The sequence below is a fragment of the Enterobacter sp. K510 genome, assembly GCF_055804875.1.
Window position 1 is genome coordinate 339,009 of the sequence record NZ_JBNRLQ010000004.1, and the last position, 51,090, is coordinate 390,098.

The window sequence follows — 51,090 nt, forward strand, 5'->3', positions numbered from 1 at the left end:
GCAGCGCCAGTTCATCCGATACCGGGGAAAAGGCAAAGGCTTTTACCGCCAGCAGCACCGAAATCAGCAGCCAGATAATATAGTGCTTTGGCACCATCCGGCGGCGTTTGAAAAAGGCAATGGTCAGCCACAGGGTGTAATACCACATGCCTACAGCAAACAGCAGGGTGGCAAACCACATCACCATCGACATCACGCCCTGGGCGTGCAGCGTGGCGAACGTCCGGGGCGACATCAGCGCCGAAGTATAGAGCAGAAGCGCCAGCGATGTGCTCAGCAGCGCCACCAGCAGCCATGCCAGGGGGGCGAGTAACCAGCCTCCGATTCGTTCTGCGGGCGTTGCGGTCATGGATTATTCACCTTTAGTCTGTACGCGTAATTTGCCGGGCGAAGATTATAAAGCATTGCCGGGGGAATACTACTGGCATTATTACCGGTAACACCCGGACGCAGCGGGTAATAATACGCGACCTGGCGAAACAGATTTGTCCGTCAATGCGGTGGCGGGGGAGTTAAGGTGGTTCTTAAGCGGTAAAAAAAACAGGCACCGGGAGGGTGCCTGTGGGAAATTAACGCTGCGCGCCGCGACTGGCTATTAACTGTTGATACCAGAAGAAACTTTTTTTACGTTTACGCGCCAGATTATTGTCATGATCGACATAGACAAAACCGTACTGTTTTTTATAGCCGTTAAGCCAGCTCAGCAAATCAATAAATGACCAGGGATAATAGCCGCGCACGTCCGCGCCCTGCGCCATAGCGTCAGCCATCGCATCCACATGCATGCGCAGATAATCAATGCGCGGGTCATCTACAATTTCCCCGTCAATAATGGGATCCTTCGCGCCTAAGCCATTTTCGGTGATGTAGATGGGAATATCACCGTAACGGGCTTTGATTTGCATAATGCCGTCGGTCAGTCCCTGCGGCCAGATTTCCCAGTCCCAGTCGGTATAAACGCCGTCCGGATTACGCACGAATTTAAACAGTCCTTTAAAGCCGAATTCATGACCGCTGTTGCGCTCGCCAGAATGATTCGCCTGGGTATGGGTTTCGTGCGGATTGGAAACTACCGTTTCACGACGATAATAATTCAGGCCGATAAAGTCGCAGCGATTCTCCCGCAGTAAGCGATCGTCGTCCGGGGCGAACCGCGGCACCCCCCAGCGCTGCTGCGCGGCAGCCAGTAATGCCGCCGGATATTCGCCTTTCAGCACCGGATCGTAAAACCAGTGGGTATAAATGGCATCCGCCAGATCTGCCGCCGCCACATCTTCCGGCAGGCGGGTGAGCGGGGTATGCGGTTGCAGCACGTTCACAAAACCGATTTCACCTGCGATGCCGGACTGACGAAAGGCTTTTACCGCCAGCGCATGGGCGATAAAGACATGGTGACAGGCCTGAATGGCCCGCGCCGGATCGGTAACGGAGGGCGGATGGCTGCCGGTGATATAGCCGTGACCGATAAATACGATGGTTTCGTTGAAGGTGGCCCACAGGCGGACGCGGGAGCCGAAGCGGTCGTAGCACAGGCGGGCGTACTCCTCAAAAGCGTCCGCCGTAGAGCGCGCTTCCCAGCCGCCTTCGTCCTGCAGTGCCTGGGGTAAATCCCAGTGATAAAGGGTCACCATAGGCACAATATTGTGCGCCAGCAGGGCGTCGATCAGATCGCTGTAGAACTTCACGCCCGCTTCATTCACCTCGCCGCGGCCTTGCGGCAGCAGGCGCGGCCATGAAATCGAAAACCGGTAGCTTTGCAGCCCCATTTCCGCCATCAGCGCGACGTCTTCCTGTATGCGGTGGTAATGGTCAACGGCGACATCGCCGTTGGTGCCCTGCCAGGTGGCGCCGGGAATATGCGAAAACACATCCCAGATCGACGGGCCTTTACCATCGGCATCATGTCCGCCTTCAACCTGATACGCCGCGGTCGCGGCACCCCATAAAAATTCTTCCGGAAACGCAGCCATCGTGTGCTCCTTACTGTTTCATGACGTTAAGGCACGTTACACGCGATGCGTTTATCACCGCAACCGGTTTCAGAAACCGGTTACCGGAATGGGAGGGCAGTCACTTTTAACCCGGCGGGGAGGGCGTTATTTTGCCTGTACGTGGGCGGCGGGTTCCGGCGGCTGATAATTATCAATATGGCTGGCAACCCCTAATAAAATGGCGCTGACGCCCAGCACGATCCAGCCGGCGAGTTCAATAATGCGGGTCACTACTCCGTTCATAATGCAGACTTCTCCTGTTTACCTGAGGGCGAATAGTAGCGGGGCGTGATTATTCCGGCAAGTCTGCGTCGGTATTCAGGGTATTTTCAGGATTTTCTGAAATCAGCGCCCCCAGATGACGCTCTGTTTGAGGAAGACAGGCTGACCATCGCCACGTATGATTAATAAAGCGAAAACACATTCCTCCACTGACGAGAGGCAGCTTTATGAGTGACAAGATCCGTGTCGGATTAATTGGCTATGGCTATGCCAGTAAAACCTTCCATGCGCCGCTGATCGAAGGCACGCCGGGCATGGAGCTGGCGGCGATCTCCAGCAGTGATGAAAACAAAGTCCATGCCGACTGGCCGAACGTGCCGGTGGTGTCGGAGCCGAAGCATCTGTTTAACGATCCTTCGCTGGATTTGATTGTCATCCCCACGCCCAACGATACCCATTTCCCGCTGGCGAAAGCGGCGCTGGAAGCCGGTAAACATGTGGTGGTGGATAAGCCGTTTACCGTGACACTGTCACAGGCGCGCGAGCTGGATGCGCTGGCGAAAACCCTTGGCCGCGTGCTGTCGGTATTCCACAACCGCCGCTGGGACAGCGATTTCCTGACGCTGAAAGCGCTGGTGGCGGAAGGCGCGCTGGGGGAAGTAACCTATTTTGAATCGCACTTCGATCGTTACCGCCCGGAAGTTCGCAATCGCTGGCGAGAAATGGCCGGGCCGGGTAGCGGCATCTGGTACGATCTGGGGCCGCATCTGCTCGATCAGGCGGTCAACCTGTTTGGCCTGCCGGTGGGGATGAACGTCGATCTGGCGCAATTACGTCCCGGCGCGCAGGCTACCGACTATTTCCATGCGGTGCTCACCTATCCGCAGCGGCGCGTGGTGCTGCACGGCACGCTGCTGGCGGCGGCAGAATCGGCGCGCTATATCGTGCACGGCACCCGGGGCAGCTATGTGAAGTTTGGCCTCGATCCGCAGGAAGAACGGCTGAAAAACGGCGAACGTCTGCCGCAGGAAGACTGGGGTTATGACATGCGCGACGGCGTGCTGACCCGTGCCGAAGGCGACGAGCGGGTAGAGGAAAGCTGGCTGACCATTCCGGGCAACTATCCGGCCTATTATGCCGGGATCCGCGATGCGCTGAACGGTGACGGGGAAAACCCGGTGCCCGCCAGCCAGGCGATTCAGATCATGGAGCTGATCGAGCTGGGCATGGAATCGGCAAAACATCGCTCGACGCTTTGCCTGTCGTCATGAAGAAGCCCGGCATCTGCCGGGCTTTTTTTATGCGCGGATGAGGCTGTCGCGCAGCGCCTGTTTTTCAGCGGCGCTCAGGAAGGCGATCTCCAGACCGTTGATCTGCGCCTGGCGGATCTGCTCGCGGCTTAAACCGGCCTGCGGCGCCGCGACCTGATACTCATGAATAATATCCACGCCCTGTACCGCCGGATCGTCGGTATTCAGCGTGGCCAGCACGCCGTGCTCAAGGAAGGTTTTCAGCGGATGCGCGGAAAGCGACGCGACCGTGCTGGTCTGGATATTGGAGGTCAGACAGGATTCAATGCCGATGCGCTGCTCAGCGAGGAAATCCATCAGCGCAGGATCTTCAATGGCCTTCACGCCGTGGCCAATACGCTCGGCGCCCAGCTCACGGATCGCCTGCCAGATGCTCTCCGGGCCCGCCGCTTCGCCGGCATGGACGGTGATACGCCAGCCCGCATCACGCGCGCGGTTGAAGTGGGAGAGGAACAGGCTGCCGGGGAAGCCCAGCTCGTCGCCCGCCAGATCCAGCGCGGTAATGCTGTCGCGGTGCGCCAGCAATGCTTCCAGCTCTTCCAGGCAGGCCGCCTCGCCAAAAGTGCGGCTCATAATGCCGATCAGACGCGCCTGCACGTTGAACGCGCTGCTGCCCTGACGCACCCCTTCGATTACCGCTTCCACCACGCCCGCTACCGGCAGGTTATGGGTCATCGCCATATAGCCCGGTGAAAAACGCAGTTCAACATAGTGCAGGCCATTGCGCGCCGCATCTTCCATATTCTCGAACGCCACACGACGGCAGGCGTCCAGCGAGGCCAGCACTTTCACGCCCCAGTCGAGTTTTGACAGGAAGCTAACCAGATCCGGTTCGTTGGAGGTCACCTGCACGTGCGGACGCAGGGTATCAAGGGTATCAGCGGGCAGAGAGAGATTAAACTGGCGGCCAAGATCGAGGATGGTCTGGGCGCGAATATTGCCATCAAGGTGGCGGTGAATGTCGGTCAATGGAATAGTGGAATCAATCATGCTGCACTCTTTTTAGATGTTTTAGGTAAAGTGCAGAGCATTATAAAAATAAATCGGGGTAAAAAGCTATGTTGCGCAAGCAATAAGTTGGTTGCGCAACACAAAATCACAAAAGTGCCTGAATTCCGGCTATTAACCGGCTAACACCCTGTTCCAGCTTGATGCGCGGACAACCGGCGTTCAGACGCACAAAACCGCGGCCCGCGTCGCCATAGGTCAGGCCCGGCATAATGGCGACCTTCTGGTTTTCAATCAGCTCCTGCTGCAAAAGTGCATCATCGATACCCAGCGGCCGCAGGTCTATCCAGGCCAGATAAGTCGACTGCGGCGGCTGCCAGTTAAGGGCAGGGAAGGCGGCGTTCAGCTCCGCCGCTACAAAGTCCAGGTTTGCCGCCAGATATGCCCGCAACGCATCCAGCCAGGGCGCGCCCTCGCGATAGGCGGCAATATGCGCATGGATCGCCAGCACCGACGGCGAGGACAGCCCGTCGCGGCTCTTCAGCGCCGTCAGATAACGTGACCGTGTCACGTTATCTTCAATAATGCCATATGCGCCGGTCAGCGCCGGGATATTAAAGCTTTTCGACGCCGAGGTAAGCAGCGCCCAGGGGCCATCTGCCACCTGGCTCCACGGAATATGTTGCTGCGCTCCCCAGGTCATATCCATATGGATCTCATCGCTGATCACCCTCACACCGTGGCGGGCGCACAGCGCCGCCATGGTTTCCAGTTCATCCTGCGTCCAGACCTTCCCGGTCGGGTTTTGCGGGCTGCACAGCAGCAGGATTTTGTTTTCTTCCTGCGCGAGCACCGCTTCCAGCACGGCCATATCGCAGTACCAGTCGCCGTTATGTTGCAGGGGCACCGGCACGACGCGGCGATCGTTGCCCTCGATCACCTTGTAGAACGCGTCATAGGCCGGGGTATGCACCACCACCCCGTCACCGGGGGCAGACCACAGGCGGATCAGTTCGGCGACCATGTAGATCACCGACGGGCCATAGACCAGCGCATTGTCCGGCAGCGGGGCGTTAAAGCGCGTACTGAACCAGTGCTGCACGGCGCTGATAAATTCCTCGTTGTTCCAGCGGCTGTAACCTAATACGCCATGGGCCAGCCGCGCCTGTAACGCCTCAATCACACAGGGCGCCGTGGCAAAATCCATATCCGAGATGGTGAACGGCAGCAGGTCGGCGTGACCAAAACGGTCTGCCACATAATCCCACTGGGTACACCAGGTGCCGTGGCGATCCACGACGGTTGAGAAATCAAACATCTCGCTATCCTTATGCTTCAACGGTATTCATCAGTGACACCAGCTCATCTTTGACCGACTGAACCTGCGGGCCAATGACCACCTGAAGATTATGCTCGTTTAATTTCACCACTCCAATCGCCCGCAGTGCTTTCAGCGCGTCGGTATCCACTTTTGACATGTCCGCCACCGACAGGCGCAGGCGAGTAATGCAGTTATCAATGGTCACCAGATTCTCCGCGCCGCCCAGCGCCGCCAGAATAGCCGGGACGTTATAGCCCGATTTCCCGGCGCTGCCCGCAAAACGTTTTTCAAGCTGGCTGCTGATCTCTGCCTCGCGACCCGGCGTTTTCAGGTTAAAGCGGGTAATGGCGAAGCGGAAAATGGCGTAGTAGGTTACAAACCAGACCGCTGCGACCACCGGCACCATGTACCATTTGGTCGCCAGACCGTGCAGGATGCCGAACACCACAAAGTCGATCAGGTTGCCGTCGGTGTTGCCGATGGTGACGCCCAGCACCGCCATCATGGTAAAGCCCAGACCCGTGAGCAGGGCATGGATCACATACAGCACCGGCGCGACGAACAGGAACAGGAACTCCAGCGGCTCGGTGGTGCCGCCAATCACGCAGGCGACCACGCCGGAAATGAGCAGACCTTTGATTTTATGACGATTCTCCGGACGAGCGCAGTGATACATCGCCAGCGCCGCACCCGGTAAGCCGCCGAGAAAGGCAGGCATTTTACCCTGCGACAGAAAACGTGTAGCGCTCTCGGCAAAGCCGTGGGAAGTCGGGCAGTTTAACTGCGCCTGGAAGATGGTTAACGCGCCGCTGACCGTGTTGCCGCAGACGTCGAGCGTACCGCCTGCTTCACTGAAGCGGATCAGCGCCACCAGAATATGGTGCAGGCCAAAGGGCAGCAGCAGACGCTCGCCGGTGCCGAAAATCATCGGCCCAAAATCCCCGGCGCTGTTGATCATCTGCCCGAGGCCGTTGATGCCCATGGCGAAAAACGGCCAGATGAGCGGAATACACAGCCCCACCAGCCCCATCACTACGGTGGTAATGATCGGCACAAAACGCGTGCCGCCGAAAAACGCCAGCGCGTCCGGCAGGCGCACGGTATGGAAACGTTCATGCAGCAGCCAGACCACCACCCCTGCGATCACCGCGCCCAGAATGCCGGTATCAATGGACTGGATGCCGAGGATGTTCTGCACGTTGTTGGCTTTCAGAATGGCGGCGTCCGTGGTGGGCAGAATGCCTTTCGCGGTCAGCCAGAAGTTAACCGCCAGGTTCATGACCGCATAACCGACGAAACCGGCGAAGGCCGCCACGCCTTTATTTTCGCGCGCCAGCCCCAGCGGAATGGCGATACAGAACATCACCGGCAGAAAGCTGAACGCAAACGAACCAACTTTCCCCATCCATATGAAAATCGCCTGTAACACCGGATTTTCAAGCGCCGGTAACAGCGTCACCACATCATGGCTGCTCAGGGAGCTGCCGATGCCCATCATGATCCCGCAGAAAGAGAGCAGGGCCACCGGCAACATAAAGGTTTTCCCTAACTGCTGGAAAAACTCCCACAACGTAATTTTTGGTGCAGTTTTAACAGGCATGAACGATTCCTTGTCTGGAAAAGTGGATTCAGTGGCCAGAAGATAAAACGTTTTATCAAATTTTAGTGCGACAAATATCACATAGTAAGCGTATAAATTGCGGTAAAAAGGGTAACGGTAAAAAAACGTTTTACCAAAATCATTAGCAGGGATACCTCGCCGGGATGACGAATAAAAAAATCACCATCAATGATGTCGCGCTGCACGCTGGCGTATCGGTCAGCACCGTATCGCTGGTGCTCAGCGGTAAAGGGCGCATTTCGCCCTCCACCGGGCAAAAAGTGAATGCGGCGGTAGAGCAGCTGGGTTTTGTGCGTAACCGTCAGGCAGCGCTGCTGCGCGGCGGCAAAACCGGCGTCGTTGGGCTTATCGTAAGCCACTTCTCCGATCCCTTTTACGCGCAGCTAACGGCAGGGTTGACCGGCGTGCTGGAGGCGGAAGGCAAAATGGTGTTTCTCACCCAGGGGGGACGGCAGGGGGAGCATCTGCTGTCCCGCATCGACACCCTGATGGCACAGGGGGTCGACGGCATAGTGATCGCCGGAGGCGTCAGTAATACCGCTGAAATCAACGCCCGCGTTAACGGGCTGCCGGTGGTGTTCGCTTCCCGCGCCAGCTATCTCGATGACGCCGATATTATTCGCCCGGACAATATGCAGGCGGCACAAATGCTGACCGAACATCTTATTCGCGGCGGCCATCAGCGTATCGCCTGGCTCGGGGGCAACAGTTCGTCCCTTACCCGTGCCGAACGCGTCGGCGGCTACTGCGCCACCTTGCTGAAGTACGGGCTGCCGTTTCACAATGAATGGGTGGTGGAGTGCGAGTCCAGCCAGAAGCATGCGGCCGAAGCCATTGGCGCGCTGCTGCGCCATAATCCGACTATCAGCGCGGTGATGTGCTACAACAGCACCATCGCCATGGGGGCGTGGTTTGGCCTGATGCGCGCCGGGCGGCAGAGCGGTTTTGAGAGCGTCGGCAACGTGTTTGATCAGCAGATCGCGCTGGCGGCCTTTGCGGATGTGCCGGAAAGCCGGCTGGATGATGTGCCTATAGCCTGGTCACTGACCCCCGCGCAGGAGATCGGCTGCGCGCTGGCGGAGCGGATCATGCAGCGCATCGACAAACAGGATGCACACACGCAGGAGCAAATCATGCCTTCACGGCTGGTGACGGTGAGATAAAACGGGGATAAACAGGGGAAAACGGCACCTTACTTTGCGGAGACCCCCGCATTTCAGGTGCAGCTTATCGTTACTGCTGAGGCACCGCAGGCACGGCCGGGGCAACCGGCGGCTGAGGCGCTGGCGCTGGCAGGCCGAGATCCGGCATACCGAACATGCCGACAAACTCATCCAGCGGCATTTTCTGACCGTTCAGCGTCACCTGACCATTAGCGTACTGCAGGCTGGTGGAGATCACGTTGTTATCGAGCGTGGTAATGCGGAACATCTGGCCCATCGCCGCCAGGCCTTTCACCTGCTGGGCGGCCAGCTTGCTGGCGTCAGCATCCTGATAACCTTCCAGTTTTGCCACCTGGGTCATAAACTCCGTCGCCATATCCACCGGGATGGTCAGCTTGCTGTCGAGGGATTTCACGCTGCGATCCACTTCCTGCGCCAGGGTTTGCGGCTCGCCGGTGGCGGTGGCCGGATCTTTTAAGAACAGCGACAGGTTAAAGGCGGTTTCACCTTTGTCGTTTTTCCAGCTCAGCGGCGCAACGGTGATCACCGGCTCGCCTTTCAGCAGCAGCGGCAGGGAAGAGAAGAAGGCTTCCGTGGCTTTCTGTTGATACAGTTCCGGGTTCTGCACCACGTCCGGCTGCGCCATCAGCGCTTTGGTCTGCGCGTTATATTGCTGGCTAAACTGATGCCAGGCCTGGCCGTCAATCTGACCAACTTTCAGCGTCAGTTTGCCGCTGCCCATATTCCGGTTCTGAATTTTCAGGCTGTTGAGGGTGTAATCAATCTGGCTGTTGACGGTTTTGTTGTCTTTCGCCACATCGGTCTTCGCCGTCAGATCCATGCCTTCCAGCACCGCCATCTCTTTGTTTTCCACGGAGATAGCCAGCTTTTCCAGCGACAGTTTCTGATCGCCGATACGCTCGTTAAAGCTGGCGCGTTTGCTGTTGCCTTCGCTTTTCAGATTGTTGAAGGTAACCTGCACCTTCTGGCCGTATTCGTTGACCGCGTCCACCAGACCGCTTTCCGCTTCGCCGGTCAGCGACACTTCGTTGCCATCACGATCGGCCTCAAGTTTGAAATCCCCGCCGCTGAAGGCGACTTTCTCACCCTCTTTTTCATAGTTAAGCGGCTTCAGTGCGATGTCAGAACGGGTATCGCCGCCGTAGCCAATGCGCGTGTCCACCACAAACGGCGACTCGCCTTTGGCCATATCAAACAGCGGCTTTGAGACGTTATTATTCACCAGCGTCGACTTCACGGACGCCATCGCCGGGATCAGATTGAAATGTTTAAGCTGCGCAAAGGGGAAGGGGCCGTGATCCACGGACTCGTTCAACACCACGCTTTCACCCGGCTTCAGCCAGACGTTCTCGCTGCCGGCGACAGGTTTGATCACCAGTTGCAAATGGCTGCTGAAGACGCCGCGCTGATAGCTCTGATAAGCCAGTTCCACGCCCGCTTCCGGCGCGCTGTTTTTGATTTCTGCGTTAGCCTGATTCACCATATCTGCGATACGGCCTTCAAGCTGTTTACCCGTGTACCAGGCTGCACCTGTCCAGATAGCACCCAGTGCAACAATAACTCCCGCGGCGACCAGCGTTTTTTTCATAATGATTATCCATAAAAATGAAACCAGGCGGCTCAGGCCGCCTGGACGATCGTAAAGTCTTGCTAAGCTTAGCAATACCCGCCTGTTACGTCAGTAACTTAGTTAACCTTATTGTAGACTCTCGCCACGCGGCCAACACCACTGACGGCGACCGGTGACTCATCGGCGCGGATCACCGCCGACTCGCCCGGTTTCAGGGTCAGGCGCTCGTCGCCTTTACTAAGCAGGGCTTCGCCTTCCACGCAGAACACAATCGCGGCGCTGTGCTGGGCAAGCGCCGTTTCCTGGGAGGATAAATCGTGCAGCGAGAACGCAAAATCCTCCACCGGGATCGGGAATTCCAGCGTACTGCCGTCTTTTTGCGGCTGCGTCAGCAATTCAGCGGCTGGCTTCGGCGTGAATTTGACGTTTGCCACCAGTTCCGGAATATCGATGTACTTCGGCGTCAGCCCGGCGCGCAGCACGTTGTCGGAGTTCGCCATCACCTCCAGCGCCACGCCCTGCAGGTAAGCGTGCGGGGTTTCGGCGAACAGGAACATGGCTTCGCCCGGCTCCAGTTTCACCACGTTAAGCAGCAGCGGTGAGAACAGGCCGCTGTCGTCCGGGTAGAACTGCTTGATGAGACGGATCGTTTCCCACGGCTCGCCCTGCTGGCTGGTGAGCGTGGCGCTGAGCACCGCCAGCGCGCGGGATTTCTCTTCGCCCTGCATGTTGAGCAGGCTGGCGAACAGCTGGCTTAAGCTCTCTGCGTCAGGCTTTTCCAGGAAATGAGCGATGGAGGTATGCGCACCCGCCACCGGCTGCAATAGCGAGACAATCTCGGAGAACTCGCGGAATGCGTTCATCGCGAGGAACGGCGTCAGAGCAAAGACCAGCTCCGGTTTATGGTTCGGATCTTTGTAGTTACGCTCTGCGGCATCCAGCGGAATGCCTGCGGCATTTTCCTTCGCAAAACCGGCTTCAGACGCCTGCTTGTTAGGGTGCACCTGGATGGAAAGCGGTTGATCGGCACACAGCACTTTAAACAGGAACGGCAGTTCGCCAAAACGGTTGGCAACCGCCTCGCCCAGCCAGCGGGTTTTATCCTGATCGATCAGATCGCGCAGCACCTGAACGGAACCGTTCGCGTCCTGCACTTTTGAGCTGCTCTTCGGGTGCGCGCCCATCCACAGTTCCGCCATCGGCAACTGCTGTGGGTTGGCAATTCCGTAGAGATCCGTTAACGCACTTTTACTTCCCCAGGCATAGTTTTGCACTGAGTTGATGAGTTTTTGCATTATCAAGCCCTGTAGTTTCGTTAAAGAGTTTGCGGGTATTAAAGCAATAAACATCAGGGAAGTAACCACTGCATGCAAAAAGTCGTACTAGTCTCAGTTTTTGTTAAAAAATTGTGTAGGATAAAGCGACTCGCTTTTAAGCAGGGCAATGGAACATCTGCCCGAACCATAACCAGACCGTGCAGTCAGTGAGAGAACAATGTCGAATAAACCCTTCCAGTATCAGGATCCTTTTCCGCTGAACAAGGACCAGACCGAATATTATCTGTTGAGCAGTGACCACGTCTCCGTCGCCGAATTCGAAGGACAGGAGATCCTCAAAGTCGATCCCCAGGCGCTGACCTTGCTGGCGCAACATGCTTTCCACGACGCCTCCTTTATGCTGCGCCCGGCGCATCAGCAGCAGGTCGCCGATATTCTGGCCGACCCGGACGCCAGCGAGAACGACAAATATGTCGCGCTGCAATTCCTGCGTAACTCCGAAATTGCCGCCAAAGGCATTCTGCCCACCTGCCAGGACACCGGCACGGCGATCATCATGGGCAAGAAAGGTCAGCGCGTGTGGACCGGCGGCGGCGATGAAGCGGCGCTGGCGCGCGGCGTCTACAACACCTATATCGAAGACAACCTGCGCTATTCGCAAAACGCGGCGCTGGATATGTACAAAGAGGTGAACACCGGCACCAACCTGCCGGCGCAGATCGACCTCTACAGCGTGGACGGCGACGAGTACAAATTCCTGTGCATCGCCAAGGGCGGCGGCTCGGCCAACAAAACCTATCTCTATCAGGAAACCAAAGCGCTGCTGACGCCGGGCAGACTGAAGGATTACCTGGTGGATAAGATGCGCACCCTGGGTACCGCGGCCTGCCCGCCGTACCATATCGCTTTCGTCATCGGCGGCACCTCGGCGGAAGCGACGCTGAAAACGGTGAAGCTGGCCTCCACCAAATATTATGACGAGCTGCCGACGACGGGGAACGAGCTGGGCCAGGCGTTCCGCGACATCGAACTGGAAAACGAGCTGCTGCGCGCGGCGCAGGATCTCGGCCTCGGCGCGCAGTTCGGCGGCAAATATTTCGCCCACGATATTCGTGTGGTGCGCCTGCCGCGTCACGGCGCTTCCTGCCCGGTGGGTATGGGCGTTTCCTGCTCCGCTGACCGTAATATCAAAGCGAAGATCAACCGCCACGGCGTGTGGCTGGAAAAACTGGAGAACAATCCGGGCAAATACATTCCACAGGCACTGCGCCAGGCCGGGGAAGGTGAAGCGATCAAAGTGGATCTTAACCGCCCGATGGCGGAGATTTTACGCCAGCTGTCGCAGTATCCGGTGTCCACCCGCCTGTCACTGAGCGGCACCATTATCGTCGCCCGCGATATTGCCCATGCGAAGTTAAAAGAGCGTATGGATCGCGGCGAAGGCCTGCCGCAGTACGTGAAAGATCACCCGATCTATTACGCAGGCCCGGCCAAAACGCCGGAAGGCTACGCCTCCGGCTCCCTCGGCCCGACCACCGCCGGACGCATGGACTCCTATGTGGATCAGCTTCAGTCGCAGGGCGGCAGCATGATCATGCTGGCAAAAGGCAACCGCAGCCAGCAGGTGACGGATGCCTGTCACAAGCACGGCGGTTTCTATTTAGGCAGCATCGGCGGTCCGGCGGCGGTACTGGCGCAGAGCAGCATCAAAAGTCTGGAATGCGTGGAATACCCGGAACTGGGGATGGAAGCCATCTGGAAAATCGAAGTGGAAGATTTCCCGGCGTTCATCCTCGTGGATGACAAGGGCAATGACTTCTTCGCTCAGATCCAGTCCTCCGCCTGCGCGCGCTGCGTGAAATAAACCCTTTTCGTCCGGCAACGCAGCCCGTCGCCGGACGTTTTTTGCAACATTTTCTATCGTGCCTCGCAACTTCAGTAATACTTACAACTTCGTTTGCAGGTGAGCAATGTCGGCAACCCACATCACTTGGTATCCAGGGAGAAAGTATGACTTCGCATCGCAGTGAAAAAGATTCGATGGGCGCCATCGACGTTCCGGCAGATAAATTATGGGGCGCGCAAACCCAACGGTCGCTGGAGCATTTTCGCATCTCGACGGAAAAAATGCCGGAGGCGCTGATCCGCGCGCTGGCGCTGACCAAACGTGCCGCCGCTAAGGTGAATCAGGATCTGGGGCTGCTGCCCGAAGAAAAAGCCCGAGCTATTATCAGCGCCGCCGATGAAGTGCTGGCGGGGAAACATCCTGATGAGTTTCCGCTGGCCATCTGGCAGACCGGATCCGGCACCCAGAGCAACATGAACATGAACGAAGTGCTGGCGAACCGCGCCAGCGAGCTGCTGGGGGGCGTGCGCGGTATGGAGCGCAAAGTTCACCCGAATGACGACGTTAATAAAAGCCAGAGCTCGAACGATGTTTTCCCCACGGCGATGCACGTCGCCGCCGTGATCGCCATCCGCGAACAGCTGCTCCCGTCGCTGAACGAACTCAAAACCACGCTCAGCGAAAAATCCCGCGCCTTTGCGGATATCGTCAAAATCGGCCGCACCCATTTGCAGGACGCCACGCCGCTGACGCTGGGGCAGGAGATCTCCGGCTGGGTGGCGATGCTGGAGCATAATCTCAAACATATTGAGCACAGCCTGCCGCATCTCAGCGAGCTGGCGCTGGGCGGCACGGCGGTGGGCACCGGCCTGAACACCCATCCGGAATACGCCGTGCGCGTGGCGGAGGAACTGGCCGCCACCACCGGGCAGGCATTTGTCACCGCGCCGAATAAATTTGAAGCCCTCGCCACTTGCGACGCGCTGGTGCACACCCACGGCGCGCTGAAAGGGCTGGCGGCCTCAATGATGAAGATCGCCAACGATGTGCGCTGGCTGGCCTCCGGCCCGCGCTGCGGCATCGGCGAGATCGCCATTCCGGAAAACGAGCCGGGCAGTTCCATTATGCCGGGCAAAGTGAACCCGACGCAGTGCGAAGCCATGACCATGCTGTGCTGCCAGGTGCTGGGCAACGACGTGGCGGTGAACATGGGCGGCGCGTCCGGTAACTTTGAGCTGAACGTCTTCCGCCCGATGGTCATTCATAATGTGCTGCAATCGGTGCGTCTGCTGGCGGACGGCATGGAGAGCTTTAACGAACACTGCGCCACCGGTATCGAACCGGTGCGCAGCCGTATCGATCAGCTGCTCAACGAGTCGCTGATGCTGGTGACGGCGCTTAACACCCACATCGGCTACGACAAGGCAGCGGAAATTGCCAAGAAAGCGCATAAAGAAGGGCTTACGCTGAAAGACGCTGCCCTGGCGCTGGGCTATCTTACCGCTGAAGAGTTCGACAGCTGGGTGCGGCCTGAATCCATGGTCGGCAGCATGAAGCCGGGGCACTAACCGGCAACAAAGAGGTGCAGCCGGGGAATAATCGGCGTTAAAGGCTGCGCCTCAGGCTTATAACGATGCTGAATATTGTCAGCATCGTAATTCAGCAGTTCCCCGATATCCGGCACCCGGCCGCCGTTTTCCGCATCAATCAGCGCAATCATCGGCGCGGGGCAGGCGTACTGCACCTGCTTTTTGGTGTCCGCATACCAGACGCGGGCAATGGGCTGCACCTTCACCGGCCGTTTGATTTTCAGTTTCGCCCGCTGCGGCAGGGCGGCAATATCGTTGTACTCCTGCTCCAGCCGCGTCTGCCACTGTTCACGCGTCCAGCCGCCCACCGCGCGGGGGGCTTTCAGGCTCTTCGCCAGCATCGCCAGCACCTCATCCCGGGTCAGATTCTTGATGATGTGTTTGTTCGCCCATCCAAAGCGCAGCGTCGCCGGATCGCGCAGGGTGGTCAGCGAGCGATAGGCGTTAAGGGTAATCAGCCCCGGCAGGTGGTGATGCACCCACTCAAAGCGCGCGGCGGGAGGAAGTTCCGATTCCACGGTGATAATGCGCTCAAAAGCCTGCTTCAGGTCATTGATGGTGGCGATGCGCGCTTCGATGGCGTCGCGCAGCCCGGGAGCCGTTTGCAGGCAGATCACGCCGGGCAGCCGCACGGCGGCTTTGCTGCTGCGCTTTTCGGACTGCTGCTGGATAAACAGGTGCGTGAAGTGGCGCAGCGCCCGTTCAGCCGCTTCCTTGCCGATATGCTGCTTCACGGTGATGGTGGTCAGGGGATCGTGCTCGCTGCCTTTTTCCACTGCCGGCAGCTCAAAGACGCGGCCTGCCAGCAGCCGACAGGCGGCGAGTTCGGTTTTCAGCTCCGCCAGTTGCTGCTCAAGCTGGCGAAAAGTGCTGGTGAGGCGTTCGATCAGGTCGTAGCGCGCCATAGCTTACTCCTTAGTTACAACATACTTTATGTATAGCACAGCCGGACCGCTCCGGCCACTGCGATTAACGGTCTGGCAGGACAGGAAGGGCGACCAGTTGTGTTACCGGCCAGCGAAAACGAAAGCGCGCGCCGCCGGTATCGCTGGCGTCACAGCTTACTTCACCGCCCATCGCCTGCGCGATAGAGTGCACAATCGCCAGCCCCAGTCCGCAGCCGCCGGTGGCGCGATCCCGGCTGGGATCAAGACGCACAAAAGGCTCAAACACCCGCTGGCGTTCCGCTTCGGCGATGCCGGGGCCGTCGTCGTCAACCTGTAAACAGGCATAGCTGCCGTCCAGATCCAGGCTGACGCTCACTTCGTTTTCACAATAGCGCAGGGCGTTATTGAGCAGGTTATCCAGCACCCGTTCCATCAGGCGCATGTCCAGCGCGCCAAAGTGCGCAGCGCTGTCGGCATAAACCCGCAGACGTTTGTCGGGGGTCACACTCTGCACGTCGGCGATATGACCGGTCAGCCAGGCGGGCAGATCCGGCGTCGTCAGCCGCAGCTCATTTTGCGGCCGGTCGAGGCGGGCATAGGTGAGCAATTCTTCGATCAGTCCTTCCAGCTGGCCAATATCACGGTTCAGCGCCGCCCGTTCCGGCTCGAAGAGGTTATCGCTCATCTCCAGCCGATAACGCAGACGCACCAGCGGCGTGCGCAGTTCATGGGCGATGCCGTCAATCAGCTGTTTTTTGCTGGCGATGAGGGCGTTGATGTTATCAGCCATCTGATTAAAGGCCACGCCGAGCCGCTCAAAGCTTGAGCCACGATCAAAGTGGATGCGCTCGGTCAGATGCCCGTCGCCAAAACGCTGTGCCGCCGATTCGATACGCAGCATCTCCTGCCAGTGCGGGCGCATCCAGATAAAAACCGGGAAGGCGAGCGAAATCGCGATAAACACCAGCAGCGTGATGTCGAGAATGCGCATCTCATGCAGATAAAACAGATAAGGCACCGGCCCGACCGCCAGCACATAGTGGCTGCGGGGAATGCGCTGGATAAAGGTGTACTCCGCGTCCAGCGCCACAATGTCGCCTTCCCGCAGCCGCTGCGCCGTTGGCGCATCAAGGCTGAACTTATTCAGCGGCTCAATACGCATATCAAATGAGAGATTAAGATCCATCTCTTTAAGGGTTTTGCTCCACTCGTGGGGCGGGATCTCGCGCAGCTCGCTGCGGATAAGGTACAGCGAGCTTTTCATCAGATCGTCCAGCGACTGTCGGCCCGCACGCTCGGCGGTGAATTTGTACACCAGGCCGACCAGCATGGTCATCACCAGAAAACAGACGAACAGCAGCAGGTAAAACTGCACAAACAGCTTTTTCATTCAGACACCTGTGATAGTGGCGACACTCAGTTTTCCCAGGCGTGGGGCGCGAACAGATAGCCCTTGTTGCGCACCGTTTTGATGCGGTAGGGCTCGGTGGCGTTATCGAGCAGTTTTTTGCGTAAGCGTGAAATGGCCACGTCAACGCTGCGATCCATCCCGTCGTAGCTGACGCCGCGCAGATTCTTGAGCAGCGCGTCCCGGTCCATAATCTGCCCGGCATGGGTCGCCAGCTCCCACAGCAGATCAAAATCCGCCGTCGAGAGGACAATTTCATTCCCGGCCAGCAGCACCTGGCGATTAACCGGATCGATGGACAAACTGCCAAAGCGCAAGGCTTTGTGCGGCGTTAAGGTGTTTTGCTGCGCCGCGGGCGTGGTGTTCGCGGCATGCTGGCGCAGGTGCAATCGCAGACGGGCCAGCAGCACGGCGGGAGGGGTGGTTTTCAGGATGTAATCGCTGGCGCCCATTTCCAGCGACAAGATATGGTTCATATCGCTGTCAAGAGAGGTCAGCAGCACGATGGGTCCCTGCCACTGGCTGCGCAGATCGCGGCACAGCGTCATGCCGTCTTTACCGGGCAGCATGATGTCCAGCAGCACCAGTTCAGGGTTCTCGCGCAGGATCACCGCTTCGGCGCAATCGCCGCGCGGCTCGACAATCACGTCGATGTCGTGTTTACCAAGATACGCCGCGATCAGCGCGCCGACTTCCGGGTCGTCTTCTACAAAAACGATCTTATTCATATGCATGATGGTTAGCTAAAAACGCCAACATACACCGCCTTGTTTCAACCCGCCATCACTCTTTCGTTACCGGAGCGGACGACCGCCGTCGATGGCGAAACTGCGACCGGTGACATAACAACTGGTGAGCAGATAATCCACAAGATCGATAACCTCTTTTTCACCGGGGGCGATTTTCATCAGTGACTTATTCAGCGCCTTCTGACGATAGCTGGCGTCGTCGTGCTCGTTGAATAAAATCAGCGACGGGGCGATGGCATTGACTTTCACTTCCGGCGCGAGCTTGCGGGCAAAGGAGCGCGTCATGTTATCCAGCGCCGCTTTACTGGCGGCGTAGGCGATATGCTTATCACTGCCGCGCTCCACCACGTAATCGGTGAAATGGATAATGTCGGTGGATGCATGACCCTGACCGCGCAGCAGACCTTCCAGCGCATGATTAAGCAGGTAAGGGGCGTGGACATGGATTTGCAGCATGGCGGACAGCACCTCGGTAAGAGGCGTGCCGGGCTTTTCCGGCAGCCAGCCGCTGGCGTTGTGGATCACCGCGCGCAGACAACGGGTACGGGATTTGATCTCCTCGGCAAATTTTAATATTCCGTCATCGGAACAAAAATCCGCCTGGATGCAGACCGCGCCTTCTTCCTGCAACACATCGATAGCCGGGTAAGGCGTGCGATAGCTGACGATCACCGGCTGGTGCAGGTTGAGAAAATGGTGGGCGAGGGCGAGGCCGATACGGCGGCCTCCGCCGGTAATTAAAATGGGATTGGGTTGATCTTTACCCATCGCTATCTCCTTATCGTTAAGACGATGGGCGCAGCATTTATCCCATCAGCATCCAGGTCGCCGGAACCGCTGCAAGCAGCAGACAGGCAATCATCACATGTTCGGCGCGGCGCAGCGGTTTATCATGCTGGTGGGTACGGCGGGCATAGATAAACACCAGCAGGCCGGGCGCATAAAGCACCACCGACAGCAGCAGATGCATCGGGCCGGAGGCATATAATAACCATAAACCATACAGGCAGGATCCGACACCCACGACCTTATGCAGTGGACGGCTGGCGATTTTCAGCAAATACGCCCCGACGAGGAAATAGGGCACGAGGATCATTTCGGAGGCGATGGTCAACAGCGTGTTGTAATCGGATCCGGTCAGCCAGATTAGGATCAGACATACCTGGACGCTGGCGTTGGTCAGCCACAGGGAAGCAGAAGGCGCGCTGTTTTTATTCTGACGGGCGCAGATACGCGGGAAGGCTTTGTAGGTGGCGGCCAGCAGCGGCACTTCTGCCGCCATGATCGTCCAGCTCAGATAGGCCCCGCAAACGGAGACAACCAGACCGGCGGCGATAATAATTTCGCCCCAGGAACCCATCATGCGTACCATCAATCCCGCCATCGACGGGTTACGCATTTCAGCCAGCTCCGGACGGGCCACCACCCCCAGCGACAACAGCGTCACCAGCAGGTAAACCGTTAAGGCAGCCATGACCGCCAGCAGCGTCGCGCGGCCCACGTCATGCTTGCTGCGCGCCCGGGCGGACACCACCACTGCGCCTTCCACGCCGATAAACACCCACAGGGTGATAAGCATGGTGTTTTTCACCTGCTCCCACACCGGCACGCCCAGCTCGATGCCGGTAAAATCGAGTTTGAACTTATCAAAATTAAAGGCCAGCGCAGCCAGCACCACGAACAGCCCCAGCGGCACCAGTTTCGCCAGGGTCGCGGCGAGGTTAATACTGGCGGCCGTCTGCACGCCGCGCAGCACCAGCGCATGGACGATCCACAGCAGGCAGGACGCGCCAACGATGGACTGCCAGGTGTTGCCGTCGCCAAAGATGCGCAGCTGCGGGGTATCGGTGAAGAAGCTCAGCGCCGAAAACACGATCACCAGGTAGGAGACGTTGGCGATCACCGCGCACAGCCAGTAACCCCAGGCGGAGCAGAAACCGATCAGTTCGCCGAAGCCTTCCCGCGCATAGGTAAAGATGCCGCCATCCAGATCCGGGCGCAACCGCGTCAGCAGCAGCATGGCAAAGGCCAGCAATAAAATGCCCCCGCCGGTGATCCCCCAGCCAATCAGCAGGGCGGCGGGACTGGCGACTTCCGCCATATTCTGCGGCAGACTGAACACACCCGCGCCGAGCATGGAGCTCAGAACGAGCGCAGTTAAAGCGCTAAGGCCAAGTTTCTTTTCCATCGTCATCCTGTTATGAACGAACTGGATCCAGAATAATTATTTCGCCGTAGCGCATAAAAATGGTGGATCACACTGAGGCGCGGAATTTTACGGAGAGCAGCAGGCGCATGCAATGAGGTACAGCAGAAAATTATGCAAAAAGCTGTAAAAGGCGGCACAAGCCGCCTTTTAAGAGGGGAATTACTTATACAGATCGGCGCTGATGGTGATATTGCCACCACGTTCCTGCCACTGGCGGGTGATGTGGTAATATTTTGCGCCTTTCTTTGCCGCGCGTTTGGCCACCTGGTAGGAGATTTCCGTCATGTTGCCGTAGTTACCGGTGAACTTCACGCTGTCGAAGGGCACCATTTGCGCCGCGGTGATTTTATTCACTTCTTCAATTTTGGTGCCGTCCGGTAAAGTGACAGTGTAACGGCCACCTTTTGATGACTGGGTTTCAAAGAAACGACCCACTTCGGCGCTTGGCGCGGCGCTGGTCGCGATACCCGGGATCTCAACTTTTTTCGCTTCTTCGCCGCCTTTCGCCAGCATTGCGCGTCCTGCGTCAGAGTTTGCCGGAATAGCGTCCGGGCTTTGCAGTACGCGTTTTTTAGCATCTGCTTTATAGACGTAGGCGGTGATCATCTGGTTGCCGCCGTCGTTGGTATCCACCTGGCGCACAATATAGTAAGAAGCCGCATTTTTCGCTTTAGCGGCCTTGGTGATGGCGGCGTTAATATCAGGCTGGCTGCGGTAGAAACCCCGCACGGAAACGGTATCGAAAGGTTCCAGCTCGATCGCCTGATCTTTGGTTAATTCGGTCACGCCGTTAATGACACGATTTTTTGGCGCATCCGCTTTTGGCGCATCTGATTTATAGAGATCGGCCACCACGCGCTGATTACCGCTGTTGGCATAATCGGCAGAGTCGACAATATAGAAGGCATCCGCGCCTGCTTTATCGGCGCGATTAGAGACGGCATTCACGGCGTCGCTGATGGCATTAAAACGGCCAGTGATCGTGATGCGATCGTAAGGCTTAACCGCTGCTGCCTGCTCAGGCGTCAATTCTGTCGCTGCATTAACCGACAATGTTGTCGCTGAAAGAAGTACAGACGCCACGAGGGTGTTCTTAAGCTTCATAAAAATAATCCTTCGCCTTGCGCAAACCAGTAATTGGTAGTGTGGTTGTCTTGAAAACGTTGCCGATTATGGCATTGAAATGTCGTCATTGTCTGCGTCATTTTTAACGGCCAGTGCGGGGCGTTAGCTGAATTACCATAACAATTAGATATATGTGGAAAAAACAGCCGCCAGACCAGCAAAACCAGTAAAGCATATGACTTTTATAAGTTAACTCATTGTTAAATTGTTGATCTCATCAAACAGGTAATCATGTTTTGCCGCCTCGCTTTGGCGGATTATGGGGCGCGCGCCGCAATTTTAAGTTAAACCAGCCAGTCAGAATGCGTTTCTCTTAATATTCCGCAATTAAATAAGAAATACTCTTTTCTGGCGCTAGATCGCAGGCGTTATTTTCAGTAGGTTATAGAAAGTTTGTTACCGTTTGATTTATTAGCGTTGATGTTCGTTACCCCTGTGGGTGGCGGGCAAGGTCTTTTGAGAAAACTGACAAACCATCATCTTAAACCGATGGAAGGGAAAACTATGCGTATTGGTGTACCAAAAGAACGGTTGGCCAATGAAACCCGCGTGGCTGCCACACCGAAAACGGTCGAGCAACTGCTTAAGCTGGGTTTCACTGTCGCTGTGGAAAGCGACGCGGGCAGACTGGCAAGTTTTGACGACGAGGCGTATACCCGTGCGGGCGCGCAGGTCGTTGACGGAAATGACGTCTGGCAGTCAGACATTATTCTCAAGGTGAATGCTCCGGGCGACGATGAGATTGCGTTGCTCAATCCGGGCACCACCCTGGTGAGCTTTATCTGGCCTGCGCAGAATCCCGAACTGCTGGAAAAACTCGCGGCCCGCAATGTCACCATTATGGCGATGGACTCCGTGCCGCGTATTTCCCGCGCCCAGTCGCTGGATGCGCTCAGTTCGATGGCCAACATCGCTGGTTACCGCGCCATTGTCGAAGCCGCCCACGAATTTGGCCGCTTCTTCACCGGGCAGATCACGGCCGCCGGTAAAGTACCGCCCGCGAAAGTGATGGTGATTGGCGCAGGCGTGGCAGGTCTGGCGGCGATTGGCGCAGCTAACAGCCTTGGCGCTATTGTCCGTGCCTTCGACACCCGTCCGGAAGTGAAAGAACAAGTGCAGAGTATGGGCGCGGAGTTCCTTGAGCTGGATTTCGAAGAGGAAGCGGGCAGCGGCGACGGTTATGCCAAAGTCATGTCCGAGGCCTTTATCAAAGCGGAAATGGCGCTGTTCGCCGCCCAGGCGAAAGAAGTGGACATTATCGTCACCACCGCGCTAATCCCCGGTAAACCGGCACCTAAGCTTATCACCCGTGAAATGGTCGATTCCATGCAACCGGGCAGCGTCATCGTCGACCTGGCGGCGCAAAACGGCGGCAACTGTGAATACACTATCGCCAATGAAGTCGTCACCACGCCAAACGGCGTAAAGGTGATCGGCTATACCGATTTACCGGGTCGTCTGCCGACCCAGTCCTCCCAGCTGTACGGCACCAACCTCGTTAACCTGCTTAAACTGCTCTGCAAAGAGAAAGACGGCAACGTGAACGTTGATTTTGACGACGTGGTGGTGCGTGGCGTAACTGTCGTGCGTGAGGGTGAAATCACCTGGCCCGCGCCGCCTATTCAGGTTTCTGCCCAGCCGAAAGCGGCGGCAAAAGCCGCACCTGAGCCGGTTGCAGAAGCGGTTCCCGCATCGCCATGGCGTAAATTCGCCCTGATGGCGCTGGCGATCATTCTGTTCGGCTGGCTCGCTGATGTGGCACCGAAAGAGTTCCTCGGTCACTTCACCGTCTTCGCGCTCTCCTGCGTGGTGGGCTATTACGTGGTGTGGAACGTATCTCATGCGCTGCATACGCCGCTGATGTCGGTGACCAATGCCATTTCAGGCATCATCGTGGTCGGCGCGTTATTGCAGATTGGTCATGGCGGCTGGATCAGCTTCCTGAGCTTTATCGCCGTGCTGATCGCCAGCATTAACATTTTTGGTGGTTTCACCGTCACTCAGCGCATGCTGAAAATGTTCCGGAAGAACTAAGGGGTAACATATGTCTGGAGGATTAGTTACAGCTGCATACATTGTTGCCGCGATCCTGTTTATTTTCAGTCTGGCCGGGTTGTCAAAGCATGAAACCTCCCAGCAGGGTAACCGTTTCGGCATCGCCGGTATGGCTATCGCGCTGATTGCCACCATCTTTGGCCCGGAAACCGGCAACGTGGTGTGGATCATCGTGGCGATGGTTATCGGCGGCGCGATCGGTATTCATCTGGCGAAGAAAGTCGAAATGACCGAGATGCCGGAGCTGGTGGCGATCCTGCACAGCTTCGTGGGTCTTGCGGCGGTACTGGTGGGCTTTAACAGCTATCTGTATCACGAAGCGGGTCTGGATCCGATTCTGGTCAACATCCATCTGACCGAAGTGTTCCTCGGTATCTTCATCGGCGCGGTGACCTTTACCGGCTCCATCGTGGCCTTTGGCAAACTGCGCGGCAAAATCTCCTCTAAGCCGCTGATGCTGCCTAACCGCCATAAGCTGAACCTGGCGGCGCTGGTGGTCTCTTTCCTGCTGATGGTGATCTTCGTGCGCACCGAAAGCGTCGGGTTGCAGGTGCTGGCGCTGCTGGTGATGACCGTTATCGCGCTGGCCTTTGGCTGGCATCTGGTGGCGTCTATCGGCGGGGCGGATATGCCGGTGGTGGTCTCCATGCTCAACTCCTACTCGGGCTGGGCGGCAGCGGCGGCGGGCTTTATGCTGAGCAACGACCTGCTGATCGTCACCGGCGCGCTGGTAGGCTCGTCCGGCGCCATCCTCTCTTACATTATGTGTAAGGCGATGAACCGTTCGTTCTTCAGCGTGATCGCAGGCGGCTTCGGCACTGACGGCTCCTCGACCGGCAGCGACGAAGAAGTGGGCGAGCACCGTGAAATCAGCGCAGAAGAGACCGCTGAGATGCTGAAAAACTCCCACAGCGTGATCATCACCCCAGGCTATGGCATGGCGGTGGCGCAGGCCCAGTATCCGGTTGCCGATATTACCGAGAAGCTGCGCGCGCGCGGCATCAAGGTGCGTTTCGGCATTCACCCGGTTGCCGGTCGTCTGCCGGGCCATATGAACGTGCTGCTGGCGGAAGCGAAGGTGCCCTATGACATCGTGCTGGAAATGGACGAAATCAACGACGATTTCAGCGATACCGACACGGTGCTGGTCATAGGCGCGAACGATACGGTGAACCCGGCGGCGCTGGACGATCCGCGCAGCCCGATCGCCGGTATGCCGGTGCTGGAAGTGTGGAAAGCGCAGAATGTTATCGTCTTTAAACGCTCCATGAACACCGGCTATGCAGGCGTGCAGAACCCGCTGTTCTTCAAAGAGAACACCCACATGCTGTTCGGCGATGCAAAAGCCAGCGTGGATGCCATCCTGAAAGCGCTGTAAGACACCGCAAAAATAAAAGGCCGCTCAATGAGCGGCCTTTTTGTTTCTGAGGGCAGGTTAATCGTCTTCGTCATCCAGCTCGATCGGGGTCTGGAACTCGTCCGGCTTCAGCACCAGCACATCGCAGCGCAGGTGATCGATAACCTGTTCCGCCGTATTCCCCAGGAACGCCGCTGACAGCCCGGTACGGCCCACCGTACCTAACACCACCACGCCCGCCTGCATATGCTCCGCCAGATCCGGGATCACTTCTTCAGGCAAACCTTTTTCCACATGGGTCAGCTTCTCATCGATGCTGTATTTCTGGCGCAGCGCCTTCATCGCCAGCAGATGCTGGCCGCGAATGGCATCGTTATAGACGCTGGGATCGAACTCCGGCAGTTCAATGGCGATATTGATTGGCGTAACCGGATAAGCGCCGACCAGGTGCACTTCGGTATGGTTAACCATATCCGCAAGCTGGATGGTTTCCTTCACCAGCTTCTCATTAAGCGCGGTGTGGTACGGCTCTTCGCTGGCAAGGTTTACCGCCACCAGCGCTTTGCCGCCTTCCGGCCAGGGCTGATCCTTCACCATCCATACCGGACACGGGCATTTACGCAGCAGGTGCCAGTCGGTAGGGGTGAAGATCACCGATTCCAGTTTGTCGTGCTGGTGGGTCATTTTCAGCACCAGGTCGTGATGATCGCTCAGCACTTCCTGGATAATGGCTTCGAAGGGACGGTTATGCCAGACCACTTTAATGTCGATAGGTACGCCGGCATCAAGATAATACTGGGCCTGTTCGCGGATCCACGCGGTCCGCTGGCTGATCACCCCTGACCGCATGGCGGTGCGCTCATCAGGCGACAGCAGGGTGGTCATCTCGTAGGAAAAATCATAGATTGGCAAAAAGGCTTTGATCCGACCACCAATCCGTTGATGTAGATAAACAGCGCGCCGTAATGCCGGTTGATCGTCCTGGTTGGGATCGATGGCAACCAACATATTTTGATATCTGGCCATACAGGGTCTCCTTACATCTGTCACCGCAGTCTGTAACTAAAAGATAACCCAAATATGATGAATGAAACAGGGGAGAACCTTTGCCAGATCAATAAATCAGATAAATTTAACGATCCAGCAAAGGAGGCTGCGAAGGGGAAAAATCAGGCAACGTTACGGGAGTGTCCGGCCAGTACCGCCAGCGCGTCACCGTTTTCAATAGTGATGTACTTGCCTTTCACCGCCAGCATGCCGCTCTTCTGGAAGCGACCGAGCAGACGGCTGATGGTTTCTACCGTCAGACCCAGATAGTTGCCGATATCGCCACGGGTCATGGTCAGACGGAACTCACGGGGCGAGAAGCCTCGCTGGGCAAAACGGCGCGACAGGTTATAGATAAAGGCCGCCAGACGCTCTTCGGCATTTTTCTTCGACAGCAGCAGGATCATGTCCTGATCGCCTTTGATTTCGCCGCTCATCAGACGCATCATTTGCTGACGCAGGTTCGGCATTTTACCGGACAGGTCATCGAGGGTTTCAAAGGGGATTTCACAGACCATGGACGTTTCCAGAGCCTGCGCAAAGCTCGGGTGATGGCCGGTGCCGATAGCATCGAAGCCCACCAGATCGCCAGCCAGATGGAAGCCGGTGATTTGCTCGTCGCCCTGTTCAGTGATGGTGTAACTCTTGATGGTGCCTGAACGGATAGCGTAGAGCGATTTCAGTTCATCCCCTGCTTTAAACAGCGTCTGCCCTTTCTGAATAGGCTTTTTGCGCTCGATAATGTTATCAAGCTGGTCCAGCTCATGTTCATTAAGGGTAAAAGGGATACAAAGCTGGCTGATGCTGCAATCCTGGCAATGGATAGCACAACCGCCAGACTGAATGCGTCGTATAATTCGCTTTTCCGGGATCATAGGTCTGCTCAAGCCTTAATTGATTTTGGTCAATTTTAACATCTTTTTAGAGCAGAGGTAAGTCCGGGACAGTGCCAGAAGGTGATTATTGGAAACCTAATAACATTATTTTTTGTATGTCATTGATATTCCGCATATAGATTAGGGCTTTTTACGCTAATCACTGATAGAAAAGCACTAAATGTCCTTTTTTCTCACAATAAAAAGTAGCCCTCATGGCGCAACAACCACTCTTTTCGCTGTACGCCGCCCGCATACCCCGTGAGCATACCATTGCTGCCAATCACCCGGTGACAGGGCACCACAATGCTTACCGGATTTGAACCATTAGCAGCGCCGACTGCGCGGGCGGCACCTGCCCGACCCAGCGCCGCGGCCAGCTGACCATAATGCATCACCTGGCCGCAGGGAATAGCGCGCAGGGCTTTCCATACCTCGCGCTGAAAGGGCGTACCGGCGGTTTCGGTGGGCAGGGTGTCAATAACGTCAAGATCGCCCGCGAAGTAGTCGCGCAGCTTCTGGCTGAGGCCGCCCGGATTACTGGCGCTGACGCGCTGATAACCTTCAAGGCGATAATGCAGGCCCAGCAGCTGTTCCATGCGATCGCTGTGCTCTTCCCATTCCACCGCCCGCAGACGGAACTGTTCATCGCACATCACCCACAAGGGGCCTAGCGGGGTAGCAATTTTATCTTCAAGCAGCGTCAGCATGGGGATCCTGGTAAGAGCAGCGGGAAAGGGCGGAGATAATCTAGCACGACGACAAACCCGTCTCTACTCTCCCTGAGAGGTAGCGCACCATTAATAACCAGCGAAACGTTTTGCTGACTAAATAATAATCGCCTGCGCATTTAAGAAATAAAAAAATAGAGTCTGCCGACATCCGCCAGACTCTACAGTACACACAGCAGTGCTTCCTAAGCTTATTCCCGAGAAATCGTCCCTGTGGGTTAATTTAAGTTATAGCCAGGTTGCGGTATAATTCCAGTCGCGGATGTCATTAATGTCTCATTATTTTTATTTATCCTGTCATTTTAATTTCCATGGGGTATTAGTTAAGGGCAGGCGAATAAAAGACCAGCGAAATAGTATTCCATCTGGTTATGATTTTTTTAACGCCTTTGGGAAATCAGGGATGGTCATTGAGACGCGGGCGCGGCGCGGTTATAGTAGAGGGATGCTGGCACCAGCAGAAGTAGCCTGAGGACAACAACATGAACCTTGACGACAAATCCCTGTTCCTCGACGCCATGGAAGATGTCCAACCCCTGAAGCGCAGCACCGACGTGCACTGGCAGCCGGAGCGCCGCGCCCCCGGCCCGCAGCATCCTGATCTCCTGCAACTGGATAACTTCCTGACCACGGGTTTTCTGGACATTGTGCCGCTCAACACGCCGCTGGAGTTCAGGCGCGAAGGCCTGCAAACAGGCGTCATTGAGAAATTACGCCAGGGCAAATACAGCCAAGAGGCGAGCCTGAATCTGCTGCGTCAGCCGGTGGAGCAATGCCGGAAAATGCTGTTCAGCTTTATGCATCAGGCAGCGAAAGATAACCTGCGCAATCTGCTGATCATCCATGGTAAAGGACGCGACGACAACTCTCACGCCAATATTGTGCGCAGTTACCTGGCACGCTGGCTGACCGAGTTTGAAGACGTGCAGGCGTTTTGCGTGGCGAAAGAGCACCACGGCGGCAGCGGGGCCTGTTATGTGGCGCTGCGTAAATCCGCCGCTGCTAAGCAGGAAACCTGGGAGCGTCACGCCAAACGCAGTCGCTAGCGTTTATTATTACCGGCGCGCTGTGCGGCGGTAATAATATCGCGATTTATCAGCTGAACATTTTAATAAGCAGCACGCTATTTATTAATGAGCACGCTTATAATATTCACTGTCTGAACATATAAAACCCCGCTTGTCGGGCGGGGCTTTTAATATTGTTCTGTATGGACAGATTAATATCCGGCGTTATAAGGCTTCATATTCGCCGGTGCCATCCGGCCACGGCGTCAGTAAATCATAACCGTTTTCCGTGACGGCTACGGTGTGTTCCCACTGGGCGGAAAGCGAGCGATCTTTAGTCACCACCGTCCAGCCGTCAGACAGCACGCTGGTGGCCGCTTTACCGGCGTTGATCATCGGCTCAATGGTGAAAATCATGCCCGGTTTCAGCACCGTGCCGGTGCCGGGCACGCCGTAATGCAGGATCTGCGGCTCGTCATGATAAATTTGCCCAACGCCGTGCCCGCAATATTCCCTGACGACGGAAAAACCGGCGTCTTCCGCCACGCGCTGGATCGCCGCCCCGATGTCTCCCAGGGTTGCGCCCGGACGAACGGTTTTGATCCCGTCCACCATAGAGGCATAGGTAATATCCACCAGGCGTTTCGCGCGGATCGAGGGTTCGCCGACAAAATACATACGGCTGGTATCGCCGTACCAGCCATCTTTGATCACCGCCACGTCAATATTCACGATGTCCCCTTTTTTCAGGACTTTCTCCGCCGGAATACCGTGACACACCACATGGTTGACGGAGGTGCAGACGGTGCGGGTATAGCCCTGATAGCCAATGTTCGCCGGCGTGATTTTCAGCTCGTTCACAATGAAGTCGTGACACAACCTGTCCAGTTCATCGGTGGTGATCCCGGGGCGCACATGAGGGCCGATCATCGCCAGTACACTGGCGGCAGCCTGTCCTGCGGCACGGGCCAGCTCTATTTCTTCCTGCGTATGAAGTTTTATCGTCATGGTATCAGCGCCTCTTTTTGTGCCGGAAATGCCCCGGTCTGGACTAATTTTTGAATTTCCGCGCCGCCCTGCGACTCGGTCTGCACCAGCAGGCGCATCAGGTCCTGATGGGTTAAATGCGGATAGACTTCCGCCAGCATGCCAATTTTTAACCAGTGTTCCGCCTGAGAATTTATCGAGCGGCTCATCGCATTGCTGGCAAGACGCAGATTCTCATGCATCAGGTCCGAGATTTTCACAATACCCATAGGTGATCCTGCGTGTCGGTTTAATACGAAACATATATGAAACGTATAATAGCATAACCTCACCGGCGTACAACATGTCCCTTTTTGACATCAGGCTGTCCGCCGCGGGGCTGTCGCCTGTGGCAGGATTGGCGTATGCTCAGCAAAAAACAGAGGGGACAATTGATGCTTGAACTAAAACCTGCCTGTGAACGCTGTGGCGCCGCGTTGCCGCACACCTCGACCCAGGCCATGATTTGCTCATACGAATGCACTTTCTGCGCCGACTGCGCCCGGTCGCCGTTGCAACATACTTGCCCGAACTGTGGCGGCGAACTGCTACGGCGACCCGCGCGGCATAAAAAAGAGGCCTGACGGCCTCTGATTTGTGGTGGATGTTGTCGGGTGGCGGCTGCGCTTGACCCGACCTGCGATATGGTGATCTGTGACTATTCACACATGCCACGCGTTATCGCCTTCTTCCCGCTGGCGGGAAAGGGCATCGGCGGCGCAAATCAACGACAAATGGCTCAGCCCCTGCGGTACATTTCCCCGCCATTCGCCGGTACGCACATCAAACATCTCATTAAAGGTTTCGACGTTGCCCTTATTACACAGGCATTCCAGGATGTGCTCCATATAACCTGACGCCTTTTCGTCGTTGCCCAGCCGCGCCCAGGCTTCAACCAGCCAGAACGAGCAGGCCACGAAGGTGCTTTCCTCTTTTTCTACGTCGCTGTAACGATAGAGCATCGGAGTGCCGTGCCCCAGTTCCGCCACCATTGCGTCAAAGGTGGACGTCATACGCGCCAGATTGTTTTCCCGGCCGTAGTACCACACCAGGCACAGCGAGGCATCCAGTCTGTCTGTTCCGGGATAAAAAGTGTAGGCCTGCTTCTTTTCAGACCAGCAGTGTTCTTCGATCCAGTCCCGAATACGATCTTTTTCCCGCGTCCAGCGGTCGATCCAGGTGGATTCTATATGTCCATCGCTGGCAAGCTTAGCGGCTATATCCAGCGTCACCCAGCAGGCCATTTTCGAATGGGTATAATGATTACGTTCCGGCAGTTCCCAGATCCCCGAATCATCCTGTCGCCAGGAGTCGGCACAGTCATTGGCCAGCCGTGACAGCAGACGGGAAGTGGTCAGATCCAGCACGTGACCGGCATGGACGAACAGCAGGGCGGTGTCGAGCATATCGCCAAACATACTCAGCTGACGCTGGCTCTGGGCGTTATTACCAATTCGCACCGGTTGCGATCCCTTATAGCCTTCCAGCGGCAGCCAGGTTTCATCCGGCACAATTTCACCGTTAAGGGTGTAGCAGGCGCGCAGCTCGCCTTCATGGCGCACAATGGTGTGCGTCAGCCAGGAAAAAGCCGCTTTGCACTCTTCCAGCGCGCCGATAAAGGCAAATGCGCGAATAATCAGACAGGCATCGCGGATCCAGGCGTAGCGATAATCATAATTTTTCTCGCCGCCAATGCCTTCAGGTAACGAGGTGGTGGGCGCCGCCGCCAGTGCGCCGGTTGGCGAGTAGAGCAAAAACTTCAGCGCCAGCGCCGAGCGTTTGACGTGTTCCGGGAAACGTCCGTCATAGCTCAGATCCTCCGCCCACTGCCGCCACATCTGATCGCTGATCTCGATCCGGCGGTCGATTTTTTCCAGCGGCGGCACGGCCAGCGGCTCTTTATCGCTTACCAGCAGGGCAATCAGGCTGCGGGAACCGGGAGAAGTAGTCAGGGTCGCCTCTATACGATCATCTTCCGCGCGGGTAATGCTGACGTCCGGGGTGGTGCTGATCATCGCCATCAGCTCACCAATATGAATGACCTGGCCTTTGGGCGATTCAGCCAGCCAGGGCGCGCGGGTACAGGCGGCTGAACCCGGCACGAAGACCATTTTTAACTTCACTTCCCCTTCAAGGCCTTCCACACGACGCGCCAGTTCACACCAGGGCAGACGTCCCGCGTGATTACTGTTCAGGGATTCAGTGAACTTTACTTTGCCGGAATCGGTTTCATAGCAGGTTTCCAGCACGTTGCTGTTTTCGCGGTACATACGGTTTACGCAGTATTCGCCGATGGGTTCAATCTGAAAGAAGCCGCCATGTGTGGCATCAAGAATACGGTCGAACAGCGGGGGTGAATCCATATTAGGCGCGCACCACCAGTCAATGGCGCCATCCGGGGCGATAAGCGCCACCGAGCGGCCATCGCCGATAGCGGCATAGTCGCCCAGCCCGGCATAGCCATCCACGCGACCCGGGTGGGTATAAGATTGATTCTTCATCGGCACTCTATCCAGCAAAAAGAAAAATGGCAGGCAAAGGCCCGCCATTCTGTTACACGGTGCCGGTACCACCGTCGGAACACCAGACCTGGCCGGATGCGAAGGAGCTTTCGTCAGAAGCGAAAAGCACATACAGCGGCGCGATCTCCACCGGCTGGCCCGGACGACCCAGCGGCGCGGTTTCGCCAAAGGCTTTCACTTTTTCCTGCGGCTGACCACCGCTGGACTGGAGCGGCGTCCAGTAAGGGCCCGGGGCGACCGCATTCACTCGGATACCTTTTTTGCCCAGCTGCTTGGCAAGCGCTTTGGTAAAGGCCACGTTACAGGCTTTGGTCTGCGCGTAATCCAGCAGGATGTCGCTCGGGTTAAAGGCCTGTACGGACGAAGTATTAATGATCACCGCGCCTTCCTTCAGGTGCGGCACCGCCGCTTTGGTGATCCAGAAAGGGGCATATACGTTGGTTTTGAAGGTGTCGTCAAACGCCTCGGTCGTCAGATCTTCAATGGATTCACAGAACTGCTGACGACCAGCATTATTCACCAGAATATCCAGACCGCCCAGCTTATTAATGGCTTCCACCACTAATTGCTGGCAAAAGGTTTCGGAGCGAATATCGCCCGGCAGGGCCACTGCGGTACGGCCTTCCGCCTGAATCAGGGCGATCACGGCTTCCGCATCGGATTCTTCTTCCGGTAAATAGTTAATAGCCACATCTGCGCCTTCACGGGCATAGGCAATGGCAACGGCACGGCCAATACCTGAATCGCCGCCGGTGATCAGCGCCTTTTTTCCTGCCAGACGGCCAGAGCCGATATAGCGAGTTTCGCCATGATCGGGAATCGGCTTCATCTCAGAGGCAAGGCCTGGCGCCTGTTGCGGCTGCTCAGGGAAAGGTGGACGTGGGTACTGCGAAAGTTTGTTATCCTGGTTTGTCATTATATCCGCCTCGTTGATAAAAACACGTATTAACCCTAGACACGAAATCATCGGTGCGCGAAATTTTTCTATAATAATTAAGATTAATTTTAAGAACTTTACTTCTTTTATATTAGGATCTACCCGCCATAAATAAGGGGAGATGTTTAAAAAATGTTCTTTTTTGTTAAGCTAATGGGCGAGTAATAGCGGGTAAAACGTTTCGATGACACCAAAAAACGGATTATTCCTTAAATAAGACATTTCTTACGAAATAGGCTTGTGACTATTATCAGTTAGGCTAAGATAATTCCTGACACTGGAGCCTGATTAGCATGCGTCGTACCTGATATTTACGGCCCGGCACTGTTTTTTGATCGGTTAAACATGTCGTAACAAACGTGTTGTAATGTTAAACCTGTGAAAAACATTGATTTATAAGGAGATTTAGGATGAGCATTGAGCCCGTGTTTCCTGCCTTTCCCGTAGTGGGCTGGCAGGTTGGTCCGGTTGAAAGTCGTAGTAATGTCGTCGTTAAATTTGGCTACAGCACGTCGCCCCATACGGTGGGTGCCAGTACCTTTGATTCGCAGTTCTTTAGTTTGTCGCCTGAGATGGTGCGCAGTCTGATTTATGATTTGCAGCGCAGCCTGCGTGAGTGTGAAGCACCGCTGGAAACGAAAGTCGCCTGAGTCCGTCGCACATCAAAATCGCAGCAGGCCGTTGATTACCTGCCTGCTGCGAAATACCATCGCCTTCCGACAACACGCCAACTAATCTATTAATTAAAAATCCCAGCTCATGCTTTTTGCTTAATTCCATCTCTCAGTGGAATCTTAATTAATTCTTCGCCGCTACGTTCTGCGCTATAACTTAATACAGATAGATTGTATCTGCGGAATGGAGAAAGCATGAACTTTGTTTATTTTAAGGCGGAGAATCATCAGCAGGATAATAACACGCCCGTCAACCTGGTAGTTGAAGACGTGGTACTTATGCGAGATGGGGAAGTTATCGCCGGACTGGGAGATATAAAAATCACCCGTTTGCCATTATATGTATATCGTGCAGTACCAACAGGTTTTCGTAAGATTGAATATAAAATGAAAACCACCAGTCACCGGCGTATTTTGTTTTCAGCTGGTTATCTGAAAACGGGTGCCTATTATGTTGAAACGCCTGACGGTGAACAGACAATGAACTTTAACGCGCTCTCCGGTTTATGGACCGGGGTGCATGAAGATGAAAAGATAATGGATAACCATGCTTTTCAGAATCAGGGATACGCTGTCTTACGCCCGGTACCCAGGGTAAAGAAAAAACGCAGCGAATTGCCCCGTTAAACTTCTGCATCGGCGATTATCAACTAAACTAAAAAGACAAGATAACAGGAGGCCGACATGACAACGCAAACGCAACCACCACACATCACAGCAGCAGAACCGCAACGGCCGGTCAAAGATAACCCGGCGAAGCAGGGCGAATTGCCCCGTAAACGCGACGACAGCCAGGATGACAGTAAAGATCCGTTTAAGGCAAGTTAACCGCCGTGAACGATTTAAAATAAAGGGTGCGCTGCACCCTTGTTTATTTTAAGTACGCAAAATTTTGCTTAAAAAATAACCCTGTTGCTGCGTAAAGATTTGAAAATTTCGACAATCCCTTACGGCCGTTGTGGTAAAAATATTGCGTGTTTAACTACCGAGGACAATTTTCATCCGCAGGACGAGAAGCAAGACGCGGATAATTGTAATTTTATGGACAATCTTTGCAGGTCAATTAGTTTTACCTCCCGTTTTATCCTTTCTGCACCCACTCAGCTTGCTGGTGAACAGTACTGGCGCTCGGCGCTTTAGCCTTCTTTCTCTCTGCACGAGCTGGCGCATGATGCGCGCGGCTACCCTCTACCGTTTTAAGGTTTGCGATTTATCGTAAGCCACGAAGGATTATATTCTCACGCAGGAGAGAATTATGCGTTATTGGATCTTACTGGCTCTGGCTATTCTGGCTGAAATTATTGGTACCCTGTCCATGAAATGGGCGAGCGTTTCTGGCGGCCATACCGGCTTTATTTTAATGCTGGCGATGATCGCTCTGTCTTATATTTTGCTGGCCTTTGCCGTGAAAAAAATCGCCCTTGGCGTGGCCTACGCGCTGTGGGAAGGGATTGGCATTCTGCTCATCACCCTGTGCAGCGTACTGTGGTTTGATGAAAGCCTGACGGTGATGAAAGTCGCCGGGCTGACCACGCTGGTGGTGGGCATTACGCTTATCAAATCCGGCACCCGTAAAGTGAAGGAGTCCGCCCATGCAGCCCTTTGAATGGCAACACGCGGCCTGGCTGGGGCTGGCAATTTTGCTGGAAATTATCGCCAACGTACTGCTGAAGTTTTCCGACGGTTTTCGCCGCAAAAGTTATGGCGTGCTGTCGCTGGCGGCGGTACTGGCCGCCTTCAGCGCGCTGTCACAGGCTGTAAAGGGCATTGATTTATCGGTCGCCTACGCGCTGTGGGGCGGTTTCGGCATCGCCGCTACCCTGGCCGCTGGCTGGATATTATTCTCCCAGCGGCTGAACAGGAAAGGCTGGGCGGGGGTCATACTGCTGATCCTCGGCATGGTGCTGATTAAACTTGCCTGATGTGATCGCCGTCTGCTGCCGCTGACGGCGAAATCAGCTAAGCTTATTTTTACTTCTGTAAAAAAGATAACAGCCTTTTCAGGCGGATAAGAGGGCGGTGAATGTTCAAACCCTTAAGCTGGCGTAATCTACCCACCGCACGAACCTTATCCGTTATGATATTCGTGGCGGGTATAGGTCTGGTTATTTCCGTTATTACCCTGATTTACCTCTCGCTGCATCTCATCAGCGCTAAAACCAACGAAATCGATGAACACCGCTCGGCGCTGTCGGTGCAGGGGGCGATCCAGACTTCGGTAAACCGGGTATGGTCGCTGGTGCTGGACAACGCCGTCTGGGACGATGCGGTGCGCGAGGTCTATCGCCCGCAGGTGAATGCCAGCTGGTTATATAACACTTGGGGCGCAGGCTTTAAGGTTAATAATCTTTATGACGGCACCTTTGTGCTGAATGAGAATTTCGATATGCTGTGGGGTTCCTTTCGCATGGAGCCTTTTACCGAACTCAGTCTGGATTTTTTTGGCGCGGGGCTGAAGGCGTTAATCAGCCATAATCAGCGAACCCTGCCGGGGGAAAATCTGATCTACGCGGGGATCACCCGCACCCGTTACGGCGTGGCTTTTGTGGGGATTGGCCTTATCCGCCCGACCACCGGTCGTCTCGAAGTGTACGACAACACCCGGCGCTATCTGGTGATCACCCGCCATCTGACGCCGCAAATCCTCAAAGACCTGGGCGACACCTTCCAGATCAACAATCTCTCCTTCAGTCACACCATGCCGTCCACCGCCAGCGTCCCGCTACGCAGCGCGGCAGGGGAAATCCTCGGTTACCTGAGCTGGGATCCGCAGCTTCCCGGCGCGCAGGCCGCTCATGCGGCGGCGTGGGAAATCCGCCAGATCGTCGGCCTGGTGACGCTTTTGATCCTGATGTTCATCCTGCTTACCAGCGCCGGGCTTTACAAACTGTCGCGCGGCGAAAAACTGGCCCGTCGCATCGCCGTCACCGACTGGCTGAGCGGCTTACCCAACAGGCGCGCGCTGATCGAACGGCTGGAGCAGCTTAATCAGTCCGGCGATACCGACACCATCACCGTGGTGTTTATGGATCTGGATGGCTTTAAGGATGTCAATGACGTTTACGGTCATGACGTCGGCGACAAGCTGATCGTCGCCATTGCCCGCAGCCTGAACGAGAAAGTGCCGCCGGGGGGGATGCTTTCGCGCATGGGCGGCGATGAGTTTGCCATGACCATGCACGGCGACAATGCACACGAAAAGAGCGCGATATTTGCCATGCTGGTGCTCTCCTGGTTCAATGCGCCGGTGCGGCTGGACGATCGCAGTATTCACATCACCGCCAGTATCGGCATCGCCAGCAGCGTGCAGGGTGACTGTAGCAGCACCGAGCTGTTCCGCCGCGCCGACATCGCCATGTATCACTCGAAAATGACCGGTAAAGGCCGCATCACGCATTATGACGCGGCGCTGAACAGCGCGCGCGAACGCAAATTGACCATCGAGAATGACATTCGTGACGGTCTGGAAAACGACGAATTTGACGTCTGGTATCAGCCGATTGTCGATGCCCATACGCTGACCATGACCGGCGTCGAGGCGCTGGTGCGCTGGCCTCGTCGTCCAGCCGGGGCGCTGGGGCCGGATGAATTTATCCCGGTGGCGGAAAGCAGCGGCCTGATTTACGCCCTCGGCCAGTTTGTGCTGCGCCGCGCCTGTACCGATTTACTGGCGATGGAAGATCTTAAGCTGTCGGTGAATATCTCCCCCGCGCAGTTTCGCGATCCGGAGTTTGAAGTGAAAGTGGCGGGCGTGCTGGACACCGTCGGTTTTCCGGCGCACCGTCTGCAACTGGAAGTGACCGAAACCTATGTGCTGGAAAATCCGGAGCGTTCGCGTACGGCGATCGCCAATCTGAAAGCGCTGGGTACCGGCGTGGCGCTGGATGATTTCGGCACCGGCTACTCCAGCATTGGCTATTTGCGGCGCTTTAATTTCGACACCATTAAAATTGATAAATCGCTGGCCGGGCTGGTGGATGCGGACGATCAGGCCGCCGCGCTTGTCAGCGGCACCGTTCGGATCGCCAGCGCGCTGGGTATGTCGGTCACTGCGGAAGGGGTGGAAAACGAAAAGCAGATGAAACTGCTGCGCCTTGCCGGTTGCGATCGGTTACAGGGCTTCTACTTCAGCCAGCCGCAGCCGATTTCTGCGCTGATGCCGCTGCGTAAACAGCGGCGGGGATGATCATTCCTGCGCCAGCTCGCTCAGTTTTTCGCGAAAACCCGTTACTGAAATCGCCCGGTTATCCGCCCGCCAGCGATCTTTTGCGGCCGGGGCGGAACTCTGCACGCCAATTAACTGCCAGCCGGTGTCCGTCTGGATCATGAGCGGCGATCCGCTGTCGCCGGGCAGGGTATCGCACTGATGGGACAACACCGAAGTCTGCGCCCAGCCTGTCACCACGCAATCTTTATGGCTGTACAACGCATCCAGATGATCCTGCGGATACCCGGACTGGGTAACGTGGCGGCCGGTCGTTTTTAGCGCTGCCGTTAATGCCTCGCGATCGCCGGTAAACAGCGGCAGCGGCGTGATGCCGGACGGCGGATAGCGCAGCACGATCAGGCCAAAATCCCAGGGTGCCGCGGAGGACGGTACGATCCAGCCCTCGCCGTCAGGCTTCAGACGTTTGCCCAGAGACGGATCGACACGGCCTTCAATGCCATGGATCTCATAACGCCAGATGCCTTTTTGCGCCACAAACCGCAGCGCCAGCGCTTTATCCGGCTTGCCGTCGGGCGGCGTCAACAGACAGTGCCCGGCGGTGAGCGCCAGATGCGGGGAGATCAGGGTGGCAGTACATAAATTGCCGCTGACGGTTTCCAGCTGTCCGATCGCATCCCAGGGGGACTGCTCCGGTTGCGTGACGCGGGTCCGATCATCATGACCGAAAAACAGCGTTTTCACCTCACCGGCATTCATCGCCTCATCATCGCCTTCATCAGCATGCAGGACTGCGGAAAATAAACAGAACGTTCCCAGTAACATCACAACAGTTTTACGCATAGCACACTCTGGTGGGGTAATTATGATTATTAAAAGTAACCCAATGTAAGACTAACTATAGACGGGAGGCGTGGAAAGTGGGAGTAAAATCAGCGTACTACAATCAGGAAAAATAAAAATGCGTGGCAACGATTGCGCATAAAATAAGCGTGATGAGAATTAACTCAAACCGATAACGCCCCAGCATACGCCCTCCGGATAAAAAACGGCGCTTACCAGAAAGCTAAGCGCCGTGTTATTAGCCTGCCCGGACATGTGGGCAGATAACATTGCTACAACTTATGCAGCAGGTTGTGCGGCCGGTTTTGCGGCTTCATGTTTTACGTGTTTTTTGTGATGCTTTTTAGCGGCCTGAGCTTTTTGCTCCGCAGCCGGTTTAGCAGCGGCTTTTTTGTGGTGCTTTTTAGCAGCCTGCGCTTTCTGGGCAACGGCTTTTTTGTGTTTCTTGTGTTTTGCCGGGGCAGTTTTGGTCGCAGCCGGAGCCTGCGCAGTGGTCGCGGTAGCGGCCGGTGCAGCAGTGGTGGAGGTGGCAGCATCAGCAGCGAAAGCGGCGGAAGACAGACCCATAGCAGCGGCAACAACCAGAGCTAATACTTTTTTCATCTCGTGATCCTCGAATTGGTTTCAACATTCAACCCCACTGCGGGGCCGTTGAAAACACTATATCCCTGATAATTCGCGGCTTCCGTGAGTCATTGGTATCGGCGTGTAACCATATGTACAGCGCCGGGCACGCTGGCCCGGCGCAGGGAGGATTTACAGATAGCGGGCGGTGAGATGCTGGCGGAAATAGCGGCTGTTCAGCGCTTCGCCGGTTGCGTTTTCAATCAGTTGCGACGTGGTGAAGCGGCTGCCGTGCTGCCAGATATTCTGCCGCAGCCAGTCAAACAGGGCGGTGAAATCCCCCTGCGCGATGGCGGCATCCAGATCCGGCAGGGCGGTTCTGGCGGCGTGGAACAGCTGTGCGGCATACATGGCGCCCAGAGTGTAGGACGGGAAATAACCGAAGCCGCCATCCGTCCAGTGAATGTCCTGCATACAGCCATCACGGTAATTGCCTTCCGTGGACAGCCCCAGCCAGCTCTGCATTTTCTCGTTCCACAGCGCCGGAATATCCTCCACCTCAATGTCGCCGTTAATCAGCGCGCGCTCAATTTCATAGCGCAGCACCACGTGCGCCGGGTAGCTAACTTCATCCGCATCGACACGGATATAACCCGGCTTGACGCGCTGGTTCCAGGCAATAAAGTTGCTTTCGCTGAAAGCAGGTTGATCGCCAAAGCGCTGTACCACCGACGGCAACAGTTGTTTCAGAAAGGCTTCACTGCGCCCGAGCTGCATTTCGAAAAACAGGCTCTGGGATTCATGAATGGCGGTGGAGCGCGCCAGCGCCACTGGCTGCCCCGGCCAGGTACGCGGCAGGTTTTGTTCATAACGCGCATGACCGGTTTCATGCACCACGCCCAGCAGGGCGCTCAGCAATTCGTTTTCGTCATAACGGGTGGTGATGCGCACATCGTCCGGCACGCCGCCGCAGAACGGGTGGGCGCTGACGTCCAGCCGCCCGCCGTTAAAATCAAAGCCCAGGCGCGCCATGGTTTCGACGCCAATCTCCCGCTGTAAATCAACCGGGAACGGGCCCTGCGGCGCGATCAGCGGCTGCTGCGCCTGTTTCTCCACCACCTGATTCAGCAGATCCGGCAGCCAGGATTTTAAATCGCCGAACAGCGCATCGAGACGGGCGCTGGTCATGTCCGGCTCGTAAATATCCAGTAGCGCATCATAAGGCGAGCAGCCCTTAGCGTCGGCGCGCAGACGGGCCTCTTCGCGGCTGAGTTTCACCACCTCTTTCAGATTGGCAGAAAACCCGGCCCAGTCGTTGGCCGGACGCTGACTGCGCCAGGCGTGTTCGCACTTGCTGCCCGCCAGCGATTTTGCTTCCACCAGCGCTTCCGGCAGCAGCGCCGCCTGTTGATACTGGCGGGTCATCTCGCGCAGGTTAGCCTGTTCAATATCATTCAGATTTTCTTGCGCCGCGCCTTCCAGCCATACCGCAACATTTTTATCGGTGAGGATCTGGTGTTGCAGCACGCTCAGTTCCGCCAGCGCTTCGCCGCGCGCCTGGCTACCGCCCGGCGGCATCATGGTGAACATGTCCCAGCCCGCCATCGCGGAGAGATGAGAAAAACGGGACAGACGGGTAAAAATGCGGGTGAGTTGCTGATAGTTCTTATTTTCCATAATGCCTCATGTCATCGAAGGGGCTGCGAAATAATCTTACTTGAGTAAATTCTTATTGGGTAATTTGATTTCCATCAAACGAAAGTTGTGTTTTTTTCAGGAAGGGTAATACTGTGTCATAATAGATAAAGTTCATGTTAACCAACAACATAAGAATTCGATGTTATGAATCCATTTTATTGGGTGATATTGGTAGTCTTGACGCTGGATGCGGTCCGTGAATTGATGGGTGTATCATCCGTAATGGGAATATTTTCGTAAGCAGACGTGCAAGCCGGGTTAGCGCAACGCCACCCGGCAAAGAAAGCTAATCAATCCAGACGCCGGTGCAGGCAGCGCCCCACCAGCAGGGCGGCGATCAGCAGCAGCGCGATAAACCCGCCCACGCCATTCCAGCCGAAACGATGCCAGAACACGCCGCCCAGCGTGCCCGCCACGCTTGATCCCAGATAATAACTGAACAGATACAGCGACGATGCCTGGCCTTTCGCCCGTCGTGCGCGCGGCCCGATCCAGCTGCTGGCCACCGAATGCGCGGCAAAGAAACCGGCTGAAAACAGCAGCATCCCGGCAAAAATCAGCCATAACGAAGCCAGCAGCGTCAGCAGCACGCCCGCCAGCATAATGGCGGTGGAGCCGAGCATCACCGGGCCGCGCCCGAACCGGCTGGTCAACATGCCTGCCTTCGGGGAACTCCAGGTGCCCGTCAGATAGGCCACCGACAGCAGGCCGACAATCGCCTGGCTGAGATGCCAGGGCGCCTGCATCAGGCGATAGCCAATATAGTTAAACAGCGTGACAAACGCGCCCATCAGCAGAAAACCGGTGACAAACAGCAGCGGCAGGCCGCGATCGCGCCAGTGCAGGCGAAAGTTAATAGCAAGCGTCCTGGGTCGCAAGGGCGTCGGACGAAAGTGGCGCGAGTCCGGCAGAATTTTCCAGAACATCAGCGCCGCCGCCAGCGCAAAGCAGCCAATCACGCCCACGGCGATACGCCAGGAAAAAAAATCGGTAAACACGCCGCTGAGCAGACGGCCGCTCATGCCGCCAATGGAGTTGCCGCTGATGTACAGCCCCATCGAGAACGCCACAAAACTGGGGTGGATCTCCTCTGCAAGCCAGGTCATGCCTACTGCCGCCACGCCGCTTAACGACAGGCCGATCAGCGCGCGCATAATTAAAATGCCGTGCCAGCTGGTCATGACCGTCGAGAGCAGCGTACAGCAGGAGGCCAGCAGCAACGCGGTGACCATCACCGGTTTACGGCCAATGGCATCGGAGAGCGGACCGGTAAACAGCAGACCGATGGCCAGCATGCCGGTGGAAATCGACAGGGAAATACTGCTGCTGGCAGGGGACACGCCGAACTCCTGCGACAGCACCGGCAGGATCGGCTGCACGCAGTAGAGCAGGGCAAAGGTGGCAAGACCGGCGGAAAACATCGCCAGGGTGACGCGTACAAACAGCGCGCTACCGCGTTTAATCCAGGGGGCGGGCCGGGAGAGCGCCTGTACATCGGCATCGCTGGCCGCAGCGATGTCAACAGGGGTTGTATGACTCACAGAACATCCTTAACTTCACATCCCCGTGATTCAGGGTGACGGGTAAGACCACCGCCACAGGGTAGGAAAATGTAAATATTCTGTCTAATATATTAATCCTCTCAAATAATATGTTTAGCGAATGAATATAGAACTACGTCACCTGCGCTATTTTGTCGCCGTCGCCGAAGAGCTGCACTTTGGTCATGCGGCGGCCCGGCTCAATATCTCCCAGCCGCCCCTGAGCCAGCAAATTCAGATCCTGGAACAGCAGGTGGGCGCGCGGCTGCTGGCCCGCACTAATCGCAGCGTGGAACTCACGCCCGCCGGAAAGCAGTTTCTTGCCGATTGTCGGCAGATTTTAAGTCAGGTGGAGGACGCCGCGGCCCGCGCCGCGCGGCTGCACCAGGGGCAGACCGGGGAGCTGCGCATCGGCTTTACCTCCTCTGCGCCCTTTATCAGGCCGGTCTCCGATACGCTGTCGCTGTTTCGCCGCCGCTACCCGGATGTGCATCTGCAAACCCGCGAAATCAATACCCGGGAACAGATAGCGCCGCTGCATGAGGGGACCCTCGACCTGGGGCTGATGCGCAACACCCAGCTGCCGGAGACGCTGGCCTGGCAGGTGATCCTGCGCGAGCCGCTGCTGGCGATGGTGCCGCGTGATCATCCGCTGGCGGCGAAAACCAGCGTAACGCTCAGCGAACTGGCGCGTGAACCTTTTGTCTTCTTCGATCCGCAGGTCGGCACCGGGCTGTATGACGATATCCTCGGGCTGCTGCGTCGCTACGGGCTGACGCCCTTTATTGCGCAGGAAGTCGGGGAGGCGATGACGATCATCGGGCTGGTGGCCGCCGGGCTGGGCGTATCGATCCTGCCCGCCTCCTTTAAACGTGTACAGCTGGACGAAATGCGCTGGCTGCCCATTGCGGAAGCGGATGCGGTGTCGGAGATGTGGCTGGTATGGGCGAAGCATCATGAGCAGGGATCGGCCGCGGCGCGTTTCCGGGAACAGCTGCTGGCGACCATTCAGTAAATTTATTCATCAAAGCAAAGGGTAAAATGTGCGGTAAATCACAAGGCTAATCAAAAATTTGACGGCCTCATTGAACTGCTTCACCATAGCCCACAGATTATTTCGAAGCTCGAAAATAAGGGAGTCTTAGGTGGTTGCTGATAGTCAGCCAGGGCATATTGATCAGATTAAGCAGACCAATGCGGGCGCCGTTTATCGCCTGATTGATCAGCTTGGCCCGGTTTCGCGCATCGATCTTTCACGCCTGGCGCAGCTGGCGCCAGCCAGCATCACCAAAATTGTGCGCGAGATGCTGGAGGCGCATCTGGTGCAGGAGACGGAAATCCAGGAGCCGGGCAGCCGTGGCCGTCCTGCGGTCGGGCTGGTGGTGGAAACCGAAGCCTGGCACTATTTATCGCTGCGTATCAGCCGCGGTGAAATTCATCTGGCGCTGCGCGATCTGAGCAGCAAACTGGTGGTGGAAGAGCAGCAGCCGCTGCCGCTGGTGTCGGATGAACCTTTTATCTCCCGTGTCATTACCCATATCGATCAGTTCTTTATCCGCCATCAGCATCAGCTTGAACGTCTGACCGCTATCGCCATTACTCTGCCCGGGATCATTGATACGGAAAATGGCATCGTCCACCGCATGCCGTTTTATGAGGATGTCAAAGACATGGCGCTGGGCGAAGCGCTGGAAGCGCACACCGGCGTGCCGGTCTACATTCAGCATGACATCAGCGCCTGGACCATGGCCGAGGCGCTGTTTGGCGCCTCCCGCGGCGCGCGTGACGTGATCCAGGTGGTCATCGACCATAACGTGGGCGCGGGGGTGATCACCGATGGCCGCCTGTTGCACGCGGGTAGCAGCAGCCTGGTGGAGATCGGCCACACCCAGGTCGACCCTTACGGCAAGCGCTGTTACTGCGGCAATAATGGCTGTCTGGAAACCATCGCCAGCGTCGACAGCGTGCTGGAGCTGGCGCAGCAGCGCATGAGCCAGTCAATGAGCTCCATGCTGCACGGCAAACCGCTCAGCGTGGAATCCCTGTGTCAGGCCGCGCAGGACGGCGATCTGCTGGCGAAAGACATTATCACCGGCGTCGGCACCAACGTGGGCCGCATCCTGGCGATCATGGTCAATCTGTTTAACCCGCAAAAAATTCTTATCGGTTCGCCGCTGAGCCACGCCGCCGACATCCTGTTTCCGGCCATCAGCGACTGTATCCGCCAGCAATCCCTTCCGGCCTACAGCCGGCATATGGTGGTGGAAAGCACGCAGTTCTCAAATCAGGGGACGATGGCGGGCGCGGCGCTGGTAAAAGACGCGATGTATAACGGTTCTTTATTGATACGTCTGTTGCAGGGTTAACATTTTTCTTACTGACGTAAGAAAAATTGCGCTACCTCAAGCCGACTCCTTACGCCTTAACGTAGACTTCCGCCACTGAATTATTGTTCAGATTAATATTTCCGAAGCATAACGGTGGAGTAAGTGATGCTTAAGCGTTTCTTTATAACGGGTACAGATACCTCAGTCGGGAAGACCGTGGTTTCACGTGCATTGCTGCAGGCGCTGGCTGCCAGTGGCAGAAGCGTGGCAGGGTACAAACCAGTTGCGAAGGGGAGTAAAGAGACGCCGGAAGGAATGCGCAATAAAGATGCGCTGGTACTGCAAAGCGTCTCCAGTATTGATCTGCCTTATGAGGCGTTCAATCCTATTGCCCTGAGCGAAGAAGAGAGCAGCGTGGCGCACAGCTGTCCGATCAGTTACAGCCTGTTAAGCAGCGGCCTCGCGGCCCTTGGCGAACAGGTTGATCATGTGGTGGTGGAAGGCACCGGCGGCTGGCGCAGCCTGATGAACGATCTGCGCCCGCTATCGGAATGGGTGGTGCAGGAGCAACTGCCGGTAGTGATGGTGGTGGGGATCCAGGAAGGTTGCATCAACCATGCGCTGTTAACCGCTCAGGCGATCGCCAGCGATGGTCTGCCGCTGATAGGCTGGGTGGCGAACCGCATCAATCCGGGGCTGGCCCATTACGCCGAAATCATCAACGTGCTGAGCCGCAAAATTCCGGCGCCGCTGATTGGCGAACTTCCTTATCTGCCGCGCGCGGAGCAACGCGAACTGGCGCAGTATATCGATCTGCTGACCTTTAACCGCACGCTGGCGGCGGATCGGGTACTGGCTTAAGCTGGCCTGCCCGGCGGCGCTTTGCTTGCCGGGCCTACTGACTGCCCGGCGGCGCTACGCTTGCCGGGCCTACTGACTGTCGCAATCCCGTAGGCCGGGTAAGCGCAGCGCCACCCGGCAAATTCAGCAGCGCCACCCGGCATTCTTATCAACTGTCGGTATGAATATTTAACGCCCGGCGCGTTCTGCCGGAGCTTAAATAATCGGCGATATAATCCTGCGAAATCTCGCCGTTATAACGACCTTCCTCATCGACAATCGGCATCCAGCTGGTATTGCTCTCATAGAGTTTTGACAGCACCACGCGCAGGTTATCTTCCGCCTTACCGGTGACGCGGAACGGATGCAGCAGTTCCGCGCAGTCGCCGCTGGCGTTACGCGCTTCACGACGCTTCACAAAGCCGAGCGGCTTGCCGTCCACATCCACCACGGTAATGGCGCGAATATCGTTCTCATCCATAATGGCGAAGGCTTCCGCCAGCGGGGTGGATTTACGCACCGTCAGCGTCGGCTGCTGATCGGTAACATCGCCCGCCGACACCAGCAGCAGGCGCTTCAGCGTGCGGTCCTGGCCGACAAACGAACCGACGAATTCATTGGCCGGTTTCGCCAGCAGCTCATCCGGGCTGGCGCACTGCACGATGCGTCCCTGACGGAACACGGCGATACGGTCGCCCAGCTTCAGGGCTTCGTCGATGTCATGGCTGACCAGCATCACCGTCTTTTTCAGCTTACGCTGCATGTCGAGGAACTGCGTCTGGATCACCTCGCGGTTAATCGGGTCGACGGCGCCGAACGGCTCATCCATCAACAGTACCGGCGGATCCGCCGCCAGCGCGCGGATCACGCCGATACGCTGCTGCTGACCGCCGGACATCTCTTTCGGATAGCGGTTAAGGAATTTTTTCGGATCCATCACCACCATATCCATCAGCTCTTCGGCGCGGCTTTTATAACGCGCGCGATCCCAGCCAAGCATGCGCGGAACGACGGTAATGTTCTCCTCAATGGTCATGTTCGGGAACAGACCGATTTGCTGGATCACATAGCCAATGTTGCGGCGCAGGGTGACGGTATCCATGCCGGTGGTGTCTTCGCCGTTAATCAAAATCTTGCCCGCGCTCGGGGCGATCAGCCGGTTGACCATTTTTAGCGTGGTGGTCTTTCCGCAACCGGACGGGCCAAGCAGCACGCACATTTCGCCTTCCGGCACATTCAGGTTGACGTTATCGACAGCTTTAAAGGTCTGGCCGTTTTTCTGTGTAAATTGTTTGGTCAGGTTTTCAAGTTTTATCATTATCGTATTCCTTTCGGTGTCAGGGCGGTCTGCAAACGATGCAGCAGCCAGTCAAGCACAATAGCCAGCACACAAATCATCAACGCGCCGGCAATTAACATACGGATGTCGCTGCCGCCGATGCCGTTCAGCAGGAGCAGGCCGAGGCCGCCCGCGCCAATCACAGCGGCGATGGCCATCACGCCGATATTCATCACGACGGCGGTGCGGATACCGCCGAAAATCACCGGCAACGCCATCGGGATCTCCACCCAGCGCAGACGCTGCCAGAAGGTCATGCCGATACCGCGGCCCGCTTCACGCAGACCGGGCGGCAGACTGTCCAGCGCGGTATGGGTGTTACGCACAATCGGCAGCAGCGAATAGAGAAACACCGCGGTAATGGCGGGCAGCGCGCCTATACCTTGTCCCACCAGCGAAAACACCGGGATCATCAGGCCGAACAGGGCAATCGACGGAATGGTCAGCAGCAGAGTGGCAATGCCAAGCACCGGCGTCGCCAGCCATTTGTACCGTACAATCACTATACCCAGCGGCACGCCAATAATAATCGCCAGCCCGACGGCCAGCAGAACCAGCCACAGGTGCTGGAAGGTCAGGCTCATCAGATAGCCTGCGTTGTCCATCATGTAATGAATCGTATCCATGGGCGCTCCTTACAGCAGGCCTTTTTCATGCAGGAAGTCGCGGGCGACCTGCTGCGGTGTCTGGTGCTCAATATCCACCTTCGCATTCAGCGTGGTGATGGCCTCATTATCCAGCAGACCGGAGAGGGTGTTCAGCGCCTCTTCCAGTCCCGGATTAGCCGCCAGCGTGTCTTTACGCACCACCGGCGTGACAGCGTAACTTGGGAAGAAGCCTTTATCGTCCTTCAGCACTTTCAGATCGAAGCCCTTCACGCGGCCATCGGTGGCATACACCAGACCGGCATCGACAAAGCCATCGCGGATGGCGTTATACACCAGGCCCGGATCCATCTGGCGGATTTGCGGGCGATCCAGTTCCATCTGATAGGCCTGTTGCAGCGGCTTCATGCCGTCGCTGCGCCCGGCGAATTCCAGGTCAAGGCCGAGCATCCAGTTGTTGTCGGGATCGGTTTTGCGGATGTGTTCAATTTTCGCCACCATCTCCGACATGGTGTTGATGTTTTCCGCCTCGGCGCGTTTACGCTGCATGGCGAAGGCATAGGTATTATTCATGTCCGCCGGTTTCAGCCATACCAGACCCAGTTTGGCGTCCAGCTGTTTCACCGTGGCGTAGGACTCCTCCGGTGACATGCGTTTATTGATATGGTTGAAAATAATCAGCGAGGTGCCGGTATATTCCCAGGTCATATCCACCTGTTTATTAATCATCGCGTTACGGGAAATCACCGTCGCAATGTTGGTCTGCGGCGTCACCTGAAAACCTTTCTTTTGCAGATACTGCACCGTCATGGCCGACAGAATATGCTGTTCAGTAAAACTCTTGGTGGCGAGCACCAGCGGCGCGGCCTGCGCCTGGGCGCTTAGCAGGGCAATGGCAGCCATAAATCCTGCCAGTCGGGTAAACCATTTCATACCGGATTCCTTATTCTTGTTATCAGGCGGTGTGCGGGCTGAGCACGCGTCCCAGCGCGGCAAGCAGCGTATCGAGGATCAGCGCAAAGAGCGCGGTCGCCGCAGCGCCCAGGATCAGCGTCGGGAAATCGTTCAGGTAGATGCCGGGGAAGATCAGCTCGCCATAACTGCTGGCGCCAATCAAAAACGCCAGCGGCGCAGTGCCCACGTTGATGGCGGTGGCGATGCGGATGCCTGACAGCATCACCGGCCAGGCGTTCGGCAGCTCCACCTGGCGCAGGCTCTGCCATTTGGTCATGCCAATGCCTCTGGCGGCTTCCAGCAGCGAAGGTTGCACGCCGCACAGACCGGCATAGGTGTTACGCACAATCGGCAGCAGCGAGGCGAGGAACAGCGCGATGATCGCCGGCGTATCGCCAATCCCGAAAATCACCATCGCCAGCGCCAGCACCGCCAGCGGCGGCAGGGTGTTGCCGACGTTAAAGATCTGCATGATGTATTCCGCAAAACGGCGGCATGCCGGGCGGCTGAGCAGGATCCCGCTGGGAATGCCGACCAGCAGCGCGAAGAACATCGAACTGAAGACGAGGATCATGTGCTGTTGCCCGAGATACAGCAGATCAACCTGCCGCTCGCGGATAGTTTGCAGGCCGATACCCCAGACCAGCAGGGCGATGACAATAAGCAGCGCGGCCACAAAAAGCAGCGCGCGAACAAGGGGGGATCTTTGCATTGCAGTGTGTCTCCCTGGGTGCATGCGTTATTGCAACAGTCTGTTGCGTGTTGTTATGCCATGTATCGGCAGGGTGAATGAGCTATAGCAAGCTGCCGGAAAGGATGCCAGTGTGCGGCAAGTTTCTGATCGGGCGAATATTTATACGAACCGCTGCCATGCCTTGCGGCGTATAGCGCGATTTGCGGGTCGGGAATTATCTTAAATTGCGACGGTAAAAGTGACGTTGTAACAGTTTGTGTTTGGGATTATCACGCAGCTGAACAAAAAAGCCGCACGGCCGACGCCGCGCGGCTCACAGAGGCGTGGCTTATTTATACAGCGGCTTTTCCGCCACCGGGATCAGCAAATGCGTTTGCCAGGCCGCGAGGGTTAAACGCGTCAGTTCACCGAGCGCCTGATAAAACGGATGGGCGGCATGTTCCGCGAACACGGCGAGCCAGCGCCCGGCCCACGGCAGCAGATGCCAGGCCAGCAGCTGTTCGCATTCAGCCTCCCGCTTTTCTTCCAGCAGCCAGGCCGCCATCATCAGCAGCGTGCCGATATGATCTTCCGGTTCATTTTGCTCCGGCGCAAAAACAATGTTGTTGTCACGCATCCACTGGCGCAGCGCCAGCGTCGAGTCGCCGAACAGGACATTTTCGCGATCCAGCCACACCGACCCCCATGGCGGGGCGGGCAACGCCCAGGGGCCGAGGAACAGGCGCTGCCAGGCGTCCGGCAGCGGTTCATCGGCAGAGGCGGTAAAGCGCGCCGCCAGCGGCGTCAGCGCATCGGGCAGTAGCGGCCACTGTTCCTGCCAGGCAGGATCCTGAAGCGCCGCCACCAGCGGGGCGGCCTGTTCGCTCTGCGGCGGGTAGTAAAATAACGCGCCCAGAACCCGGGCGGCAACGGCAAACGCCTGACGCTGTGCGTCATCCATAAAACACTCCTGATTTATCCACCAACCGCCATACCGACGGTCATATGTAATCCGTAAAACAGGCCACGGCCCAGCAGCTCGCCCGCCAGCACCAACAGCAGCCCGGCCAGCAAACTGAACACCTGTGGCTCACGACGCCACAGCAGCGGGCAGATCCAGCAGCCCAGCCCGACGGCGAGCAGCGCCAGACGCCAGACCTGTAGCGCGGCATAATCCGGCACCAGGGCGGCTGCCTGCTGTACTGACGACGAGATCGTGGCGAGATCCGCAGCCTGCATGATCACCACCGCCACGCTTACCAGCAGCGCCAGCACGCTGATAAAGGCAAACACGCCGCCGTTAAAGGGGATACGCGCCAGACGCAGCAGCAGCGCCGCCAGCAACGGGCCGCTCAGCAGCACGGTAAGGAAAAACGCGGCAGTGGTGTAACCGTTATGCCAGGTCGGCACGGTATCGATCTGATATACCCGGCTCATGGCATACACAAACACGACGCCGAGGGCCATGCTGACCACAAGCCAGATCCTGCCCAGGGCTTCAGGCATTTTGCCGATTACCGCCACCAGCCACCACAGGCCGCCGACGGCGAAAAACAGCGATCCGGCGGCGATCTCGTTGCTCAGCGCCGACGCGCCGATGCGGTTCAGGGAATTAAATGCCCGCAGGGGCGATCCCAGATGCATCATCGAGGCGATAAAGCCCACGCCCATCAGCAGCCAGAGGAAAAACAGGCTGCGGGTAAGCCGGGCGCGGTTTTCGCTGTTATCGGCGCACGCCATCCAGCCGAGCCCGCCGACGATAAGCGCGCCGGTGACGCACTGGCCGATGACGGTAAATAACACCAGCGGCCATTCATGCCATCCGTTGCCCATCTCACACCTCCTGCGGGTTAGCCAGAAAGCCGGTTTTGTCCCCGGTGGGGCGGCTGTTGGCGTTGGGTTTGATCACGATATTAGGCTTTGTAAAATGCCCGGACGGCAGCGGGGCGACGGCATCAAGGCTGCCGTATTTTTCACGCAGCTCGTCAACGGGCGCAAAGTCCAGCGCGCGCAGCGGGCAGGACTCGACGCAGATCGGCTTTTTGCCGTCCGC

General features: G+C 56.7%; 50 protein-coding genes and 1 pseudogene (1 of these 51 cut by a window edge). 18 read left to right on the forward strand and 33 right to left on the reverse strand.

The genetic code is table 11. The features are described from left to right. The 3 genes from ACQUTD_RS09475 to blr all read right to left on the reverse strand — a co-directional run. Window positions 1-349: the 5' portion of a DUF2569 family protein gene (locus tag ACQUTD_RS09475; protein ID WP_473274743.1), read on the reverse strand. It extends 92 nt beyond the left edge of the window; only the first 349 of its 441 coding nucleotides appear in the window; it begins with the start codon at window positions 347-349; the stop codon falls past the left edge of the window. 220 nt (window positions 350-569) lie between these two features. Further along, on the reverse strand, window positions 570-1,970 hold the full coding sequence (locus ACQUTD_RS09480) for a GH1 family beta-glucosidase (protein ID WP_473274742.1): 1,401 nt from the start codon (window positions 1,968-1,970) through the stop codon (window positions 570-572). Between the two features lie 126 nt (window positions 1,971-2,096). Then, the gene (gene blr, locus ACQUTD_RS09485; RefSeq protein WP_318376307.1) at window positions 2,097-2,222 is read right to left on the reverse strand and encodes a division septum protein Blr; all 126 of its coding nucleotides are present in this window, start codon (window positions 2,220-2,222) and stop codon (window positions 2,097-2,099) included. 218 nt (window positions 2,223-2,440) lie between these two features. On the opposite strand from blr, the gene ACQUTD_RS09490 reads away from it, so the two are divergent. Further along, window positions 2,441-3,484, forward strand: coding sequence for an oxidoreductase (locus ACQUTD_RS09490; protein ID WP_473274741.1), 1,044 nt, complete (start codon window positions 2,441-2,443; stop codon window positions 3,482-3,484). Between the two features lie 27 nt (window positions 3,485-3,511). On the opposite strand, the gene add is transcribed toward ACQUTD_RS09490, so the two are convergent. The 3 genes from add to malX form a co-directional block, all read right to left on the reverse strand. Further along, window positions 3,512-4,513 (reverse strand): adenosine deaminase, encoded by a 1,002-nt coding sequence (gene add / locus ACQUTD_RS09495; RefSeq protein ID WP_072568332.1) that lies wholly within the window; start codon window positions 4,511-4,513, stop codon window positions 3,512-3,514. Window positions 4,514-4,619: 106 nt separating this feature from the next. Then, window positions 4,620-5,789, reverse strand: a complete 1,170-nt coding sequence (locus ACQUTD_RS09500; protein ID WP_473274740.1) for a PatB family C-S lyase — start codon at window positions 5,787-5,789, stop codon at window positions 4,620-4,622. Between the two features lie 10 nt (window positions 5,790-5,799). Further along, the gene (gene malX / locus ACQUTD_RS09505; RefSeq protein ID WP_072568334.1) at window positions 5,800-7,392 is read right to left on the reverse strand and encodes a maltose/glucose-specific PTS transporter subunit IIBC; all 1,593 of its coding nucleotides are present in this window, start codon (window positions 7,390-7,392) and stop codon (window positions 5,800-5,802) included. Window positions 7,393-7,556: 164 nt separating this feature from the next. Between malX and malI the strand changes: the two genes are divergently transcribed. Further along, on the forward strand, window positions 7,557-8,576 hold the full coding sequence (gene malI / locus ACQUTD_RS09510) for a Mal regulon transcriptional regulator MalI (protein ID WP_318373279.1): 1,020 nt from the start codon (window positions 7,557-7,559) through the stop codon (window positions 8,574-8,576). Window positions 8,577-8,646: 70 nt separating this feature from the next. On the opposite strand, the gene ACQUTD_RS09515 is transcribed toward malI, so the two are convergent. Continuing rightward, window positions 8,647-10,185: a YdgA family protein gene (locus ACQUTD_RS09515; protein ID WP_318377243.1), complete on the reverse strand. Its 1,539-nt coding sequence runs from the start codon at window positions 10,183-10,185 to the stop codon at window positions 8,647-8,649. A 98-nt stretch (window positions 10,186-10,283) separates the two neighbouring features. Then, the gene (manA, locus tag ACQUTD_RS09520) at window positions 10,284-11,462 is read right to left on the reverse strand and encodes a mannose-6-phosphate isomerase (protein WP_473274738.1); all 1,179 of its coding nucleotides are present in this window, start codon (window positions 11,460-11,462) and stop codon (window positions 10,284-10,286) included. 199 nt (window positions 11,463-11,661) lie between these two features. Here manA and fumA point away from each other — a divergent pair, with 199 nt between their 5' ends. Both fumA and fumC read left to right on the forward strand, forming a co-directional pair. Then, window positions 11,662-13,308 carry a class I fumarate hydratase FumA gene (fumA, locus tag ACQUTD_RS09525; RefSeq protein WP_318363065.1) on the forward strand — a complete coding sequence of 549 codons (1,647 nt, stop codon included), beginning with the start codon at window positions 11,662-11,664 and terminating at the stop codon, window positions 13,306-13,308. 146 nt (window positions 13,309-13,454) lie between these two features. Then, window positions 13,455-14,858, forward strand: coding sequence for a class II fumarate hydratase (fumC, locus tag ACQUTD_RS09530; RefSeq protein ID WP_072568339.1), 1,404 nt, complete (start codon window positions 13,455-13,457; stop codon window positions 14,856-14,858). On the opposite strand, the gene tus is transcribed toward fumC, so the two are convergent. The 6 genes from tus to ydgH all read right to left on the reverse strand — a co-directional run bounded on the left by tus (window position 14,855) and on the right by ydgH (window position 21,236). Then, window positions 14,855-15,784 carry a DNA replication terminus site-binding protein gene (tus, locus tag ACQUTD_RS09535; RefSeq protein ID WP_321987397.1) on the reverse strand — a complete coding sequence of 310 codons (930 nt, stop codon included), beginning with the start codon at window positions 15,782-15,784 and terminating at the stop codon, window positions 14,855-14,857. The genes fumC and tus overlap by 4 nt on opposite strands. Window positions 15,785-15,848: 64 nt before the next feature. Then, a complete protein-coding gene (gene rstB / locus ACQUTD_RS09540; RefSeq protein ID WP_473274735.1) occupies window positions 15,849-17,156 on the reverse strand; it encodes a two-component system sensor histidine kinase RstB in 1,308 nt (435 codons plus the stop codon). A 26-nt stretch (window positions 17,157-17,182) separates the two neighbouring features. Next, window positions 17,183-17,902 (reverse strand): two-component system response regulator RstA, encoded by a 720-nt coding sequence (gene rstA / locus ACQUTD_RS09545; RefSeq protein ID WP_318363062.1) that lies wholly within the window; start codon window positions 17,900-17,902, stop codon window positions 17,183-17,185. Window positions 17,903-17,968: 66 nt separating this feature from the next. Next, window positions 17,969-18,691, reverse strand: coding sequence for a dihydromonapterin reductase (gene folM / locus ACQUTD_RS09550; RefSeq protein WP_072568342.1), 723 nt, complete (start codon window positions 18,689-18,691; stop codon window positions 17,969-17,971). A gap of 37 nt (window positions 18,692-18,728) precedes the next feature. Continuing rightward, on the reverse strand, window positions 18,729-20,111 hold the full coding sequence (locus tag ACQUTD_RS09555) for a basic amino acid/polyamine antiporter (RefSeq protein ID WP_473274731.1): 1,383 nt from the start codon (window positions 20,109-20,111) through the stop codon (window positions 18,729-18,731). A gap of 180 nt (window positions 20,112-20,291) precedes the next feature. After that, a complete protein-coding gene (gene ydgH / locus ACQUTD_RS09560) occupies window positions 20,292-21,236 on the reverse strand; it encodes a DUF1471 family protein YdgH (protein ID WP_072568344.1) in 945 nt (314 codons plus the stop codon). A gap of 525 nt (window positions 21,237-21,761) precedes the next feature. Here ydgH and pntA point away from each other — a divergent pair. Together pntA and pntB are read left to right on the forward strand one after the other, a co-directional pair. Then, the gene (pntA, locus tag ACQUTD_RS09565; RefSeq protein ID WP_473274728.1) at window positions 21,762-23,291 is read left to right on the forward strand and encodes a Re/Si-specific NAD(P)(+) transhydrogenase subunit alpha; all 1,530 of its coding nucleotides are present in this window, start codon (window positions 21,762-21,764) and stop codon (window positions 23,289-23,291) included. A gap of 10 nt (window positions 23,292-23,301) precedes the next feature. Then, on the forward strand, window positions 23,302-24,690 hold the full coding sequence (gene pntB, locus ACQUTD_RS09570) for a Re/Si-specific NAD(P)(+) transhydrogenase subunit beta (protein ID WP_318376934.1): 1,389 nt from the start codon (window positions 23,302-23,304) through the stop codon (window positions 24,688-24,690). A gap of 57 nt (window positions 24,691-24,747) precedes the next feature. Here pntB and uspE read toward each other — a convergent pair whose 3' ends face one another. The 3 genes from uspE to ogt all read right to left on the reverse strand — a co-directional run bounded on the left by uspE (window position 24,748) and on the right by ogt (window position 27,301). Beyond that, window positions 24,748-25,695, reverse strand: coding sequence for a universal stress protein UspE (gene uspE / locus ACQUTD_RS09575; RefSeq protein WP_072568348.1), 948 nt, complete (start codon window positions 25,693-25,695; stop codon window positions 24,748-24,750). A gap of 143 nt (window positions 25,696-25,838) precedes the next feature. Continuing rightward, a complete protein-coding gene (gene fnr / locus ACQUTD_RS09580; protein WP_072568349.1) occupies window positions 25,839-26,591 on the reverse strand; it encodes a fumarate/nitrate reduction transcriptional regulator Fnr in 753 nt (250 codons plus the stop codon). Between the two features lie 194 nt (window positions 26,592-26,785). Further along, the gene (gene ogt / locus ACQUTD_RS09585; RefSeq protein WP_318363060.1) at window positions 26,786-27,301 is read right to left on the reverse strand and encodes a methylated-DNA--[protein]-cysteine S-methyltransferase; all 516 of its coding nucleotides are present in this window, start codon (window positions 27,299-27,301) and stop codon (window positions 26,786-26,788) included. 503 nt (window positions 27,302-27,804) lie between these two features. On the opposite strand from ogt, the gene smrA reads away from it, so the two are divergent. Then, on the forward strand, window positions 27,805-28,368 hold the full coding sequence (gene smrA / locus ACQUTD_RS09590; RefSeq protein ID WP_473274720.1) for a DNA endonuclease SmrA: 564 nt from the start codon (window positions 27,805-27,807) through the stop codon (window positions 28,366-28,368). A gap of 186 nt (window positions 28,369-28,554) precedes the next feature. On the opposite strand, the gene map is transcribed toward smrA, so the two are convergent. Beyond that, window positions 28,555-29,337: a type I methionyl aminopeptidase gene (map, locus tag ACQUTD_RS09595; RefSeq protein ID WP_473274718.1), complete on the reverse strand. Its 783-nt coding sequence runs from the start codon at window positions 29,335-29,337 to the stop codon at window positions 28,555-28,557. Continuing rightward, window positions 29,334-29,585 carry a ParD-like family protein gene (locus tag ACQUTD_RS09600; protein WP_318363057.1) on the reverse strand — a complete coding sequence of 84 codons (252 nt, stop codon included), beginning with the start codon at window positions 29,583-29,585 and terminating at the stop codon, window positions 29,334-29,336. Before ACQUTD_RS09600 ends, map begins: the two co-directional genes overlap by 4 nt. 165 nt (window positions 29,586-29,750) lie before the next feature. On the opposite strand from ACQUTD_RS09600, the gene ACQUTD_RS09605 reads away from it, so the two are divergent. Beyond that, the gene (locus tag ACQUTD_RS09605; RefSeq protein WP_072568354.1) at window positions 29,751-29,939 is read left to right on the forward strand and encodes a DUF1272 domain-containing protein; all 189 of its coding nucleotides are present in this window, start codon (window positions 29,751-29,753) and stop codon (window positions 29,937-29,939) included. Between the two features lie 78 nt (window positions 29,940-30,017). Here the strand turns inward: ACQUTD_RS09605 and ACQUTD_RS09610 are convergent, their stop codons facing one another. After that, window positions 30,018-31,856 (reverse strand): glycoside hydrolase family 15 protein, encoded by a 1,839-nt coding sequence (locus ACQUTD_RS09610; RefSeq protein ID WP_473274713.1) that lies wholly within the window; start codon window positions 31,854-31,856, stop codon window positions 30,018-30,020. A gap of 52 nt (window positions 31,857-31,908) precedes the next feature. Further along, the gene (locus ACQUTD_RS09615) at window positions 31,909-32,793 is read right to left on the reverse strand and encodes an SDR family oxidoreductase (protein WP_072568356.1); all 885 of its coding nucleotides are present in this window, start codon (window positions 32,791-32,793) and stop codon (window positions 31,909-31,911) included. 431 nt (window positions 32,794-33,224) lie between these two features. Between ACQUTD_RS09615 and ACQUTD_RS09620 the strand changes: the two genes are divergently transcribed. The 6 genes from ACQUTD_RS09620 to ACQUTD_RS09645 all read left to right on the forward strand — a co-directional run bounded on the left by ACQUTD_RS09620 (window position 33,225) and on the right by ACQUTD_RS09645 (window position 37,674). After that, complete coding sequence (locus tag ACQUTD_RS09620; protein WP_318374808.1) at window positions 33,225-33,464, forward strand: hypothetical protein; 240 nt, start codon at window positions 33,225-33,227, stop codon at window positions 33,462-33,464. A 219-nt stretch (window positions 33,465-33,683) separates the two neighbouring features. Beyond that, window positions 33,684-34,115: a hypothetical protein gene (locus tag ACQUTD_RS09625; RefSeq protein ID WP_072568358.1), complete on the forward strand. Its 432-nt coding sequence runs from the start codon at window positions 33,684-33,686 to the stop codon at window positions 34,113-34,115. Window positions 34,116-34,172: 57 nt separating this feature from the next. Then, on the forward strand, window positions 34,173-34,316 hold the full coding sequence (locus tag ACQUTD_RS09630) for a hypothetical protein (protein ID WP_199775925.1): 144 nt from the start codon (window positions 34,173-34,175) through the stop codon (window positions 34,314-34,316). A gap of 427 nt (window positions 34,317-34,743) precedes the next feature. Beyond that, window positions 34,744-35,094, forward strand: a complete 351-nt coding sequence (gene mdtJ, locus ACQUTD_RS09635) for a multidrug/spermidine efflux SMR transporter subunit MdtJ (protein ID WP_072568360.1) — start codon at window positions 34,744-34,746, stop codon at window positions 35,092-35,094. Beyond that, window positions 35,081-35,410, forward strand: coding sequence for a multidrug/spermidine efflux SMR transporter subunit MdtI (mdtI, locus tag ACQUTD_RS09640; RefSeq protein WP_072568361.1), 330 nt, complete (start codon window positions 35,081-35,083; stop codon window positions 35,408-35,410). The genes mdtJ and mdtI overlap by 14 nt, the downstream gene beginning before the upstream one ends. Before the next feature lie 101 nt (window positions 35,411-35,511). Beyond that, window positions 35,512-37,674: an EAL domain-containing protein gene (locus ACQUTD_RS09645; RefSeq protein ID WP_473274708.1), complete on the forward strand. Its 2,163-nt coding sequence runs from the start codon at window positions 35,512-35,514 to the stop codon at window positions 37,672-37,674. On the opposite strand, the gene ACQUTD_RS09650 is transcribed toward ACQUTD_RS09645, so the two are convergent. From ACQUTD_RS09650 to ACQUTD_RS09665, 4 genes are all read right to left on the reverse strand, one after another. Further along, complete coding sequence (locus tag ACQUTD_RS09650; RefSeq protein WP_318363053.1) at window positions 37,675-38,496, reverse strand: trypsin-like serine peptidase; 822 nt, start codon at window positions 38,494-38,496, stop codon at window positions 37,675-37,677. It abuts the gene before it with no gap. Window positions 38,497-38,599: 103 nt separating this feature from the next. Next, window positions 38,600-38,683: a small membrane protein YdgU gene (gene ydgU / locus ACQUTD_RS09655; protein ID WP_099458764.1), complete on the reverse strand. Its 84-nt coding sequence runs from the start codon at window positions 38,681-38,683 to the stop codon at window positions 38,600-38,602. Between the two features lie 92 nt (window positions 38,684-38,775). After that, window positions 38,776-39,099, reverse strand: coding sequence for an acid resistance repetitive basic protein Asr (gene asr, locus ACQUTD_RS09660; RefSeq protein ID WP_072568364.1), 324 nt, complete (start codon window positions 39,097-39,099; stop codon window positions 38,776-38,778). A gap of 153 nt (window positions 39,100-39,252) precedes the next feature. Further along, on the reverse strand, window positions 39,253-40,737 hold the full coding sequence (locus ACQUTD_RS09665; protein ID WP_321987410.1) for a carboxypeptidase M32: 1,485 nt from the start codon (window positions 40,735-40,737) through the stop codon (window positions 39,253-39,255). A gap of 165 nt (window positions 40,738-40,902) precedes the next feature. Here ACQUTD_RS09665 and ACQUTD_RS09670 point away from each other — a divergent pair, with 165 nt between their 5' ends. Further along, complete coding sequence (locus ACQUTD_RS09670; RefSeq protein WP_412175890.1) at window positions 40,903-40,998, forward strand: KPN_01571 family protein; 96 nt, start codon at window positions 40,903-40,905, stop codon at window positions 40,996-40,998. Between the two features lie 50 nt (window positions 40,999-41,048). Here the strand turns inward: ACQUTD_RS09670 and ACQUTD_RS09675 are convergent, their stop codons facing one another. Beyond that, window positions 41,049-42,299, reverse strand: a complete 1,251-nt coding sequence (locus tag ACQUTD_RS09675) for an MFS transporter (protein WP_473274705.1) — start codon at window positions 42,297-42,299, stop codon at window positions 41,049-41,051. 121 nt (window positions 42,300-42,420) lie between these two features. Here ACQUTD_RS09675 and ACQUTD_RS09680 point away from each other — a divergent pair, with 121 nt between their 5' ends. The 3 genes from ACQUTD_RS09680 to bioD all read left to right on the forward strand — a co-directional run bounded on the left by ACQUTD_RS09680 (window position 42,421) and on the right by bioD (window position 45,487). After that, window positions 42,421-43,314, forward strand: coding sequence for a LysR family transcriptional regulator (locus ACQUTD_RS09680; protein ID WP_321987412.1), 894 nt, complete (start codon window positions 42,421-42,423; stop codon window positions 43,312-43,314). A 130-nt stretch (window positions 43,315-43,444) separates the two neighbouring features. After that, the gene (gene mlc, locus ACQUTD_RS09685; protein ID WP_072568368.1) at window positions 43,445-44,665 is read left to right on the forward strand and encodes a sugar metabolism global transcriptional regulator Mlc; all 1,221 of its coding nucleotides are present in this window, start codon (window positions 43,445-43,447) and stop codon (window positions 44,663-44,665) included. A gap of 126 nt (window positions 44,666-44,791) precedes the next feature. Continuing rightward, complete coding sequence (gene bioD / locus ACQUTD_RS09690) at window positions 44,792-45,487, forward strand: dethiobiotin synthase (protein ID WP_072568369.1); 696 nt, start codon at window positions 44,792-44,794, stop codon at window positions 45,485-45,487. 148 nt (window positions 45,488-45,635) lie between these two features. On the opposite strand, the gene osmV is transcribed toward bioD, so the two are convergent. From osmV to ACQUTD_RS09725, 7 genes and pseudogenes are all read right to left on the reverse strand, one after another. Further along, window positions 45,636-46,784 carry an osmoprotectant ABC transporter ATP-binding protein OsmV gene (gene osmV, locus ACQUTD_RS09695; protein WP_473274703.1) on the reverse strand — a complete coding sequence of 383 codons (1,149 nt, stop codon included), beginning with the start codon at window positions 46,782-46,784 and terminating at the stop codon, window positions 45,636-45,638. Further along, the gene (osmW, locus tag ACQUTD_RS09700; RefSeq protein ID WP_072568371.1) at window positions 46,784-47,431 is read right to left on the reverse strand and encodes an osmoprotectant ABC transporter permease OsmW; all 648 of its coding nucleotides are present in this window, start codon (window positions 47,429-47,431) and stop codon (window positions 46,784-46,786) included. The genes osmV and osmW overlap by 1 nt, the downstream gene beginning before the upstream one ends. 9 nt (window positions 47,432-47,440) lie before the next feature. Continuing rightward, a complete protein-coding gene (gene osmX / locus ACQUTD_RS09705; RefSeq protein ID WP_072568372.1) occupies window positions 47,441-48,343 on the reverse strand; it encodes an osmoprotectant ABC transporter substrate-binding protein OsmX in 903 nt (300 codons plus the stop codon). A 22-nt stretch (window positions 48,344-48,365) separates the two neighbouring features. Next, complete coding sequence (gene osmY, locus ACQUTD_RS09710) at window positions 48,366-49,076, reverse strand: osmoprotectant ABC transporter permease OsmY (RefSeq protein WP_318363044.1); 711 nt, start codon at window positions 49,074-49,076, stop codon at window positions 48,366-48,368. A 310-nt stretch (window positions 49,077-49,386) separates the two neighbouring features. Beyond that, the gene (gene dmsD / locus ACQUTD_RS09715; RefSeq protein ID WP_473274701.1) at window positions 49,387-49,998 is read right to left on the reverse strand and encodes a Tat proofreading chaperone DmsD; all 612 of its coding nucleotides are present in this window, start codon (window positions 49,996-49,998) and stop codon (window positions 49,387-49,389) included. Window positions 49,999-50,012: 14 nt separating this feature from the next. Then, a complete protein-coding gene (locus ACQUTD_RS09720) occupies window positions 50,013-50,870 on the reverse strand; it encodes a DmsC/YnfH family molybdoenzyme membrane anchor subunit (protein ID WP_473274699.1) in 858 nt (285 codons plus the stop codon). Window position 50,871: 1 nt separating this feature from the next. Beyond that, window positions 50,872-51,090, reverse strand: a pseudogene (locus ACQUTD_RS09725) (dimethyl sulfoxide reductase subunit B); the annotation flags it as partial.

Coding starts and splice junctions, on each gene's coding strand:
- ACQUTD_RS09615 (WP_072568356.1), bottom strand. CDS start 32,793: ATGACAAACCAGGATAACAAACTTTCGCAGTACCCACGTCCACCTTTC.
- dmsD (WP_473274701.1), bottom strand. CDS start 49,998: ATGGATGACGCACAGCGTCAGGCGTTTGCCGTTGCCGCCCGGGTTCTG.
- pntA (WP_473274728.1), top strand. CDS start 21,762: ATGCGTATTGGTGTACCAAAAGAACGGTTGGCCAATGAAACCCGCGTG.
- pntB (WP_318376934.1), top strand. CDS start 23,302: ATGTCTGGAGGATTAGTTACAGCTGCATACATTGTTGCCGCGATCCTG.
- uspE (WP_072568348.1), bottom strand. CDS start 25,695: ATGGCCAGATATCAAAATATGTTGGTTGCCATCGATCCCAACCAGGAC.
- asr (WP_072568364.1), bottom strand. CDS start 39,099: ATGAAAAAAGTATTAGCTCTGGTTGTTGCCGCTGCTATGGGTCTGTCT.
- ACQUTD_RS09610 (WP_473274713.1), bottom strand. CDS start 31,856: ATGAAGAATCAATCTTATACCCACCCGGGTCGCGTGGATGGCTATGCC.
- ACQUTD_RS09670 (WP_412175890.1), top strand. CDS start 40,903: ATGAATCCATTTTATTGGGTGATATTGGTAGTCTTGACGCTGGATGCG.
- ydgU (WP_099458764.1), bottom strand. CDS start 38,683: ATGCTGGGGCGTTATCGGTTTGAGTTAATTCTCATCACGCTTATTTTA.
- mdtI (WP_072568361.1), top strand. CDS start 35,081: ATGCAGCCCTTTGAATGGCAACACGCGGCCTGGCTGGGGCTGGCAATT.
- add (WP_072568332.1), bottom strand. CDS start 4,513: ATGATTGATTCCACTATTCCATTGACCGACATTCACCGCCACCTTGAT.
- ACQUTD_RS09605 (WP_072568354.1), top strand. CDS start 29,751: ATGCTTGAACTAAAACCTGCCTGTGAACGCTGTGGCGCCGCGTTGCCG.
- osmX (WP_072568372.1), bottom strand. CDS start 48,343: ATGAAATGGTTTACCCGACTGGCAGGATTTATGGCTGCCATTGCCCTG.
- ACQUTD_RS09500 (WP_473274740.1), bottom strand. CDS start 5,789: ATGTTTGATTTCTCAACCGTCGTGGATCGCCACGGCACCTGGTGTACC.
- folM (WP_072568342.1), bottom strand. CDS start 18,691: ATGGGTAAAGATCAACCCAATCCCATTTTAATTACCGGCGGAGGCCGC.
- rstB (WP_473274735.1), bottom strand. CDS start 17,156: ATGAAAAAGCTGTTTGTGCAGTTTTACCTGCTGCTGTTCGTCTGTTTT.
- fumC (WP_072568339.1), top strand. CDS start 13,455: ATGACTTCGCATCGCAGTGAAAAAGATTCGATGGGCGCCATCGACGTT.
- ogt (WP_318363060.1), bottom strand. CDS start 27,301: ATGCTGACGCTGCTTGAAGATAAAATTGCTACCCCGCTAGGCCCCTTG.
- osmW (WP_072568371.1), bottom strand. CDS start 47,431: ATGGATACGATTCATTACATGATGGACAACGCAGGCTATCTGATGAGC.
- ACQUTD_RS09720 (WP_473274699.1), bottom strand. CDS start 50,870: ATGGGCAACGGATGGCATGAATGGCCGCTGGTGTTATTTACCGTCATC.
- ACQUTD_RS09650 (WP_318363053.1), bottom strand. CDS start 38,496: ATGCGTAAAACTGTTGTGATGTTACTGGGAACGTTCTGTTTATTTTCC.
- osmY (WP_318363044.1), bottom strand. CDS start 49,076: ATGCAAAGATCCCCCCTTGTTCGCGCGCTGCTTTTTGTGGCCGCGCTG.
- manA (WP_473274738.1), bottom strand. CDS start 11,462: ATGCAAAAACTCATCAACTCAGTGCAAAACTATGCCTGGGGAAGTAAA.
- bioD (WP_072568369.1), top strand. CDS start 44,792: ATGCTTAAGCGTTTCTTTATAACGGGTACAGATACCTCAGTCGGGAAG.
- ACQUTD_RS09630 (WP_199775925.1), top strand. CDS start 34,173: ATGACAACGCAAACGCAACCACCACACATCACAGCAGCAGAACCGCAA.
- malX (WP_072568334.1), bottom strand. CDS start 7,392: ATGCCTGTTAAAACTGCACCAAAAATTACGTTGTGGGAGTTTTTCCAG.
- map (WP_473274718.1), bottom strand. CDS start 29,337: ATGACGATAAAACTTCATACGCAGGAAGAAATAGAGCTGGCCCGTGCC.
- ACQUTD_RS09620 (WP_318374808.1), top strand. CDS start 33,225: ATGAGCATTGAGCCCGTGTTTCCTGCCTTTCCCGTAGTGGGCTGGCAG.
- osmV (WP_473274703.1), bottom strand. CDS start 46,784: ATGATAAAACTTGAAAACCTGACCAAACAATTTACACAGAAAAACGGC.
- ACQUTD_RS09680 (WP_321987412.1), top strand. CDS start 42,421: ATGAATATAGAACTACGTCACCTGCGCTATTTTGTCGCCGTCGCCGAA.
- tus (WP_321987397.1), bottom strand. CDS start 15,784: ATGGCGCGCTACGACCTGATCGAACGCCTCACCAGCACTTTTCGCCAG.
- mdtJ (WP_072568360.1), top strand. CDS start 34,744: ATGCGTTATTGGATCTTACTGGCTCTGGCTATTCTGGCTGAAATTATT.
- ACQUTD_RS09625 (WP_072568358.1), top strand. CDS start 33,684: ATGAACTTTGTTTATTTTAAGGCGGAGAATCATCAGCAGGATAATAAC.
- ACQUTD_RS09645 (WP_473274708.1), top strand. CDS start 35,512: ATGTTCAAACCCTTAAGCTGGCGTAATCTACCCACCGCACGAACCTTA.
- fnr (WP_072568349.1), bottom strand. CDS start 26,591: ATGATCCCGGAAAAGCGAATTATACGACGCATTCAGTCTGGCGGTTGT.
- ACQUTD_RS09665 (WP_321987410.1), bottom strand. CDS start 40,737: ATGGAAAATAAGAACTATCAGCAACTCACCCGCATTTTTACCCGTCTG.
- malI (WP_318373279.1), top strand. CDS start 7,557: ATGACGAATAAAAAAATCACCATCAATGATGTCGCGCTGCACGCTGGC.
- fumA (WP_318363065.1), top strand. CDS start 11,662: ATGTCGAATAAACCCTTCCAGTATCAGGATCCTTTTCCGCTGAACAAG.
- ACQUTD_RS09515 (WP_318377243.1), bottom strand. CDS start 10,185: ATGAAAAAAACGCTGGTCGCCGCGGGAGTTATTGTTGCACTGGGTGCT.
- smrA (WP_473274720.1), top strand. CDS start 27,805: ATGAACCTTGACGACAAATCCCTGTTCCTCGACGCCATGGAAGATGTC.
- ydgH (WP_072568344.1), bottom strand. CDS start 21,236: ATGAAGCTTAAGAACACCCTCGTGGCGTCTGTACTTCTTTCAGCGACA.
- ACQUTD_RS09480 (WP_473274742.1), bottom strand. CDS start 1,970: ATGGCTGCGTTTCCGGAAGAATTTTTATGGGGTGCCGCGACCGCGGCG.
- ACQUTD_RS09490 (WP_473274741.1), top strand. CDS start 2,441: ATGAGTGACAAGATCCGTGTCGGATTAATTGGCTATGGCTATGCCAGT.
- rstA (WP_318363062.1), bottom strand. CDS start 17,902: ATGAATAAGATCGTTTTTGTAGAAGACGACCCGGAAGTCGGCGCGCTG.
- ACQUTD_RS09600 (WP_318363057.1), bottom strand. CDS start 29,585: ATGGGTATTGTGAAAATCTCGGACCTGATGCATGAGAATCTGCGTCTT.
- ACQUTD_RS09555 (WP_473274731.1), bottom strand. CDS start 20,111: ATGGAAAAGAAACTTGGCCTTAGCGCTTTAACTGCGCTCGTTCTGAGC.